Source organism: Pseudomonas sp. PA27(2017), assembly GCF_001945445.1.
Taxonomy (GTDB): Bacteria; Pseudomonadota; Gammaproteobacteria; order Pseudomonadales; family Pseudomonadaceae; genus Aquipseudomonas.
In genome coordinates this window covers 1-56620 of sequence record NZ_MSXW01000025.1, presented here as the reverse complement: position 1 = coordinate 56620, position 56620 = coordinate 1, and the positions used below count along the sequence as shown (strand labels likewise).

The window sequence follows — 56620 nt, the reverse complement described above, 5'->3', positions numbered from 1 at the left end:
ATGCTTGCGGCAAGCTCCTTCTCGCTGATCTTGCCGGGCCTGGAGGCTGCCGAGAACCTGACCGGCAGCGGCATGGGCGGCGCGGCGACCGTGGTGCTCGGCCTTGGCCTGGGCGTGCTGCTGATGCTCGGGCTCGACCATTTCACCCCGCACGAGCACGAAAGCGCGGGTGCCCAGGGGCCGCACAGCAGCCGGCTGAGTCGAGTGTGGTTGTTCGTGTTCGCGATCACCCTGCACAATCTGCCCGAAGGCATGGCCATCGGTGTGGGCTTCGCGGCCGATGACATGCAGGTCGGCATTCCCCTGGCGACCGCCATCGCCATTCAGGACATTCCCGAAGGCCTGGCTATTGCCCTGGCGCTGCGCACCATCGGCATCTCGGCGTTGCGTGCGGCGCTGATCGCGGCGGCCAGCGGGCTGATGGAGCCGCTGGGAGCGCTGGTCGGCGTCGGCATGTCCAGCAGTTATGCGCTGGCCTATCCCATTGGCCTGGGCCTGGCGGCTGGCGCCATGCTGTTCGTGGTGTCCCACGAGATCATCCCCGAGACGCATCGCAATGGGCACCAGACTTCTGCGACGCTGGGGCTGATGGGCGGATTTGCTGTGATGATGTTCTTAGATACGGCATTGGGCTGATAGGCATTTGCCGGGAGCTGATGCACACTGCGCCTCGTCTTGATGCTTCAGCGATCGGAATGGGATTGGCGCGTGCGCATAAATGATGTCATGGCCCGTGGTCGTCGCGCCGCCTGCATGCTCATGCTGGCGGGCGTTTTGGGTGGCGGTGCCACAGCGCAGGGCGAGCCGCTGAACGTCTATGTCGGGCAAGGGCAGATGCCATTCGCCGATGGCGTCGCCAAGCGTGCCGGCTTGTTCGGTGAGCTGATGCACGAGTTGTGCGTGCGCACCGCGCAGCAATGCGTGTTTCGCAGTGTGCCCTGGCGTCGGGTATTGAGCGAAGCGGAGGGCGACCCTCGTGGCATCGTGCTCAACCTGGGGCGCACCCCCGAGCGCGAAGCCGGATTCGTCTGGCTGCTCGACGTGCTGCCTACCCCCTATGTACTCGCCAGCCTCGATCGGCCGTTCGATACCCTCAGCGATGCCCTGCAGGCCGGCCCTGTGGCGGTGATGGCCGGCACGCCGCGTGCCGACGAGATCAAACGCATCCGCACTGGTGATCAACGGGTCGTGGAAGTCACCGACCCGCAGCAGGCCGCGCAGCTGTTGCACAGTGGGCGAGTTGTGGCCTGGTACGAAATCGATCTGCGCGCCCTGTACCTGTGGCGCGAGATGGATGCCGAGCCACCGCTGGTGTTCGGCAAGCCGTTGAGCGGTACCCGCAGCCATATCGCCGGAAGCCTCAAGCTCGAAGGCGCACAGACATTATCCGAGCAGATGACAGCGGCCTTCGCCGACATGCGTAGTGACGGCAGCTGGCAGCGCATTCTGACCAGTTATCTGGGCCTCGATCGGTCGCGGGCTTTGCTGTCGGACGGCTGGTGAGTCATGCTAGCGCCCTGAACCCCCCGAGGAGCGCTTGATGAAGTACATCCACCAGCGCGAGCACCTCAACGAGGATGACCTGGTCATCATCGAATGCTCGCAAACCTGCAATATCCGCCTGATGAACGACGCGAACTTTCGCAGCTTCAAAAATGGTGGCCGCCACACCTATCATGGCGGCGCGTTCGACAAGTTTCCGGCGAAAATCACCGTGCCCAGCAGCGGGTTCTGGAACATCACCATCGACACCGTGACCCGCAAGGCGATCAGCGTGACGCGCAAGCCGACCCTCAAGCACTCGATCAAGATCGTCAGGCGTTCTTCGTCGAACCTTTCATAACGCTGCCGCAGCTGACTTTTCGCTAGGCGGATTTGCCGGCAACTGTTGTGTCGATGGTTGCTAGGTCAGTCACCTTCAGCACTGAACGCTGCCAGGCATGTCAGGCGGTGGCCGTCGATCAACCAGCTGTCGTCGCCAGCCTCGTATTCGGCCTCCATCACCGCGTTGTAGCTGAACTGCCAGCGCTTGCGGTCGCGACCGTCCTGAACCTCGATGGACAGCACCACGGCTTCGCTGGCGAATGACTGATCCGCTTCTGCCGCGGCCTCGGCCTGGTCGAGCAGCGCGTCGTCGAGCTGGAAGTCGAAGGCATGCAGGTCGTCGATGACCAGCATGTCGGCGGTTTCCAGCCCGTCGAGCAGATAGGGTTGCTCACTCATTCGTCATACCCCAGGTTGGGCGCCAGCCAGCGTTCGCTGACGGCGAGGTCCTGCGCCTTGCGCTCGGTGTAGCGTTCGATCTGATCCTTGTCGACCTTGCCCACGGCGAAGTACTGCGCCTGCGGGTGGGCGAAATACCAGCCGCTGACCGCAGCCGCCGGGAACATGGCGTAGTGCTCGGTGAGGAACACGCCGCTCTGGCCGGCCTGGTTGTAGTCGGCCTCCGGGTCGAGCAGCTTGAACAGCGTGCCTTTCTCGGTGTGATCCGGGCAGGCCGGGTAGCCTGGGGCAGGGCGGATGCCCTTGTAGGCTTCCTTGATCAGTTCCTCGTTGCTCAGCTGCTCGTCCGGCTGATAGCCCCAGTACTGCTTGCGCACCTGCTCGTGCAGCCACTCCGCGCACGCCTCGGCGAGACGGTCGGCCAGAGCCTTGACCATGATCGCGTTGTAATCGTCGCCGTTGTCCTGATAAGCCTTGGCCACTTCCTCGGCGCCGATACCGGCGGTGGTGATGAAGCCGCCCACGTAGTCGGTGACGCCGCTTTCCTTTGGCGCGACGAAGTCGGCCAGCGACAGGTTCGGCTTGCCATCGGGCTTGATGGTCTGCTGGCGCAGATGGTGCAGGGTGGCCAGCGGTTGGCCGTCATCGCCGTAGACTTCGATATCGTCGTCACGTACCTGGTTGGCCGGCCAGAATCCGAGCACGGCGCGAGCCTTGATCAGCTTCTCGTCGATCAGCTTGCGCAGGATCACCTGGGCATCGTTGAACAGGCTGGTGGCCGCCTCGCCGACCACTTCGTCGGTGAGGATGCGCGGGTACTTGCCGGCCAGGTCCCAGGAGATGAAGAACGGCGTCCAGTCGATGTACTCGGCCAGCACATCGAGGTCGATGTCGTCGAGCACCTTGGCGCCGGTAAAGCTCGGTTGCGGAGCGCTATAGCCGGCCCAGTCGAATTTCAGCTTGTTGGCGACGGCGTTGACGTAGCTCAGGCGCTCGGTGCGGGTCGCCCGGGCCGAGGTACGCTCGCGCACCACCACGTATTCGTCGCGGGTGCGCTGCACGAAATCGGGCTTGAGCTCCTTGGACAGCAGCTGGGTGGCCACGCCCACGGCGCGCGAAGCGTCGGTGACGTAGACCACGGCGTCGTTGCGGTACTGCGGGTCGATCTTCACCGCCGTGTGCGCCTTGGAGGTGGTCGCGCCGCCGATCATCAACGGCAGCTTGAAGCCCTGGCGCTGCATTTCCTTGGCGACGTGGACCATCTCGTCCAGCGACGGGGTGATCAGGCCGGACAGGCCGATGATGTCGCACTTCTCGGCGATGGCGGTCTGCAGGATCTTTTCCGCTGGCACCATCACGCCCAGATCGACAATGTCATAGCCGTTACAGCCCAGCACCACGCCGACGATGTTCTTGCCGATGTCGTGCACGTCGCCTTTCACCGTGGCCATGAGGATCTTGCCCTTGGCTTCCGGCTTGTCTCCTTTCTCCGCCTCGATGAACGGAATCAGATGCGCAACCGCCTGTTTCATCACGCGGGCGGACTTGACCACCTGGGGCAGGAACATCTTGCCCGAGCCGAACAGGTCGCCAACGATGTTCATGCCGCTCATCAGTGGGCCTTCGATGACCTCGATGGGGCGCGCGCATTGCTGGCGGCATTGCTCGGTATCTTCGACGATGAAGGCGGTGATGCCCTTGACCAGCGCGTGCTCCAGGCGTTTGTCGACCGGTAGCGAGCGCCACTCTTCGTTTTCGACTTCCTTGGCGGCGCCGTCACCCTTGAACTTGTCGGCGATGGCGAGCAGGGCGTCGGTGCCGCCCGGCGTGCGGTTGAGCACTACATCCTCGACGCGATCACGCAGCTCTTTGGGAATCTCGTCGTAGATCTCCAGCTGGCCGGCGTTGACGATGCCCATGGTCAGGCCGTTCTGGATCGCGTAGTAGAGAAACACCGAGTGAATCGCTTCGCGCACCGGGTTGTTGCCGCGGAACGAGAAGGACACGTTGGACACGCCGCCCGAACTCAGCGCATACGGCAGCTGGTCACGGATGTAGGCGCAGGCCTCGATGAAGTCCACGGCGTAGTTGTTGTGTTCCTCGATGCCGGTGGCCACGGCGAAGATGTTCGGGTCGAAGATGATGTCTTCCGGCGGGAAGCCCACTTCGTTGACCAGGATGTCGTAGCTGCGCTGGCAGATTTCCTTCTTGCGCGCCGCGGTGTCGGCCTGGCCGACCTCGTCGAAGGCCATCACCACCACGGCGGCGCCATAGCGCTTGCACAGCTTGGCGTGGTGCTTGAACTGTTCGACGCCTTCCTTCATGGAGATCGAGTTGACGATGCCCTTGCCCTGGATGCACTTGAGGCCTGCCTCGATCACTTCCCACTTGGAGGAGTCGATCATGATCGGCACGCGGGAGATGTCCGGCTCGCCGGCGATCAGGTTGAGGAACCTGACCATGGCCGCCTTGGAGTCGAGCATTCCTTCGTCCATGTTGATGTCGATCACCTGGGCGCCGGCTTCCACCTGCTGCAGGGCGACTTCCAGGGCCTCGGTGTAGTTTTCCTCGCGGATCAGCCGGGCGAACTTGGCCGAGCCGGTGATGTTGGTACGCTCGCCGACGTTGACGAACAGCGACTGGCGATCGATGGTGAATGGCTCCAGGCCCGACAGGCGACAGGCCTTGGGAATGTCCGGAATCGGGCGCGGCTGGTACTTGGCGACCGCTTCGGCGATGGCCTGGATGTGCCCCGGCGTGGTACCGCAGCAGCCGCCGATGATGTTGAGAAAGCCGCTGGCGGCGAATTCTTCGACCACCGCCGCCATTTCTGCCGGGGTTTCGTCGTACTCGCCGAAGGCGTTGGGCAGGCCGGCATTGGGGTGCGCGGACACATGGGTGCCGGCCTTGTTCGACAGCTCTTCCAGGTACGGGCGTAAGTCGGCGGCGCCAAGGGCGCAGTTCAGGCCCACGGAAATCGGCTTGGCATGGGCCACCGAGTTCCAGAACGCTTCGGTGGTCTGGCCCGACAGGGTGCGGCCGGAGGCGTCGGTGATGGTGCCGGAGATCATGATCGGAAGTGTAACGCCGTCCTCGTCGAACACCTGCTGCACGGCGAAGATCGCCGCCTTGGCGTTGAGGGTATCGAAGATGGTCTCGATCAGGATCAAGTCGGCGCCGCCCTCGATGAGGCCGCGGGTGGCTTCGGTGTAGTTCTCGACCAGCTCGTCGAAGGTGACATTGCGGTAGCCGGGGTCGTTGACGTCCGGGGAGATCGAGCAGGTACGGCTGGTCGGGCCCAGGACGCCGGCGACGAAACGCGGACGGTCCGGGGTTTCCAGGGTCTTGGCGTCGGCCACTTCACGGGCCACGCGCGCGCCGGCGACGTTCAGCTCAAAGACGATCGACTCCATGTCGTAGTCAGCCTGGGACACCTGGGTGGCGTTGAAGGTGTTGGTTTCCAGGATGTCGGCGCCAGCGTCCAGATAAGCTTTTTCGATGGCGGCGATGATCTGCGGCTGGGTCAGCAGCAGCAGGTCGTTGTTGCCCTTCACGTCGCTCGGCCAGTCGGCGAAGCGTTCGCCGCGGTAGTCGGCTTCTTCGAGCTTGTAGCTCTGGATCATGGTGCCCATGCCGCCGTCGAGGATCAGGATGCGTTCCTTGAGGGCTTGCTGAAGTGCTTGGAGGCGGGCGCTGCGATCTGACAAGGGCATGGAAAAGGCTCTGAACGGGAGGCTACGACAAGGCGGCAAATGATAACAAACCCTGACGGTTTTTCTGCGCCGCACACTTGTGCATGAATTATGTTCATGTTGATGGTCAGGTGAACGGCCATGCAGGCATAGCGATAGCACAGACGAGACGGCTAGAATGCGCGGCCAATTTCGTGGAATTTTGCGCCATGTACTGCCGGCTGTTGTTGACCTTCTGTCTCGTTCTGATCAGCCCGCTGACAGTGGCCCAAGAGATTTCCTACAGCCGTGACATCCAGCCGATCTTCACGCACAACTGCGTAGCGTGCCACGCTTGCTACGACGCACCATGCCAGCTCAATCTGGGCAGTGGTGAAGGCGTCGAGCGCGGCGCCAGCAAAGCAGCCGTTTACGACGGCACGCGTACCCATACTCAAGCGACTACGCGGCTGTTCATGGACGCCCATGGTGCGCCGGCCTGGCGCCGCAAGGATTTTCATTCGGTGCTGGAACAGCAGGGCGGTCAGGCGGCGCTGATGGCGCGTATGCTCGAACTCGGCCATGCCACGCCGCTGCCGCCCAACAGCAAGCTGCCCAGGGACCTGGACATCAGCATCGAGCGCGCCAACCAGTGTGCGTTACCGGGTGAGTTCGCCGACTTCGCTGGCAAGAACCCCATGGCCGGCATGCCATTCGCCGTCACCGGCCTCACCGAACAGGATTACCAGACCGTACAGCGTTGGCTGCAGCAAGGTGCGCCGGTGGACGAGCAAGCGCTGCAGGCCAGCCCGGCCGAAGCCCGCCAGGTCGCCGACTGGGAGCGTTTTCTCAATGCCGCGGGCAATGAGCAAGGCCTGGTCAGCCGCTGGCTCTACGAGCACCTGTTTCTCGCCCATCTGTATTTCGATGGGGGCGAGGCCGGGCATTTCTTTCAGTTGGTGCGCTCGCGCACGCCCAGCGGGCAGCCGGTGGACATCATCGCCACCCGGCGCCCCAACGATGACCCCGGTACGGACTTCTATTACCGGCTGATGCCGATCCAGGGGGTGATCGTCCACAAGACCCACATCACCTATCCGCTCAGTGCCGCCAAGCTTGCGCACGTGCGCGCGCTGTTCTTCGGTACCGATTGGCAGGTAAGTCAGCTGCCAGGTTATGGCGTGCAGCATCGCTCCAATCCGTTTCTGGCGTTCGAGGCGATTCCGGCCCAGGCCCGTTACCAGTTCATGCTCGATAACGCCGAGTACTTCGTGCGCACCTTCATCCGCGGGCCGGTGTGCCGTGGGCAGATCGCCACCGACGTGATCCGCGACAACTTCTGGGTGTTCTTCCAAGACCCGCAGCACGACCTGTACGTCACCGACCCGGCTTATCGCGGCGCCGCCACGCCCTTGCTGGCGATGCCGGGCCAGCTCGACGAGATCGGCGACCTGCTGGGCCTGTGGCGCAGCTACCGTGACAAGCGCAATGAATACGAGGCGCTGCGTACCGAAGGCTACGCCGCGGCTCCGGCGCCGGAGTGGTCGCAGATCTGGCAGGGTAACGACAACGCGTTGCTGTCGATCTTCCGCCAGCACGACAGCGCCTCGGTGCGCAAAGGCCTGGTGGGCGAGATCCCGCAGACCCTCTGGTGGATGGACTATCCGCTGCTCGAGCGCACCTATTACCAACTGGTGGTCAATTTCGACGTGTTCGGCAACGTCTCGCACCAGGCGCAGACGCGCCTGTACTTCGACTTGATCCGCAATGGCGCCGAACAGAACTTTCTGCGCCTGATGCCGGCCGATTCGCGCAAGGCGATCTTTGGTGACTGGTACCAGTACAGCGGCAAGCTCAAGGCGTGGATGGACTATTACCCGGTGGATCGGAAAACCCCGAGCGGCCTGGCCCTGGGCAGCGATGATCCAAAGCGCCAGTTCGCCGAGCAACTGCTGCAGCGCTTCGTCGCACTCGACGCCCGGCCTGATCCGATCAATCGCTGTGGCGGCGAGCATTGTCATCGCGATGGCCTGCCTGCCGAGTTGCGTCAGGCCGAACAGGCGTTGAGCCGCCTGGCGTCGAAGCCAGCCGCGCAACTCAAGGTGATCGAGCAACTGCCGGAAACCACGCTGCTGCGGGTCGAGGGGGACGGTCGTCGCGAGGTGTACAGCCTGCTGCGCAACCGTGCCCACAGCAACGTCGCCTTCATGCTTGGCGAAGAGCTGCGCTACCAGCCGCGTCTCGACACCCTGACCGTCTACCCCGAGGTAATGAGCAGCTACCCGAATTTCATGTTCTCGATGCCCGCCGCCCAGGTGCCGGACTTCGTGGCAGCCATGGAGCAGGCCGGCGATGCGGCCGCTTTCGAGAAGGTCGTCGAGCGCTGGGGCATTCGTCGCACTCACCCGCAGTTCTGGCAGTACTTCCATGACCTGACGGCGCATATCCGCGAGCACGAGCCGATAGAGGCCGGCGTACTGGACATGAACCGCTACCAGAACCTGTAGCCAGCAACCCGGCTCTCGCGACTCGCCGCGAGAGCCGCGGCGTAGCCGTACCCGAGCAACGCTTCGCTAATTCATCCGATCTTTCTGTCGCCACTGCGGTCGGACGCTGTGGCAGCCGATTATTGACGGCTGCCCGGTATCGGTTTCAACGAGCGGGAGAGTGGCGGTTTTATGCTGATTTCAGTGCAGGCACTCCGGGCATTGGCTGCCTGGGTAGTGGTCTTTCACCATGTCATGCAGGTGTTTTTCGATTTCAAGGCCGAGAGTTTCATGGGTCATCTTTTTTCAGACAAGGGCGCGGTGGGCGTCGATATTTTCTTCGTCATCAGCGGCCTGGTCATCTACCTGTCCACCCAGGGCAAGACCATCACCCCGTGGCGCTTCATGCTCAACCGCGCCCTGCGCATCGTGCCGGCCTACTGGCTGTACTCGCTGATCGCCGCACTGATCATCGCCTTCGCCAACCCGGTGATGCCCACCCAGGCCTTCGATCTGCAGCACCTGATGCTTTCGCTGCTGTTCATTCCTGCGGAAAACCCGGCGGGTTTCGGGCTCTACCCCACGCTCAACGTCGGCTGGACCCTGAATTACGAGATGTTCTTCTACCTGCTGTTCGCCCTGGCGTTCGTGGTTCCGCAGCGCCTGCGCCTACTGTTCGTGGCGGTGATGCTGATGATCTTCGGCCTCCTGGCGACCCAGCCCTGGCTGAGCAACTTCTACCGCAACAGCATCGTCTACGAGTTCCTGTTCGGCGTGCTGCTGGGTATGGTCTACAGCCGCGGCTGGATCCGTCAGGGGCTGTGGGTGCCGCTGCTGGTGATCGCCGGTTCGCTGCTGGCCATCTACCACTTCGACAACACCATGCGCCTGCTGCACTGGGGCGTGCCGAGCGCCCTGATCGTCGCGGCCTGCATCGCCATGGAGCCGTGGTTCAAGGATAACCGCCTGCTGGCACGCATGGGCGACTGCTCGTATTCGGTGTATCTGCTGCACGTGATCATCCTGTCCCTGGGCTGGTACCTGCAGGCCAGCCTGGATCTCAATCCCTATGTGGTCATCGTCGCCTGCGTGCCGCTGATCGCCCTGGCGTCGTGGGGCAGTTACGAGCTGATCGAGAAGCGCTTTTTCGTCCAGGCCAAGGCATGGATCAACGAGCGATCGGGCAAAGACCAGCTTCAGGCCTTATCCTGAGTAAAATGGTAGGACTTTATTCGCGACGGCCATTTGGCGTACACTTCGCCCATGACCGTGAGGAGTTGCCATGAGCACCATTACCATTACCGATGCCGCCCATGATTACCTGGCCGACCTGCTGAGCAAGCAGAACACGCCGGGAATCGGTATCCGGGTCTTCATCACCCAGCCCGGTACCCAGTACGCGGAAACCTGCATCGCCTACTGCAAGCCGGGCGAGCAGAAGCCGGAAGACCAGGCCATTGGCTTGGCTAGCTTCACGGCCTGGATCGATGCCGTCAGCGAGCCGTTTCTCGAAGACGCCGTGGTCGACTACGCCACCGATCGCATGGGCGGCCAGCTGACCATCAAGGCGCCGAACGCCAAGGTGCCGATGGTCAACGAAGACAGCCCGCTCAACGAGCGCATCAACTATTACCTGCAGACCGAGATCAACCCGGGTCTGGCCAGCCACGGCGGTCAGGTCACGCTGATCGACGTGGTCGACGAAGGCATTGCCGTGCTGCAGTTCGGCGGCGGTTGCCAGGGCTGTGGCCAGGCCGACCTGACCCTCAAGGAAGGCATCGAGAAAACCCTGCTCGAGCGCATTCCGGAACTCAAGGGCGTGCGCGATGTGACCGACCACAGCAATCGTGAAAACGCGTATTACTGATCGCGTCCAGTGCGATGACAAGGCGACTTCGGTCGCCTTGTGCGTTTTGGCATGCTTCACTTCACGAAAGCGTTAGAAAACACCCGAAAGCGTGCTGGCGTTCTGCTATAAGTGTCGGTAACGCACCAGGGATGGCGTTGCTGTCGTACACTCGCTGCAGCCTAAGCCGGATCAGGCCCACTTCTTGAGGCGTATCGATGCCCACCGCATCTCTTCTCGTCTGCGATGACTCCAACATGGCCCGCAAGCAACTGCTGCGCGCCTTGCCAGCGGACTGGCCGGTAACCGTCAGCCAGGCCGCCAACGGTGAAGAAGCGCTGCAGCAACTGCGCGCGGCTCACTTCGATCTCTTGTTGCTCGACCTCACCATGCCGGTGCTCGATGGCTACGGCGTGCTCGCGGCGCTGAAGGCCGAAGGGCGTGCGCAGAAGGTTATCGTGGTGTCCGGCGACGTGCAGGAAGAAGCGATCCGCCGGGTCAAGGAACTCGGCGCCCTGGCATTCCTGAAAAAGCCTGCCGACCCCGAGCTGTTGCGCCAGACCCTGGATCAGCTTGGCTTTCTGCACGTGGCGGCGGCGCCCGTCGCGGCGCTGCCCGAGCCCAAGGTGTCGTTTCGCGATGCCTTCCGCGAGGTGGTCAACATCGCCATGGGCCGTGCGGCTGCGCTGCTGGCCCGGGTGCTCGGGGTGTTCGTGCAACTGCCGATCCCTAACGTCAATATCCTCGAGGTCAGCGAGCTGCACATGGCGCTGGCCGATGCCCAGCGTGGCAATGGTTTGACTGCGGTGTGCCAGGGCTATATCGGCGAGGGCATCGCCGGTGAGGCGCTGCTGATCTTCCATGATTCGGAAGTGGCCGACATGGCCAAGCTGATGCAGTGGCAGGAGCACAACCATTCGTCCATGGAGATGCTCCTGGACATGTCCAGCATCCTCATTGGCGCGTGCCTGAGCGGCATCGCCGAGCAGCTCGACGTGAGCTTCTCCCAGGGCCACCCGCAGATACTCGGCGAGCATGCCTCCATCGACGAGCTGATCCGCATCAACAGCCAGCGCTGGCGCAAGACCCTGGCCGTCGAGGTGAGCTACAGCATCGAAGGCCACGACATCCACTTCGACCTGTTGCTGCTGTTCACCGAGGATTCGGTGTCGCTGCTGACCAACAAACTCGCCTATCTGATGGAATAAGCCGCATGGCCGAGAGCATGGATTTAAACGATTTCCATTGGCTGCTGGCCATCGTGCAGAGCATCGATGTCGGCGTGGTGGTGCTCGACCGTCAGTACCGCGTGGAAGTATGGAACAGCTTTATGGAGAACCATTCCGGGCGTACCGCCCGGGATGCGGCCGAGCGCTCGTTCTTCGAGCTGTTTCCCGAGGTCGACGAGGTGTGGTTTCGCAACAAGGTGGAAAACGTCGTAACCCTGGGTACGCCGGCCTTCACCATCTGGGAGCAACGGCCGTACCTGGTGCGTTTCAAGAATTACCAGCCGATCACCGGGCTGGAAGATTTCATGTACCAGAACACCACCATCCTGCCGCTGATGGCCACCAACAGCAAGATCGAGCACCTGTGCGTGATCGTTTATGACGTGACCAGCGTGGCGGTGAACAAGCGTCAGTTGCAGGCAATGAGCGATCAGTTCAAGCACCTTTCGCGTACCGACCGGCTGACCGGGCTGAACAACCGCGGCCACTGGGAGGAGGAGCTCAAGCGCGAACACGCCCGTCATCGCCGTTACGGCAGCAGCGCAGCGCTGGTGATCTTCGATATTGATCATTTCAAGAAGGTCAACGACACCTACGGCCACCAGGCCGGCGACACGGTGATCCAGAGTGTCGCCAAGGTGCTGCGCGAGCAGTTGCGTGATACCGACATCGCCGGGCGCTATGGCGGCGAGGAGTTCGTGGTGCTGCTGCCGGATGTCGATGCGGCGGGCGGGCGGGTCTTCGCCGAACGTTTGCGCCTGATCGTCGAGCGCTTGCAGGTCAGCCACGAGGGGCAGGTGATTCCCTTCACCATCAGCCTCGGTGTGGCCGACCTGAGCGAGCCCAGCCACGATCACCAGCAGGTCATCCAATGGGCCGACCAGGCGCTCTACAGCTCCAAGCGCAACGGTCGCAACCAGGTCACGGTGTTCGGCGTCTAGCCGGCCGCCGCTGCCCTGGTTGCACGGCGTGCCAGCAGTGCGATCAGGGCGATCGCCAGCAGCGGCAGCATGGCCAGGTTGATCTGCGCCCAGCCCAGCCCGGTGATCAGCGCACCGGACGCGAAGGCCGCACAGGCGGCAACGCCGCTATTGGTCAACTCCATGAGCCCTTGGGCCTTACCTCGTTCGTCGGGCTGGTGGGCCGAGGCCAGCAGCGTGGTACCGGCAATCAGCATCAGGTTCCAGCCGATGCCCAGCAGCAGCGAGGAAACTAGGAAGAAAGCTTGGCTTTGCCCGCTCAATCCGACCAGCGCACTGCCGCCGAGCGTTGCGATACCCAGCAAGGCCACCGGCCGGCTGCCCAGGCGATCCACCAGTGGGCCGGCGATCAGCGCAGGCAGGAACATGCCCAGCACGTGCCACTGGATCACCCCGGCAGCGCTTTCCAGCGGCAAGCCGCAGAAGCTCATGGCCAGCGGTGTCGCGTTCATCACCAGAATCATCAGGCCGTTGCCGATGGCCGTTACCACCAGTGCAGCGCGGATTGCCGGGCGCGCCAGCAGGCTGCGCATGTCGCCTCGCGGCGCGACGGTGATGGTTCCCACGTGCAGGGTGCTGAGCAACGCCAGGCCAAGCAGCGCCAGGCCGGCCAACAGCACGTAGGCACCTACGAAGGGCGTGCTCAGTGCGTTACGCGCCCACAGCGTCAGGCTCGGCGCAATCAGGGCGGCGCAGATGCCGCCGGCGATCACCCAGGCAGCCGCGCGCCCCTTGTAGGCATCGTCCACCGTTTCCAGCGCCGCGAAACGGTAATACGCGGCTGAGGCCTGATAGACGCCTGTGGCGAGCGCGCCGAGGCAGAACAGGATGAAGTCGCCGAGCCAGACACCCAGGGCGCTGGTCAGGCCGCCGAGTATGCCGGCTGCGGCGCCCAGGGTCAGGCCGGGCCTGCGGCCATGGCGCTGCATGAACAGCGACAGCGGGTGAGTCGCCAGCAGGTTGCCGAGCACCAGCAGCGCCAGGGGCAGGGTGGCCAGCGCGTTGTAGGGCGATAGTTGCAAGCCGATCAGCGCGGTGAGCGTGATGCCGATCAGCGAGCAGCTCCAGTACAGCGCCTGGGCGAGAAACAGGGTCAGCAGGGCCCGGTTACGAATAAGCAGCATTGCATCCTCCCGCCTTGAGCACGCGCAAGGTCGAGGGCGGGTTGGCCGACAGCTTGGCGGCAGGGCGAATCGGCCGACGCACCAGCTCTCCCGAGCAGTTCGGGCAGTGCCCTTTGAGGTGCGTGTCGGCGCACTGGCTACAGTAGGTGCATTCGAACGAGCAGATGCGCGCGTCGAGAGAGTCCGGCGGCAGGTCGCGGTCGCAGCATTCGCAGTTGGGGCGTAGCTCAAGCATGGTCGATCTCCTGGCCGAAACGTTCGGCGTATTGCTGGGGGCTGATGGACAGGTGTTTGTGAAAGGCCCGACGCAGGTTCTCCGGGTGGCCGAAGCCGGTCAGGCGGGCGACGGTACTGATCGACGCCTGGGCGTCCTGCAGCAGGCTACGGGCAGCCTCCAGGCGAACACGCTCCACATAGCCGGCCGGCCCAGTGCCGAGTTCCCTGGCGAATACGCGCGACAGGGTGCGTGGCGTCATCCGCGCCTTGTCGGCCAGGGCGTCGAGCGACAGGTCGCCGCCCAGGTTGGTTGGAATCCACTCGAGCAATTCGGCCAGACGCGGGGTGCGGCTCGGCTCCGGGGCGAGCAGGGCGCTGAACTGCGCCTGGCCGCCCGGGCGGCGTAGGAACATCACCAGGCGTCGCGCCACCGCCAGTGCGGTGCTGCGGCCCAGGTCGGCCTCGACCAGGGCCAATGCCAGGTCGATACCGGCGGTAACGCCAGCGGAGGTGAACAGATGCTCGCTGCCATCGCCTGCACTGGGGGCATAGGTGTGCAGGCAGTCGCTGTCGACCAGCAGCTTGCCGTCCTGGCGCAGCGCGTCGATATCGGCCCAGTGGGTGGTCACACGCCTGCCGTCGAGCAGCCCGGTGCGCGCGAGGATCAGCGCGCCGGAGCACACCGAGCCCAGGCGCCGGATATGGGGTTCGGAATCCCGCAGCCAGCCCAGCAGCGGCTGGTTCTCGCATTGTCGGGTTTCACCAGCGCCGCCGGGAATCAGCAGGGTATCCAGGCTGGCGGGGTCCACGTCGCGCCATGCGGCATCGGCTATCACGCCCATGCCGGCGGAGCTGTTCACCGGTCCTGGCTGGTCGGCAAGCATCAATAGCCGGTAGGCATCGCCCAGACCCTGGCGATTACGCTCGACGTTGGCGGAAGCGAACACCTGCAGTGGGCCGACCACGTCCAGGCTCATGAAGCCCGGGTAGATCAGTGCGGCGATGCATTTGCGGTCGTCCATGGTGGCCCCTCTGAATGGAGAAGGCCAGTGTGGGCAGAAAAAGTTGTGGCGGCAATGACATCAATCCCACGGATCTTGCCACTTTCAGGCGACCGGCAATTTCTCCAGAAAGCGCATCAGCAGGCTTTCTTCGCTGCGCAGCCCCTTGCGCGCCGCGGCCAGGCGTAGGTCAGCCAGTTCACCGGCATGGAAGGCTTCGATCAGCGCCGGGTGGATGTAGCACTTGCGACACACCGCGGGCGTGTTGCGCAGCTCTTCGGCGACCTGCTTGACCATGCCGACCACGTGCTTCTTGGCCGAGCTTTCCGGCTGCCATTCCAGTTCGCGCAATAGCGTCAGCGCCAAGGCGCTGCCGGCCCAGGTGCGGTAATCCTTGGCGGTGAAATCGGCGCCTGTTAGCTCACGCAGGTAGTTGTTGACGTCCGTCGAGGTCACCGTGTGGCGCTCGCCGTCGGCATCCAGGTACTGGAAAAGGTGCTGGCCCGGCAGCTCCAGGCAGCGGCGGATGATGCGAGCCAGGCGACGGTCGCTGACCTCCACTTCATGCTCGATGCCACTCTTGCCACGGAAATGGAAGCGGATGGCGCTGCCTTGTACCTCGACATGCCGGTTGCGCAGGGTAGTCAGCCCGTAGGAGCGGTTTTCCTTGGCGTAGCGCACGTTGCCGATACGGATCAGTGTGTTGTCGAGCAGCGTGATCACGGTGGCCATGACCTTTTCGCGGCCATGTTCAGGCAGCAACAGGTGCTGTTCGATGGTATGGCGCAACTTGGGCAGTGCCTTGCCGAACAGCAGCAGGTTGGCGTACTTGTCGGTGTCGCGCACTTCGCGCCAGCGCGGATGATAGCGGTACTGCTTGCGGCCCCGGGCATCGCGGCCGGTCGCCTGCAGGTGGCCCTTCGGGTCGGCGCAGATCCACACGTCCACATAGGCAGGAGGTATCGCCAGGGCATTGATGCGGGCGATTTCCTGGGTGTCGCGAATGCGCTCGCCGTTCGGTTCGAAATAGCAGAATTTGCCGCGCAGCTTGCGGCGAGTGATGCCGGGCGCGCGATCGTCGACGTAGTGCAGGTCGTTGGGCAGCTCGGGCGTTATCGACAGGCTGGTCATCGCGGTGCGCTCCCGATCACGCAGCGAGCGGGCTGTAGAAAACCACCGCCGGGCATGGCAATGCGATACGAGAGGGGCGGCAGAAGTAAAAAGAGGTTTTGCATGCCGGTCAGCTCATGACAACAGTTAAAGACTTAGCCCGTTGAATACGAGGGGAAGTTCAGACTTTAACGGATGCGCCGGCGTGAACGGATAAAGGCGGGGAGGGGATTATAACGTTGAGACAAGTTGCCGCACCCGAGAGTGCGGCAACTGGCAAAACAACTGCCGAGGAATTACTCCGGCATGCTCCAGGGAGCGAGATCGAAGCCCTTGCTGCTGAGCTCGTCACGGGATTTTTTCAGAGCCTTGGCCAGCTCCTGAGGGTCGCTGTAGATGCTGCTGGTCAGTTGCGCGCGATCGATCAACGGCGTGTTGGTGCGGTCGACGATGGTCAGGTTCAGTACGCCTGTACCGTCCTGCGGCGCCCAGGCCACGCAGTGGAAAGGTTGAAAGGCGCGGTCGGCAATCAGCAGTGCATCATTGAAACGCAGCGAAGCGTTCATGGGGTCGGTTCTCCGAGGGTTTCCCAATGATTCATAGTGTCAGCGAGCTTGTTCAACGCTGACGTTCCTAGCTGTTGATGTTTCGATGAGGCCTGCAAGTCACATCCAAATTAATTAATTTTCAAAAAAACTGAAAATCATCTTGTGAAGTTGACGGGCATCAAAGTTTTCAAGGGTGGCGGCACGCCATTGGGCGGTGCACTTAATGTTTAACCACCGAAAATGGCATCAACACCCAATAGGAAAATGGCCCTGCTGATCAGTTCCGTTAAGTTCAGATTTTTTATTAATAGGGACAGGCGTTTAACTTGCTTAAAACAATCTGTGGCGGTTTTCTGACTGCCATTTTGGAAGCCCGGCGATGGCCTGCAAAGCGTTAGAACCTGTTCAAAGCCTGCTGCGCGTCGGCACTGCGGCGTTAAAAACAGGCTTGGACTGCTCATTTACAGTTCGTAAACTCCGCGTCCTCGCCTGTTTTCGCCTTGCATTGCTCTAGCTCGCGAGGCTTTTGAACAGGTTCTTACAGCGCGACCAGCCGATCGGCCAAGCGCCCCGTCTCGGTCAGTTCGAGAAATTCGTCGCCCATGCGCCGGCTTTCGTCCATGGCCTGGCACCAATAACGCTCGCGCCCGGCGTCGTCGCTCAGAAAGCGGGTGAAATCTTTGCGGTCCGGCAGTTTGCCGTAGGGCAAGCGTGCCAGGTAATCGCGCGAAGGCGCCAGCAGCAGGACATCCTGCAGGCGCATGGCGTCGCCACGGCGCCAGGGCATGCCCTTGTCGAACCAGCCGGGAATGATGCGATCGGTGAAGTGCGGGTACAGCACCACGTCATCGCCGCTGTAGGGCAGGTCGAGGTGGTAGTCCAGCAGGCCGCCGTCGCGGTAGGTGCCGGGGCCGGCCCCGGGAATATCGCGCACGCCCTGCATCACGAAAGGAATCGAGCCGGAGGCCAGCAAGGCATGGCGCAGGTTGCCGATATCCAGCGGCAGGCAACGCGAGGGGAAATCGGTCAGCGGATGCAGGGGCGGCGCCAGGCGCGCGTCGTGCAGGATCACCCGCTCGAAGTGGCGGGCCAGGCGCGGGCGGCCGAGCAGGTTGCTGCCGATCACCGACGACAGCCCGAGCCCCAGGGAGCGGCGATCATCCTCGGCAAGGCGGCCGTGGCTCTTCACCACCACGATGTTGAGCCGGTAATGGGGATTGTCGAGCACGGCGCCATCCTGCTGTTGCAACAGCTCGTCGAGCATGCGCACGCAGCGTTCGCTTACCTCGGCGATGCTCACGCCCTTGGCGAAGCGCATGCCGGTGTACAGCTCGCCCAGGCGCTGCAACGCCGCGGCGGGGTCCGGCAGGCAGGCGCTGGCGAAGCGCCAGGAGCCGATGGACGCGCCAATCAGCGAGCGCTCACGGGGCGCTCGGGCCAGCCAGTCGCCGAACAGGGCGATATCCAGGCCCTGAATACCCAGCGCCTTGGGCCCGCCGGCTGCGCCAGGCAGGGTGCCGACATCGGCGGGCTGCAGGCCGCGCTCGCGAATGCGCGTCAAGGCGCGTTGGCCGGCTTTCAACGTAAGGGCAGGGAATTTGATCTGGATGGCGCTCATGCCGACCTCCGCTAGAGAGGCACCAGTATAAGGGCCTGGCTCACGCGGGTCTGTGGGGCAATTCAGGTTGAATTAAGTCGCTCCCCTTAACCTGATCATCGTCGAAACACGATTACTCAGGAGATCACCATGAAGAAATTGACCGCTTTGTTCGCCGTTGCTGCTCTCGCTGCCACCGCTGGTATGGCCCAGGCCCGTGACCTGGGGCCGGACGAGGCGCTGAAACTGCGTGATGCCGGCACCATCCAGTCATTCGAAAAACTCAACGAGGCTGCCCTTGCTGCCCATCCCGGCGGTAAACTGGGCGATACCGAACTCGAGGAAGAATACGGCCGCTACCTCTATCAGGTAGAAATCCGCGACGCCCAGAACCAGAAATGGGATGTCGAGCTGGATGCCACCAACGGCACCATCCTCAAGAACCACCAGGATGATTGATGAAAGGCAACCCCGTTCTACGTTGCATCTGCATCGTTTCGCTGGCCGCGCTGACCTGCGCGGCCAGTGCTCGTGATCTGGATCAGGATGAAGCGCGGGATCTGCGCCTGAGTGGCGTGATCCTGCCGCTCGATCAGCTGATGCGCGCCGCGCTGGAGCGTTACCCGGGCGCGACCCTGCTCGAAGCCGAGCTGGAAGAAGAAGACGATGTCTTCGTCTATGAAGTGGAACTGCTGACCCGCGAGGGCGTGGTTCGTGAACTGGAGCTCGATGCCCACGATGGCAAGATCCTGAAGGATGAGGTAGACGACTGACATGCGCCTGTTGCTGGTTGAAGACCACGTACCGCTTGCCGATGAACTGACCGCCTCACTGACCCGCCAGGGCTATGCCGTGGACTGGCTGGCCGACGGCCGTGACGCCGTGTACCAGGGCGCCAGTGAGCCCTATGACCTGATCATTCTCGACCTCGGTTTGCCTGGCAAGCCGGGGCTCGAGGTGCTGCAGGAGTGGCGCCAGGGTGGTCTGGCTACCCCGGTGCTGATTCTCACCGCCCGCGGTTCGTGGGCTGAGCGCATCGAAGGCCTCAAGGTTGGTGCCGACGACTACCTGACCAAACCCTTCCACCCCGAAGAACTGCAGCTACGCATTCAGGCGCTGTTGCGCCGTGCCCGTGGCTTGGCCAACCAGCCGCAACTGCAGGCTGCCGGTTTGCACCTCGACGAAAGCCGGCAATGTGTCAGCCGTGGCGAGCAGGAGATCGAACTGACCGCCGCGGAGTTTCGCCTGCTGCGCTACTTCATGCTGCACGCCGGGCAGATTCTCTCCAAGAGCCACTTGGCCGAACACCTGTACGACGGCGAGACCGAGCGCGACTCCAACGTCATCGAGGTGCACGTCAATCACCTGCGCCGCAAGCTCGGCCGCGAAGTGATCGAAACCCGCCGCGGCCAGGGCTATCGGTTCACCGGTAGCGCCGCTTGAGGTCGATCCAGCGGCGCCTGAGCCTGGGGCTGATCAGCGTGCTGCTGATCATCGGCCTGTTGCTCGCGCAAACCTGCCTGTGGCTGTTCGACAGCAACCTGCGGCGCTACATGCAGGCCGGGCTCGAAGAAGAAGCGCAATCGCTGTTGATCGCCCTGGTGCGCGGGCCCTCCGGTATTCAACTCGACGAGTCGCGGCTCAGCGCGGCCTATCAGCGGCCCTATTCGGGCCTGTATTTCCGGATCGACTTCAGCGACAAGAGCTGGCGTTCGCGTTCGTTGTGGGACAGCGAACTGCGGCCCTCTGACGTGGACGGCCTGCAGCCTGAGTTGCAGGACGGCCCGCAAGAGCAGGTGCTGGTCACCTATCGCGGCGAATACCGGCGTTTCGGCCAGGACCTGACCATCAGCGTGGCGCGCGACTACACGCCGGTGCTCGACAGCTTCCGCCGGGTGCAGCGTATCGGCCTGGGGCTGGGGCTGGGCAGCCTGGCCCTGATCCTGTTGCTGCAGCGCCTGGCGGTCAGCCGTGCATTGCGACCGCTGGAGCAGACCCGCGTGCAGATCGCCCAGCTGCAGCAAGGGCAGCGCTCGGAGCTGGACGAGCAGGTACCCGAGGAACTGGAGCCGCTGGTGGAGCAGATCAACCACCTGCTGGCCCACACCGAGGAAACCCTGAAACGTTCGCGCAATGCCCTCGGCAACCTGGGCCATGCGCTGAAGACGCCGTTGGCGGTGCTGGTCAACCTGGCCTCGCGGGATGAACTGCGTGCGCACCCCGAGCTGCGCGACAACCTGCTCGAGCACCTGCAACAGATCGAGCAGCGTATTGCCCGTGAGCTGGGCCGTGCGCGTCTGGCTGGTGAAGCGTTGCCCGGCGCGCATTTCGATTGCCGAGAGGAGCTGCCGGGCTTGTTCGCCACCCTCGGCATGATCCACGACAGCGCCATCGAGCTGAGCTGGCAGGCGTCACCGCCCGACCTGCGCCTGCCGCGCGATCGCGAGGACCTGCTGGAGCTGCTTGGCAACCTGCTCGACAACGCCTGCAAGTGGACCGACAGCCAGGTGCGCCTGCGCATCGAGCGTACCGATACGGCCTACGTATTGAGCGTCGACGACGATGGCCCGGGGATCGACGGTGAACGCCGCGAGGAGGTGCTCAGCCGCGGCACTCGCCTGGATGAGCAAACCGCGGGGCACGGCCTGGGCCTGGGTATCGTGCGCGATATCGTCGATGCCTGGGACGGCACTTTGTCGCTGCACGACAGTGACCTGGGCGGCTTGCAGGTCAGAATCGAGCTGCCGCTGCGCGCGCGATAGTCACGTCCGACAGCGGTTCCCGGGTTTCGCTGCGCTCTACCCAGGCCACGGGCGGATCACCTGGAGCGATCCGCCGTGTTGCTTACATGCCGTTGGTGAATGCCGGATCGCTGAGGTCGATGGCAGCGCGCACCGGTTTCAGCGCTTCGCCGTACTTGGCCAGGATATCCAGCGCGTAATCGATACGGGCGCGGATGCGGCTGTCGTCTTCGCTGGCCGGCTGTTCGTCGTTAAGGACCTTGGTCACCGACCGGACGATCAGGTGCTCGGGCAGGTAGTTGATCCGGCAGTTCTTGTAGCTGGAGCTACGCAGCTCGGCGATCGGACTACCGCCGCCGATACCCGATGACACGCCCACCAGCAGCCCCGGCTTGTGCGCCAGTTCGGCCTTGCTGGCATAGATGAAGAAGTTCTTGATCGCCGGGCCGGCCATGCCGTTCCACTCCGGCGCGATCACCACCACGGCGTCGGCACGCTGCAGGCGCGAGCCATAGTCGGCCCAGGTGCCGTTGTCTTCGGCAGGCCACAGCGGCAGCGGGCCGGTGCCGAGGTCGATGACCTGGCTTAGCTCGGCACTGGTCTTGCCCAGGGTGATCAGGCGTTGGCGCAGGAACTGGGCCACCTTGGCGGATTGGCTGTCGGGGCGGCTTGAGCCGGCGATCAGAACGATATCGAGCATGGGATCCTCCGTTGATGAAAGAGGCGAGAGGCTAACGCCCGCGGCGCCAGGCGCAAAGTACGTTTGTGCTATTTGCTTAGAACCGGGCTCGACGAGAGCTCGCCTGGCGCCGATTTTTGACACCCAGGTCAGCTTGCGGCAGAGTGCGACGCTTTTTTGATTGCGCCGCGCTCGCGGTGATTCGAGGAGCCTTTCATGAACGCAGTTATCGCCGCCGTCGGCATCATGCTGATTCTCAGCCTTTGCCGAGTGCACGTCGTGGTGGCGCTGATCATCGGCGCGCTGGCCGGCGGTATGATCGGCGGCCTGGGCATGGACGGTTCGCTGGCAGCTTTCAACAAGGGCCTGGGCGGCGGCGCTACCGTGGCGCTGTCCTATGCCTTGCTCGGCGCCTTCGCGGTGGCAATCGCCAAATCCGGGCTGGCCCATGCGCTGGCCGACAAGGCGCTGACCCTGGTCGGCCGCCAGGACGAGCGCGGCGGCGGTGCGCTGAAGTGGATGCTGGTCGGGTTACTGCTCGCCGTGGCGATCTCTTCGCAGAACATTCTGCCTATCCATATCGCCTTCATTCCGCTGCTGGTGCCGCCGCTGCTGTACGTGATCACCCGTTTGCAGATCGACCGCCGATTGATCGCCTGCGTGCTGACGTTCGGCCTGATCACCCCGTACATGTTCCTGCCGGTGGGCTTCGGCAATATCTTTCTCAACGAGATCCTGCTCGCCAACGTGGTGCGTAGCGGCGTGGACGTGAGCGGCGTGAACGTCAGCCACGCCATGCTGATTCCGGCCATGGGCATGGTCGCCGGCCTGCTGCTGGCGCTTTACAGCTACCGCGGCAAGCGCAGCTACGACCTGGCGCTGGTCGAGCGCGCCGAGCGGGTGGACGTCAGCTACAACCGGCGCAGCCTGATCGTCGCCGGGGTGGCGGTGGCCATCGCCTTCGGCGCCCAGCTGTGGCTCGACTCGATGATCATCGGCGCGCTGCTGGGCTTCGTGGTTTTTTCCGCCTCGGGCATCGTGCGCTGGAAGGAAACCGACGACCTGTTCACCGAAGGCATGAAAATGATGGCGATGATCGGCTTCATCATGATCGCCGCCTCGGGGTTCGCCGAAGTGATGCGCGAAACCGGTGAGATCAAGGGCCTGGTGGACGCCAGCGCCGGCTGGATAGGCGACAGCAAGGGCCTGGGCGTGCTGATGATGCTGCTGGTCGGTCTGCTGGTGACCATGGGCATCGGCTCGTCGTTCTCCACCGTGCCGATCATCGCCGCGATCTTCGTGCCGCTGTGCGTACAGCTGGGCTTCAGCCCGCTGGCCACGGTGTGCATCGTCGGCACTGCCGGCGCCATCGGCGATGCCGGTTCGCCAGCTTCGGATTCGACCCTGGGCCCCACGGCTGGCCTCAACGTCGACGGCCAGCACAATCATATCTGGGACACCGTTGTACCCACCTTTGTGCACTACAACCTGCCGCTGCTGGTGTTCGGCTGGGTTGCAGCGATGGTGCTGTAGCAGGCGCAGTGTTGCGCTAGCTGCAGACGAGCCTCTTAAGGTTCGCTAGCGGCTGCCGATGACCTGAGTAGAAGCCACCCTCTGGCTTTGCCTGGTCATAAGGAAAACAAAAATGCGCCTGACCTTGAAGTCCAAAGTCGTGCTGTTGGCCCTGATTCCCGTTCTGCTGTTCGCCGTGGTGCTCAGTGGCGCCGCTGCCAAGGTGCTGTATGGCCTGGCGGAACAGGAGGTCACCGAAACCCGCGAGCGACTGCTCGATGAGAAGCGCAACGAGCTGCAGAACTACAGCGCGATCGCCATGGGCTCCGTGCAGAGCCTGTACGACGCCGCGTCGGCCGGCGACCTGGAAAGCCGCAAGCAGGCCATCGCCATCCTGTCGAAGATCAAGTACGGCAAGGATGGCTACTTCTTCGGCCACGACTCCAACGTGGTGCGGCTGTTTCGCAGCGATAGCCCGGTGGACGTGGGCAAGAACCTCAGCGACCGGCGTGACGTCAACGGCGTGTTCGTGAACCGCGAGCTGGTGCGCGTCGCCAAGGACAACAGCTACTACGTCAATTACTCCTCGCCGCTGCCCGGCAACGAAGCGATCCAGGTGCCCAAGCTCGCCTACAGCTACTACCTGCCCAAGTGGGACATGGCGCTTGGCACCGCGGTGAACCTGGATGGCGTCGAGGCGCAGATCGTCGAGGTGCGCGCCGGGATCGACCAGCGGGTGAGCACCATCATCACCAGCATCCTGGTGATCGCTGCGGTGCTGCTGGTGATCTTTGGCGTGGTCGGCGGCATCCTGGCCAACACCTTCCTGCGTCCGCTGCAGCAGATCAAGGCCAACCTCGACGATATTGCCGCGGGTGACGGCGACCTCACCAAGCGCCTGCCGGTCACCAGCCGCGACGAACTGGGCGAGCTGGCCGGCTCGTTCAACCGTTTCGTCGACAAGGTGCACGGCCTGGTGCGGCAGATCACCGAAATGACCGGTCAGCTGACCGAGCTGGTCGGCCAGGTCGCTTCCCAGGCGCAACGTTCCGAGCAGGCCATGGAGCGCCAGCGCCATGAAACCGACCAGGTTGCCACCGCCATCAACGAAATGTCCGCCGCAGCCCACGAAGTGGCGAAAAGCGCGCAGGGTGCCGCCGAAGCGGCGCAGCAGACCGACCGCGAAGGGCAGGCGGCCAAGCAGGTGGTGGATGGCAGCATCGCGCGCATTCACTCGCTGGTTGGCGACATCCGCGGGAGCGGCAGCTCGTTGGATAACCTGCAAAAGGACGTGCATTCCATCGTCAGCGTGCTCGACGTGATCCGCTCGATCGCCGAGCAGACCAACCTGCTGGCGCTCAACGCGGCCATCGAGGCAGCCCGTGCCGGGGAGGCGGGTCGCGGCTTCGCGGTGGTCGCCGATGAGGTGCGCGCCCTGGCCAGCCGCACCCAGCAGAGCACCCAGGAAATCCAGGGCATGATCGATCGCCTGCAGAGCGGCACGCGCGATGCGGTCAATGCCATGCGCCAGTCCAGCGACGCCGGCGACATCACCAGCGAGCAGGCCAACAAGGCCGGTGCCTCGCTCGATGCCATCGCCGGGCTGATCGGCACCATCAACGCCATGAACGCGCAGATCGCCAGCGCGGCCGAAGAGCAGACCGCGGTGGCCGAGGAGATCAACCGCAGCGTGCACCAGATCGCTGGCGCGGTGGACAGCGTCGCCGACGAAACCCGCCAGGGCGCCCAGACTGCACGCAGCCTGGCGCAACTCGGTCAGGGCCTGGAGAACCTGGTTCGCCAGTTCCGCATCTGACCGGTTCAGGCGAGCAGGGACGCTCGCTCGAATACAGAGTGCACTTTGTCGGCTGCTCGGGAGACTAACGGCCATATCCCCTCCTGTGATCCGGCCATGCAGACGACCTCCCTCGAAAAGAAAACCTTCATCCTCCTGCTCGTCCTGGTGACGATCGCCTTCATCTGGATATTGCTGCCGTTCTACGGCGCGGTGTTCTGGGCAGTGGCGCTGGCCGTGGTGTTCGCACCGCTGCAACGACGCATGGCGCAGCGTATGGGCGGGCGCGGCAACCTGTCGGCATTGCTGACCCTGATCATCTGCCTTTTGGTGGCGATTCTGCCGGTGATCTTCATCACCTCGGCAATGGTTGCCGAGGGCACCAGCATCTACAAGCGCATCGACTCCGGCGAGCTGGACGTAGGGGCCTATGTGACCAGCACCAAGCAAATGCTGCCGCCGTTCCTGCAGCAGCAGATCGACCGCATCGGCGTGGGCAACATGGACGATCTGCAGGAACGCATCACCAGCGGCGCCGCTGCCGGAAGCCAGTACCTGGCTACCAAGGTGTTCGCCATCGGCCAGGGCACCTTCGAGTTCGTGGTCAGCTTCTTCATCATGCTGTACCTGCTGTTCTTCCTGCTGCGCGATGGGCAGGAGCTGGTGCGTGACATCCGCATGGCGGTGCCGCTGGGCGACAACACCAAGCGCCGCCTGCAGATCAAGTTCACCCGCGTGGTGCGTGCCACGGTGAAAGGCAACATCGTGGTGGCAGCGGTGCAGGGCGCTCTCGGTGGCTTGATCTTCTGGGTGCTGGGCATCCCCAGCCCGCTGCTGTGGGGCGTGCTGATGGCTTTTCTGTCGCTGTTGCCAGCGGCGGGCGCCGGTATCGTCTGGGCGCCCGTAGCGGTCTACCTGCTGCTCAGTGGCGATATCTGGCAGGGCGTGGTGTTGACTCTGTTCGGGGTATTGGTGATCGGCCTGGTGGATAACATCCTGCGCCCGATCCTGGTCGGCAAGGACACCCGCATGCCCGATTACCTGATCCTGATTTCCACCCTGGGCGGCATGGCGCTGTTCGGCCTCAACGGCTTCGTGCTGGGCCCGCTGATCGCGGCGCTGTTCGTTGCCAGCTGGAATCTGTTCGCAGCGGGCAAGAAGACCGTCAGGCTGCCCGAGTAATCAATCGCTTCGCCCCAAACGGCTGCCCAGTGCAGCCGTTTTTCGTTATCACGCACAGTCGTAAACCCGCGTAGCCTGGGTAGAGCGAAGCGAAACCCGGGGTCTGAGCCCTGGGACGTTTCTTGTCCCCTCCTGCGCATCGCTTCGCTCAGCAACAGGCTACGAAAAACCCGCCTGCCCTGACGCCGTAGCCCGGGTATGACAGCCGCTCGATCTGGCATAGGCAAAGCGTGACGCACGAACAAAAACGGCTGCCCTGAGGCAGCCGTTTTTTCATGACGCGACTCGGATCAGAGTGCGGCAGTGGCCAAGCCGGCCTGCTGGACCAGATCCAGCAGCGGCTGCGGGTACACGCCGAGCACGAAGGCCAGGGCCGCCACCAGCATCAGCATGATGCCGCCGGCACGTTGGCCCCAGTTGAACGGTGCATCGTGACGCTGCAGGTTCGGCTCGTTGAGGAACAGGGTGACCATCACGCGCAGGTAGTAGAACACCGCGATGGCGCTACCCAGGATCAGCGCACCGATCAGCCACCACAGTTGCGCCTGGACACCGGCAGCGATCACGTAGAACTTGCCGATGAAGCCTGCAGTCAGCGGAATACCGGCCAGCGACAGCATCATCACGGTCAGCACCGCGGTCAGGTACGGACGGCGCCAGAACAGGCCGCGGTACTCGTACAGCGCGTCGGCGTCACGGCCGTTGTAAGGCGTCGACATCAGGGTGATCACCCCGAAAGCGCCCAGGCTGGTCAGCACGTAGGTGGCCATGTACACGCCGATGGCTTCCACGGCCAGGCCCTTGCTGGCGACCAGCGCCACCAGCAGGTAGCCGAAGTGGGCAATCGACGAGTAACCGAGCAGACGCTTGAGGTTGTTCTGCACCAGAGCCAGCAGGTTACCGAACAGGATCGAGGCGATGGCGATAACCGTCAGCAGGTCGTTCAGCCAACCGCCGGCGGTTGCCGGGGAGAGCTGATACAGGCGCAGCAACACGGCGAATACCGCGACCTTGCTGGCGGTGGCCAGGAAGGCGGCCACTGGGGCCGGAGCGCCTTCGTAGACGTCCGGCGTCCACAGGTGGAAGGGCACCATGGACAGCTTGAACGCCAGACCGATGAGCATCATGCCGATACCGATCTGCACCAGCTGGCTGCCGCTGGCACCGGCCAAGCTGGCACCGATCTGGGCGAAGCTCAGGCTGCCGGCGTCGGCATACAGCAGTGCCATGCCGAACAGCAGGAAGGCGCTGCCGGCGGCCGACAGCACCATGTACTTGATGCCGGCTTCCAGCGAACGTTTGTTGAAGTAGGCGTAGGCGATCATCCCGTAGGTCGGTACCGAGAGCAGCTCCAGGCCGATGAACAGGCCCGCCAGGTGCTCGGTGCTGACCAGCACCAGGCCGCCAGCCGCGGAGAGCAGCAGCAGCAGGTACATTTCTTCGCGGTTGCGCGGGTAGCCCTTGGTCTGCCCGTCATTGACCTTGGCCTCGCCCAGGTAGGCGTGGGTGAGGGTGACGCACGCCAGGGTGGCGATCAGCACCAGCGCCATGTAGTAGCAGGCGAAGGTGTCGATCTGCATCAGCGGGGTGACCTGCAGCGGCGTGACGCCGAGGGTCGGCAGCAGCGACAGCAGGGCCGCGTTGAGGCCGATCACCGACAGCACGAAGGTCATCGCGTGGCTGCGTTTCCAGGCGATGGCCAGCATGACCACCACCACGGTGGCGCAGGTGACCAGCAGCGGCAGCAGGGCGATCAGGTGTTGGGTGGTGAATTGCACAGCATGATGTTCCATAAATTTTAACCCTTACCGGCCCGAGGCGAGTTGATCGAGAGCGCCACTGAACCACTGCTGCACGCCTTGCATGCTGGCGGCAGAGGTGTCGAGCACCGGCTGCGGGTAAACGCCGAGCAGGATCAGCAGCACCGCGAGGCACAGCACCATGCTCAGTTCACGAAATTGCAGGCCCGGCAGCGGGCTGTCGTTCTTCACCGGGCCGAAGTGGGCGCGGTGGATCATGATCAGCGAGTACACCGAGCCCAGTACCAGACCGGTCGCCGCGATCACGGTGACCCATGGCGCGGTCGGGAAGCTGCCGATCAGGATCAGGAACTCGCCGACGAAGTTGCCGGTACCCGGCAGACCCAGTGCAGCAGCCGCGAAGAACAGGCTCAGGGCCGGCAGCCAGGACATGCGTGCCCAGATGCCGCCCATCTCGCGCATGTCACGGGTATGCAGGCGCTCGTACAGCTGACCACAGAGGATGAACAGCGCCGCAGCCGACAGGCCGTGGGCCATCATCTGCACCACTGCGCCCTGCAGGGCGATCTGGCTGCCCGAGTAGATGGCGATCAGCACGAAGCCCATGTGCGAGACGCTGGAGTAGGCCACCAGGCGCTTGATGTCGGTCTGTGCGAAGGAGAGCAGTGCGCCGTAGATGATCGCGAATACGCCCAGGTACATGGCGATGGGCGCGAACTCGGCGGAAGCGTTGGGGAACAGCGGCAGAGCGAAACGCAGTAGGCCGTAGGCCGCAGTCTTCAGCAGGATACCAGCGAGGTCCACGGAGCCGGCGGTCGGTGCCTGGGCGTGGGCGTCCGGCAGCCAGGAGTGGAAGGGCACCACCGGGAACTTGACCGCGAAGGCGATGAAGAAGCCGAGCATCAGCAGGTATTCGGTGCCTTCCGACAGCTGGGTCTTGAGCAGGTCGGCGTAGTTGAAGGTGAACACGCCGGTCTGGTTGAAGTGCACGAACACCAGGCCGAGGATCGCCACCAGCATCACCAGGCCGCTGGCCTGGGTGAAGATGAAGAACTTGGTGGCCGCGTTGATGCGGCTCTTGCCAGGGCTGCCGCTATGACCCCAGAGCGCGATGAGGAAATACATCGGCACCAGCATCATTTCCCAGAAAAAGAAGAACAGGAACAGGTCGATGGCCAGGAACACACCGACCACGCCGCCGAGGATCCACATCAGGTTGAGGTGGAAGAAGCCGACGCGGTTCTGGATCTCGTTCCACGAGCAGAGCACCGACAGGACGCCGAGCAGACCGGTGAGGGTGACCATCAGCACCGACAGGCCGTCCATCGCCAGATGGATGCTGATGCCGAAGCGCTCGATCCAGCGTACCTGGAATTCGTGGGCCCAACGTGGCTCGGCACCCGGCGCAGGCGCCAGGCTGAAGTCACCGGTGCCCCACAGCCACAGGCCGAGGCCGAACAGCAGGGACATGGTCAGCAGCGCGATCCAGCGCGGCAGGGTTCCGCCGAAGCGCTCCGCCTGCCAGCACAACAGGCCGCCGATAAAGGGGATCAGGATTAGCCAAGGCAGAATCATGACGGGCGAGTTTCCTTAGAAAAAGTATTCGGGATCATCGGTCAGGCCAGCAGCACGGCGGCGAGCACCAGCACGGCGCCCCCGGCGATGGAGATGGCGTACCAGCGCAGATGCCCGGTTTCGCTGCGGCTCAGTACGCCATGACCACCACGCGCCAGGCGCGGGACGATGCCGATGGCACCGTCGATCGGGTCACGGGCGAGCACCCGGCAGAAGAACAGGTAGGGCTGCACGAAAATCTTGTCGTAAAGCCAGTCGAAGCCCCAGGCGGCGAACCACCAGGCCGACAGGAAACGACCCGGCGCGCTGCTGGCGACGGCGTTCACAAAACTGCGCTTGCCGAGGAACAGCATGGCGGCCAGCAGGATACCGGCCAGGGCGATGCAGCCCGAGACGATTTCCAGGCTGTGCTTGGCTTCGCCACCGGCATGGCCGGCGCTCTGTGGCAACACGCCAGCCAGCGGCGGGGTGATCCAGGCGCCGATGAAGGTCGACAGCACGATCAGCACGATCAGGGGCAGGTTGTGGGCGATGCCATGACCGGCATGGGCGTCGGTCTTCTGCTCGCCGTGGAAGGCGATGAAGATCAGCCGGAAGGTGTAGATCGAGGTCATGAAGGCGCCCAGCAGGCCGGCGTAGAGCAGGCCGGAATTACCGCTGGCGAAGGCTTCCCAGAGAATCTCGTCCTTGGAGTAGAAGCCCACGGTGATCAGCGGCAGCGCCGCCAGGGCCGAGCCGCCGACGATGAAGCTGGCATAGGCCAACGGCAGCTTCTTCCACAGGCCGCCCATCTTGAAGATGTTCTGCTCGTGGTGGCAGGCGTGAATCACCGAGCCGGAGGCGAGGAACAGCAGCGCCTTGAAGAAGGCGTGGGTCATCAGGTGGAAGATCGCCGCGTCCCAGGCGCCAACGCCCAGGGCCAGGAACATGTAGCCGATCTGGCTCATGGTCGAGTAGGCGAGGATGCGCTTGATGTCGGTCTGTACCAAGGCGGCGAAACCCGCCAGCACCAGGGTCACACCACCCACGATGCCGACCAGCTCGAGAATCTCCGGGGTCAACAGGAACAGGCCATTGGTACGGGCGATCAGGTAGACGCCCGCGGTGACCATGGTGGCGGCGTGGATCAGTGCGGAAACCGGGGTCGGGCCGGCCATGGCGTCGGCCAGCCAGGTCTGCAGGGGCAGCTGGGCGGATTTACCGACCGCGCCGCCGAGCAGCATCAGGGTCGCCAGCCACAGCCAGGTGTCGCCGGCTGCGTACTTCTGCGGGGCCAGCACCATCAGCTCCTGGATGTTCAGGGTACCGAGGTTGAGGAACAGCAGGAACAGGCCGATCATCAGGAACACGTCGCCGATACGGGTGACGATGAACGCCTTCAGCGCCGCGTTACCGTTGGGCACGTGCTTGTAGTAGAAGCCGATCAGCAGGTACGAGCACAGGCCCACGCCTTCCCACCCGAAGAACAGGGTCATCAGGTTGTCGCCCAGCACCAGCAGCAGCATGCTGAAGATGAACAGGTTGGTGTAGGAGAGGAAACGCGAGTAACCCTCTTCACCACGCATGTACCAACTGGCGAACATGTGGATCAGGAAGCCCACGCCGGTGACCACGCCGAGCATGGTCAGCGACAGGCCGTCCAGGTACAGGGTGAAGCTCGGCGCCAGGCCGTCGACGCTCATCCACTGCCACAGGGTCTGGGTGTAAACGCCGTCTGCCGGTGGCGCGACGTTGAACTGCCACATGATCCAGGCGGTGGTCAGGGCCGACAGGCCGACCGAGCCGACACCGACGACGGCGGCAGCGCCTTCGCTCAGGCGACCGCGGGAAAAGGCCAGGATGAACCAGCCGATCAGTGGGAACAGTAGGGTCAGGAATAAGAGGTTCATCCGCGCATCTCGCTGGCTGCGTCGATATCGAGGGTGTGGAAGCGGCGATACAGCTGCAGCAGGATCGCCAGGCCGATGCTCGCTTCGGCGGCGGCCAGGGCGATGACCAGAATGAACATGATCTGCCCGTCAGCCTGGCCCCAGCGCGCACCGGCGACCACGAAGGCGAGGGCGGCGGCGTTCATCATCACTTCCAGGCTCATCAGCACGAACAGGATGTTGCGGCGCACCATCAGGCCGACCAGGCCGAGACTGAACAGCACGCCGGCCAGCGCCAGGCCGTGCTCCATTGGAATACCGTTCATGGCGTAGCATCCTTGATGTCGTTACGACCCAGGTGATAGGCGGCGACCAGTGCGGCCAGCAGCAGCATGGACGCCAGCTCGACGGCCAGCAGATAAGGGCCGAACAGGTGAATGCCCACGGCCTTGGCATCGACCGTGGTGTGGCCGATGGTGGCGCCGCTCGGTACGGCGAACAGCACGTACAGCAGCTGACCCAGCAGCAGCGCCGAGAGCAGCGCCGGGCCGATCCAGATGCCCGGGGTCAGCCAGGTGCGTTCCTGCTGTACCGAGGCTGGGCCGAGGTTGAGCATCATCACCACGAACACGAACAGCACCATGATGGCGCCGGCGTAGACGATGATCTCCAGGGCACCGGCGAACGGCGCGCCGAGGCTGAAGAACACCATGGATACGGCGAGCAGCGAGATGATCAGGTAAAGCAGGGCGTGCACCGGGTTCTTGCCGGTGATCACGCCAAAGGTCGAGGCAACCGCGACCCCTGCGGAGAAGTAGAAGGCGAATTCCATTATGGCAACAACCCCTTGACGTTGATCGGCTCGGCTTCGTCCTGCGCGGCGCCTTTCGGCTTGCCGGCGATGGCCATGCCGGCCACGCGATAGAAGTTGTAGTCCGGGTTCTTGCCGGGGCCGGAGATCAGCAGGTCTTCCTTCTCGTACACCAGGTCCTGACGCTTGAACTCGCCCATTTCGAAATCCGGGGTGAGCTGGATCGCGGTGGTCGGGCAGGCTTCCTCGCACAGGCCGCAGAAGATGCAGCGCGAGAAGTTGATGCGGAAGAAGTCCGGGTACCAGCGGCCGTCTTCGGTTTCCGCCTTTTGCAGCGAAATGCAGCCCACCGGGCAGGCCACGGCGCACAGGTTGCAGGCTACGCAGCGTTCTTCGCCATCGGGGTCGCGGGTCAGTACGATGCGGCCGCGGTAGCGCGGCGGCAGGTAGACCTGTTCTTCCGGGTATTGCAGGGTGTCGCGCTTGCGAAAGCCATGGCCGAAGACCATTACCAGGCTGCGCAATTGCGTGCCGGTGCCGACCAGCACATCCCAAATGTATTTGAGCATCTCGTTTCTCCTTACTGGGCCGTGGCCAGCACGACGGCGCCGGTCACCAGCAGGTTGATCAGGGTCAGCGGCAGGCAGAACTTCCAGCTGAAGGCCATGACCTGGTCATACCGCGGGCGCGGAATGGAAGCGCGCAGCAGGATGAAGATCATGATGAAGAAGCAGGTCTTGATCGCGAACCAGAAGAACGGGATCTGCGGCAGGATGCCGAACGGACCGTGCCAGCCACCGAAGAACAGGGTTACCAGCAGCGCGGAGATGGTCACGATGCCGATGTATTCACCGACGAAGAACATGCCCCATTTCATGCCGGCGTATTCGATGTGGTAACCGTCGGCCAGCTCCTGCTCCGCTTCCGGCTGGTCGAAGGGGTGACGGTGCGTCACGGCCACGCCGGCGATGAAGAAGGTACAGAAACCAAAGAACTGCGGAATGATGAACCACAGGTTCTGCGCCTGGTAATCGACGATGTCGCGCATGTTGAACGAGCCGACCTGGGCAACGATGCCCATCAGCGCCAGGGCCAGGAACACCTCGTAGGAGATGGTCTGGGCCGAGGCACGCAGGCTGCCGAGCAGGGCGAACTTGTTGTTGCTCGACCAGCCGGCGAACAGCACGGCGTATACCGACAGGCCAGCCATGGCGAAGAAGAACAGGATGCCGATGTTCAGGTCCGCCACGCCCCAGTTGGGGGTGATCGGGATGATCGCGAAGGCCACCAGCATGGCGCCCATGGCGATGATCGGCGCCAGGGTGAAAATCAGCTTGTCGGCGAACGGCGGCGTCCAGTCCTCCTTGAAGAACATCTTCAGCATGTCCGCAGCGAGCTGGAACATGCCGAACGGGCCGACCCGGTTCGGGCCGTAGCGATCCTGCCACCAGCCAAGCAGGCGGCGTTCGACGAAGCTCAGCAGCGCCCCGGTAACCACCACCGCCAGCAGAATGACGATGGCCTTGAGCACTTCCTGGATGATGTCGAGCAACTGCGGGGTCAGCCAACTCATTGCGCGGCCTCCCCGATATTGGTGACGGACGCGCCGGCGATGGCAGCCGGAATGCCTGCCAGACCGACCGGCAAGCCGACTAGGCCGATGCCCAGCTCTTCGCTGACGCGCAGCGGCAGGCGCAGGCTCTGACCGTTGACGCTCAGTTGCAGCAGGGCGCCGTCGCTGACGCCGAGGCGATCGGCTTCATCCTTGGCCAGCGTCACGTAGGCCTCGGGCGTGCGCTCGGCGATCGGCGCGGCGCGCGAGGACATTTCCTCGCTGCCGAACAGATGGTGCAGCGGCACGGCCTGCCAGGTGCCCTGGGCCGGGTTGAAGGCCGTCGGTGCGCTGAACCAGCCCAGGCTTGCGCCTTTGGCTTCGATCAGGCGTACGCCGGGGTCGCCGGCACGCAGGTGACCACCGACTTCGTCCTGGAACTTGTTCCAGGCCTGAGGCGAGTTCCAGCCTGGCGACCAGGCGAACGGGATCTGCTGACGGTCTTCCTTGCTGCCCGAGTAGCCTTCCATGGAGAAGGCAAAGGCGCTGTCCTTGTCCTGGGGCTGACGCGGCTCGTGCACGCTGATATTGGCGCGCATGGCGGTACGACCGCTGTAGCGATGCGGTTCGCGGGCCAGCTTGAGGCCCTTGATGCGGAACGAGGCGCTTGGCGCGGCATCACGAATGCCGGCCAGCTGCGCGGAGCTTTCGGCGCAGGCAGCGGTGATCTGGTCGAGCTGGGTCCAGTCGACGACGCGATTGTGCAGCGTGCTGTGCAGCGCGTGCAGCCAGCGCCAGCCTTCGCGCACCAGAATGTTGGCGTCGTAGTAGGACGGGTCATAGACCTGGAAGAAACGCTGGGCGCGGCCTTCCTGGCTGACCAGGGTGCCGTCACCTTCGGCGAAGCTGGCAGCCGGCAGCAGCAGGTGCGCCTTGGCGGTGGTGGCAGTGCTCTGGTGATCGGCGACGATCACCACCTTGGCGGCGGCCAGGGCAGCGTCCACACGGGCGGCATCGGCGCGGTGATAGAGATCGTTCTCCAGTACTACCAGAGCGTCGGCCTGACCGGAGGTCAGCGCTTCGAGGGCGTCGTCCAGGCTGTTGCCGGCGAACTGCTCACCCATCAGCAGGGCCATGCCCATGCTGTTGGCTTCCGGCACCACCAGGCTGATGGAACCATTCTTCTCGCGGTTCTTCAGGGCGCTGGCGATGTTCGCAGCGGCCTCGATCAGCGCACGATTGCCCAGCGAGGCGCCGGAGACGATCAGCGGGCGCTTGGCGCCCACCAGCGCCTCGGCGATGCGTTGCACCAGCTCGCTGGCCTCGGCTTCCAGGCCTTCGACGGCCGGGGCGCTCGGGTCGATAGCGTGGGCCACCGCGAAACCGATGCGCGCCAGGTCATCGGGCGCGGCGTGTACGCACTGCTCGGCGACGTCGTCGAGGCGAGTGGCGGTGACGCTGGCGATGAACAGCGGGTTGAGCGCGTGTTGGGCGACGTTCTGCACGGCGGCCATGTGCCAATCCTGGATCTTCGCACCAGCGGCGATTTCGGTGGCCTTGCCCTTGACCGACTGGCGCAGGGCCAGGGCGACGCGGGCGGCGGTCTGGGTGAGGTCTTCACCGAGTACGAACACGGCGTCGTGGCTTTCGATATCGCGCAGGGTTGGCACCGGCAGCGGGCCGTTCTGCAGCACGTCGCGGATCAGGCCGATGTTGGCCTGCTCGGGCGCGGCGATACCGGAGTAGAAGTTGCCAGCGCCGACCAGCTCGCGCAGGGCGAAGTTGCCCTCCAGGCTGGCACGCGGCGAACCGATACCGATCACCTTGCGGCCCTTGAGCAGGGCCGCGGCCTGATCCAGCGCGGCGTCCAGGCCCATCTTCATCTTGCTGAGCATCATCACCGGCTGACGCGGACGGTCTTCACGGTTGGCGTAGCCATAGCCGAAGCGGCCACGGTCGCACAGGAAGTACTGGTTCACCGAGCCGTTGAAGCGGTTCTCGATGCGGCGTACTTCGCCATAGCGCTCGCCCGGGCTGGTGTTGCAGCCACTGGAGCAGCCATGGCAGATGCTTGGGGCGAACTGCATGTCCCACTTGCGGTTGTAGCGCTCGGAGTGGGTCTTGTCGGTAAACACACCGGTCGGGCAGACCTCGACCAGGTTGCCGGAGAATTCGCTTTCCAGGGTGCCGTCTTCGACGCGGCCGAAGTACACGTTGTCGTGTGCGCCGTAGACGCCCAGATCGGTGCCGCCGGCGTAATCCTTGTAGTAACGCACGCAGCGATAGCAGGCGATGCAGCGGTTCATCTCATGGGCGATGAACGGGCCGAGCTCCTGATTCTGGTGAGTGCGCTTGCTGAACCGATAGCGACGGGCGTTGTGGCCGGTCATCACCGTCATGTCCTGCAGGTGGCAATGGCCGCCTTCCTCGCAGACCGGGCAGTCGTGCGGGTGGTTGGTCATCAGCCACTCGACGACGCTCTTGCGAAAGGCCACGGCCTCTTCGTCGTCGATGGAAATCCAGCTGTTGTCGGTGGCCGGCGTCATGCAGGACATGACCAGGCGGCCGCGCTTGTCGTTTTCGTCGCTGTACTGCTTCACCGCGCACTGGCGGCAGGCGCCAACGCTGCCGAGCGCCGGGTGCCAGCAGAAGTAGGGGATGTCGAGACCAAGGGACAGACAGGCCTGCAGCAGGTTGTCCGCACCATCGACTTCGAGATCTTTGCCGTCTACGTGGATAGTGGCCATTTTTCTTCAGTCTTCGTTTGCCCGCTCGAAAGCGGACGGGCTAAGGGAATTCTTGTCTTTGCCTGGGCCGGACGGCGCCATCGCGCCCACTCGTCCGGCCATCGGGCCTATACCGCGTGTGCCGCTACCGGCGGCTGCGGCGCAGTGGCGCCCACACCGGCTTCGAACTCTTCACGGAAATACTTGATCGCGCTGCCCAGTGGCTCCACGGCGCCCGGTGCGTGAGCACAGAAGGTCTTGCCGGGGCCGAGGAAATTGACCAGGCCGAGCAGGGTGTCGATGTCCTCGCGGGTGCCCTGCTTGCGCTCCAGGGCGCGGAGGATCTTCACGCTCCACGGCAGGCCGTCGCGGCACGGTGTGCACCAACCGCAGGATTCGCGGGCGAAGAACTCTTCCATGTTGCGTAGCAGCGAGACCATGTTCACCGTGTTGTCGATGGCCAGGGCCAGGCCGGTACCCATGCGGGTGCCGACCTTGGCGATGCCGGCGGCGTACATCGAGGCCTCGAGGTGCTCGGGCAGCAGGAAACCGGTGCCGGCGCCGCCAGGCTGCCAGGCCTTGAGGGTGTAGCCGTCGCGCATGCCGCCGGCGCAGTCCTCGAACAGCTCGCGGGCGCTGATACCGAACGGCAGCTCCCAGATCCCCGGGTTCTTGACCTTGCCGGAGAAGCCCATCAGCTTGGTGCCGTGGTCTTCGCTGCCTTCGCGTGCCAGGGATTTGTACCAGTCGACGCCGTTGCCGATGATCGACGGCACGTTGCACAGGGTTTCGACGTTGTTGACGCAGGTCGGCTTGCCCCACACGCCCACCGCAGCGGGGAAGGGCGGCTTGGCGCGCGGGTTGGCGCGACGGCCTTCCAGGGAGTTGATCAGCGCGGTTTCTTCACCGCAGATGTATCGCCCGGCGCCGGTGTGCACGAACAGCTCGAAATCGAAACCGCTGCCCAGGATGTTCTTGCCCAGCAGGCCCGCTGCCTTGGCTTCCTCGATGGCGCGATTGAGGTTGGCGGCGGCGTCGACGTACTCGCCACGCAGGAAGATGTAGCCGCGATACGCCTTGAGCGCCCGGGCGCTGATCAGCATGCCTTCCACCAGCAGGTGCGGCAGCTGTTCCATCAGCATGCGGTCCTTCCAGGTGTTGGGCTCCATCTCGTCCGCGTTGCACAGCAGATAGCGGATGTTCAGCGACTCGTCATTGGGCATCAGGCCCCACTTCACGCCGGTGGGGAAGCCCGCGCCACCGCGGCCCTTGAGGCCGGAATCCTTGACCGTCTGCACGATGTCGGCCTGGGCCATCTCGGCCAAGGCCTTGCGGGCGGCGGCATAACCGTTCTTCCGCTGGTATTCGTCGAGCCATACGGGCTGGGCGTCGTCGCGCAGGCGCCAGGTCAGCGGATGGGTCTCTTCGCTGCGGGCGATGCGGTTGGCCGGGCCGAAGGAGGTCAGCAGGTTGGAGCTGCGGCTGGTCATTGGAAGTTCTCCAGCAGTTGCGCCACGCCTTCGGGCTGCACGTCGCCAAAGGTTTCGTCGTCGATCATCATCGCCGGGGCCTTGTCGCAGTTGCCCAGGCAGCACACCGGCAGCAGGGTGAAGCGGCCGTCGGCGGTGGTCTGGCCGGGCACGATGCCCAGTTCGGCCTTGATGCTGCCCAGCACGTTCTCGTGGCCACCGATAAAGCAGGTCATGCTGTCGCATACACGGATGATGTGACGGCCGACGGGCTGGCGGAAAATCTGGCTATAGAAGGTGGCGACACCTTCGACGTCGCTGGCCGGGATGCCGAGAATCGCGCCGATAGCATCGGCGGCGCCGTCCGGCACCCAGCCGCGTTCCTTCTGCACGATCTTCAGGGCTTCGATGGACGCTGCACGCGGGTCCTCGTAGTGGTGCATCTCGTGCTCGATGGCCGAGCGCTCGGTTTCACTGAGGGCAAAACGGTCGGTCTGAATCATGTTCATGGTGTTCTCCTCAGCGATCCACGTCGGCCATGACGAAGTCGATACTGCCCAGGTACGCGATCAGGTCGGCAACCATGCTGCCGCGGATCACCGAAGGGATCTGCTGCAGGTGGGCGAAGCTCGGCGTGCGGATGCGCGTGCGGTAGCTCATGGTGCTGCCGTCGCTGGTCAGGTAGTAGCTGTTGATACCCTTGGTCGCTTCGATCATCTGGAAGCTTTCGTTGGCCGGCATGACCGGGCCCCAGGAAACTTGCAGGAAGTGGGTAATCAGGGTTTCGATGTGCTGCAGCGTGCGCTCTTTCGGCGGCGGCGTGGTCAGCGGGTGATCCGCCTTGTACGGGCCTTCCGGCATGTTGCGCAGGCACTGATCGATGATCCTGATGCTCTGCCGCATCTCCTCGACGCGCACCATGCAGCGGTCGTAGGCGTCGCCGTTGGCGGCCAGCGGCACTTCGAACTCGAAGTTCTCGTAGCCGGAGTAGGGGCGCGCCTTGCGTAGGTCGAAATCGCAGCCAGTGGAACGCAGGCCGGCACCGGTGGTGCCCCATTCCAGCGCTTCCTTGGTGTTGTACTGGGCCACACCGATGGTACGGGCCTTGAGGATGCTGTTCTTCAGTGCAGCCTTCTCGTACTCGTCGAGGCGCTTGGGCAGCCAGTCGACGAATTCCTTGACCAGCTTGTCCCAGCCGCGCGGCAGGTCGTGGGCGACACCACCGATGCGATACCAGGCCGGGTGCAGGCGGAAACCGGTGATGGCTTCGATCACCTTGTAGGCGCGCTGGCGGTCGGTGAAGGTGAAGAACACCGGGGTCATGGCGCCCACGTCCTGGATGTAGGTACCCAGGAACAGCAGGTGGCTGGTGATGCGGAAGAACTCGGCCATCATGATGCGGATGGTGTCGACCTTCTGTGGCACCTTGATACCGGCGAGCTTCTCGACCGAGAGCACGTAGGGCAGGTTGTTCATCACCCCGCCGAGGTAGTCAATACGGTCGGTGTAGGGGATGAAGCTGTGCCAGCTCTGGCGCTCGGCCATCTTCTCGGCACCGCGGTGGTGATAACCGATTTCCGGCACGCAATCGAGGATCTCTTCACCGTCCAGCTGCAGGATGATACGGAACGCACCGTGGGCGGACGGGTGGTTGGGGCCGAGGTTGAGGAACATGTAGTCCTCGTTCTCGCTGTGGCGTTTCATGCCCCAGTCTTCGGGATTGAAGCGCGCGGCCTCTTCCTCGAGCTGCTGCTTGGCCAGGGTCAGGCTGAACGGATCGAATTCGGTGGCGCGCGCCGGGTAGTCCTTGCGCAGCGGGTGACCTTCCCAGGTCGGCGGCATCATGATGCGCGTCAGGTGCGGGTGGCCAGTGAAGTGGATGCCGTACAGGTCCCACACTTCGCGCTCGTACCAGTTGGCGTTCGGCCAGATGCTGGTCACGGACGGCAGATTGAGGTCGCCCTCGCGCAGCGCCACCTTGATCATCACGTCGCTGTTACGCTCCAGCGACATGAGGTGATAGAACACGGTGAAATCGGCGTCCGGCAGGCCGCGACGCTGGGTGCGCAGGCGCTCGTCGACGCCGTGCAGGTCATACAGCATGACGTAGGGACGGGTGGTCTGGCGCAGGAAGCGCAGCACTTCTACGAGCTTGTCGCGGCCGACCCAGATCACCGGCATGCCGGTGCGGGTGGCCTGCAGCGTGAAGCTGTCGGCGCCAAAACGGGATTGAAGCTCAACGACGACGTCTTGGTCGTCCGCCTTGTACGGCGCAATGGACACGATGGTGTCTGCAGTCATGGTCTCGATCGCTATCGGTCAACGGTGAGAGTGAGTCCGGCTCTATAAGGAGGCAGGACTCAGACTTCGTCAGGGGAACGCAGGTTGGTAACCGCAATACGCTGCTCGCGGCGCTGTTCTTTCTGGGAAGGCATCTCGGCGCGGTAAACGCCTTGATCGCCAACGACCCAGGACAGCGGGCGGCGCTCCTGACCGATGGATTCCTGCAACAGCATCAGGCCTTGCAGGAACGCCTCGGGGCGGGGCGGGCAACCGGGAATGTAGACGTCGACGGGAAGGAACTTGTCGACACCCTGAACGACCGAATAGATGTCGTACATACCGCCGGAATTGGCGCACGAGCCCATGGAAATGACCCACTTGGGTTCGAGCATCTGCTCATAGAGACGCTGAATGACCGGCGCCATCTTGATGAAGCAGGTGCCGGCGATGACCATGAAGTCGGCCTGGCGTGGGGATGCACGGATTACCTCGGCACCGAATCGCGCGACGTCGTGCGGCGCGGTGAACGCGGTGGTCATTTCCACGTAGCAGCAGGAAAGCCCGAAGTTGTACGGCCACAGGGAGTTCTTGCGACCCCAGTTCACCGCACCACTGAGAACATCCGAGAGTTTCCCCATGTAGATGTTCTTGTGCACTTCGTCTTCTAGCTGTTGGTCGGTAACGACCTCCCGCTTGCCGATCGGGTATTGCTCGTTGGGAGCATCCGGATCGATCCGAGTGAGTTTGTATTGCATCGCCAAAGCCTCATTGTTTCAGCTTCGCCTGCCGAGCCTTACGACTCTCGGGTGCCCAATCCAGCGCACCGATACGCCAAAGGTAGACAAGACCTGCCAACAGAATGTTTATGAAAACGGCTGCTTCGATGAAGCCGGCCCAGCCGCTTTCGCGAACGGAGACGGCCCAGGCGAAGAGAAAGAGGGCTTCGACGTCGAAGATCACGAAGAGCATCGCGACCAGATAGAATTTGGCGGACAGGCGCAGACGCGCGCTGCCGGTGGGAAGCATGCCCGATTCGAAGGGCTCGTTCTTGCTGCGCCCCCAGGCTTTGCTGCCCAGCAGGCTGGATACACCCATCATGAAGGCACAGAGGCCAACGACGCCCAGCAGAAAAACGGCCAACGCCCAGTTATGGGACAGGGAACTGCTTGCTTCCAGCATGCCGGGGCTCCTCAGGCAAGGAACGGCTTAACGCACGATTTAAAATTATGGCAAGGCATTAAGCGCCTTGAATCAATTCGCATAATGTTATGCCTGTATTTGGTGTAAGTAAATTTTTCAGTACAAAAAAATAATAAAACGTCGCATGTCTGCAATCAGCCCGTTTTCAGAAAGCCACGCAAATCAAGGAGCTACAAAACAAGGCGGAAACTTCGGCTGCGCGGGGAAGTTATATGTAGTGGAAAGTAAAACTCGCTTCAATGGGAATATATGTCATTTGAGAATGTATTCTTTTAACGCTTCTCCAAGCGGCTCGTCTCGATAACTGGCGCCTTTAAAGCTGGGCGCCTTAGTTGCCAATAAAAAAGCCCCGGCATCGCTGCCGGGGCCGAGGCTCGAAACGTGTGCTCGGGCGGGCGCCAGTTCTCAGTGGAACTGGTTCATGGTGTTGTCCTTGCCGCCAGCCTTCAGAGCCGCTTCACCGGCGAAGTACTCCTTGTGGTTGTCGCCGATATCCGAACCCGCCATGTTCTGGTGCTTGACGCAGGCGATGCCCTGACGGATCTCCTGACGCTGCACGCCCTTGACGTAGGCCAGCATGCCCTGGTCGGCGAAGTAGCCCTTGGCCAGGTTGTCGGTGGACAGCGCAGCGGTGTGGTAGGTCGGCAGGGTGATCAGGTGGTGGAAGATGCCGGCATTGGCCGAACCGTCGCGCTGGAAGGTGCGGATCTTCTCGTCGGCAACCTGGGCCAGTTCGGTTTCGTCGTACTCGGCGCTCATCAGCTTGGCGCGATCGTAGGCCGATACATCCTTGCCATCGGCAACGAAGGCATCGAACACCTGCTGGCGGAAGCTCAGGGTCCAGTTGAACGACGGGCTGTTGTTGTAGACCAGCTTGGCGTTGGGGATCACTTCGCGAACGCGATCGACCATGGCCTTGATCTGGCCGACATGGGGCTTCTCGGTTTCGATCCAGATCATGTCCGCGCCGTTCTGCAGCGAGGTGATGCTGTCCAGTACGCAGCGATCCTCGCCGGTGCCCTTGCGGAACTGGAACAGGTTGGACGGCAGGCGTTTGGGGCGCAGCAGCTTGCCTTCACGGTTGATCACCACGTCGCCGTTCTTCAGTTCGGCCGGGCTGATTTCGTCGCAATCCAGGAACGAGTTGTACTGGTCGCCCAGGTCGCCCGGCTCGCTGGTCACGGCGATCTGCTTGGTGAGGCCGGCACCCAGGGAATCAGTACGGGCGACGATCACGCCGTCGTCCACGCCCAGCTCGAGGAAGGCGTAGCGCACCGCGTTGATCTTGGCGAGGAAGTCGGCATGGGGCACGGTGACCTTGCCGTCCTGGTGGCCGCACTGCTTCTCATCGGAGACCTGATTCTCGATCTGGATGCAGCAGGCGCCGGCTTCGATCATCTTCTTGGCGAGCAGGTAGGTGGCCTCGGGGTTGCCGAAACCGGCATCGATGTCGGCGATGATCGGTACCACATGGGTTTCGAAATTGTCGATCTGCGCCTGGATCTCGCTCTGTTTGCCACGATCGCCCGACTCGCGGGCCGCATCGAGGGCGCTGAACAGCAGGTCCAGCTCACGGGCGTCGGCCTGGCGCAGGAAGGTGTACAGCTCTTCGATCAGTGCTGCGACCGCGGTCTTCTCGTGCATGGATTGATCCGGCAGCGGGCCGAAATCGGAACGCAGCGCGGCGATCATCCAGCCGGACAGGTACAGGTAACGCTTGTTGGTGGTCTTGAGGTGCTTCTTGATGGAAATCAGTTTCTGCTGGCCGATGAAGCCATGCCAGCAGCCCAGCGACTGGGTGTAGACGGACGAGTCGGCGTCGTACTCGGCCATGTCCTTGCGCATGATGGCCGCGGTGTACTTGGCTACATCCAGGCCAGTCTTGAAGCGGTTCTGGGCGCGCATACGAGCGACGGATTCCGGGTTGATAGCGCTCCAGCTGCTGCCAGCGGCTTCTTTCAGGGCGGCAACGGCTTTGATGTCGTTTTCGTAAGCTGACATGGTCAATCCTTCAAGTGTGTGTTTGGTCGAGCACCGGGCATCGCGCATGGAAGCGCAGGCTCGGCGCGAGCTCACCGCAGACGTTGAGAGGAAACCGGAAAGAGGAGGGCCGTGGCCGGGTGGACGAAGCGCATCGCGTGCCCGCCGCCGGGTAGGCGAGCGGTAGTGCGTGCAGGCCCGTGGACGCCCTTGGCACTGTGCCGTTCGATGCGTGAAACGCTTCCCCGTCCCTCAGGACAACCTCGTTCCAGTCGCCATCTCGTCGAGCTGCCTTGTGGGCGTAACAACACGAATCGATCCCTGCGGTGCGCGGAGACTGACCCGGAGGTTCCGTTTCCAGAACCCCTGATTAGCGGGAGCGAGGCCATCATGCGACCGACGAAAATGTTCGTCAATCGTTTTTGTAGTGTTTTTTTATGAGTACTACATAAGTCTTAGATCGACCGTATGGTCACGTTTTACGGGGCTTTCAGTCGATCACCTCGACCTTCACGCGCATGCTCATGTCGTCGCGGCCTTCGGTCGAGTAGCGGCGCAGAACGCCACTGCGGTCGGCCTGACTCTGCTCGCTGCTGCCGCCGATGGTTATCCACTCGCCGAGCCGTCCGCTGACCCGGGTGTCGGCTTGCTGGATGTCGATAACGCCGGGTTGCTGCTGGCTGACCCGGTCACGGTTGCTGCTGATATCCAGGTGCACGATCTCGCCCGCCAGGCTGGCAGTGACGTAAAAGCCCTGGGTGACGTTGCGGTACTCGGTGTTGTTGTACACCTGGCCGTAAGGGCCGCGGCTGCTGGTGGTCACCGGCACGCTCTGGCCAACCTGGATCAGCGCCGGGTAACCCTCGCTGGTCTGCACCTGCTGCGTGCCGCCGCCGCGGCTGTCGGTGCTGCGGCGAATGATGCGCGCTTGGTCGCGACCGTCGACTTCGCCACGGCCGATTTCCACGCGGCCGTTGCCGGCGCTGATGCTGCCGTCGACCCCGTAACCCCGGTCGTCGCGGTAGGTCGATTCGCTGGTGTCGACGCTGATCAGCAAGCGCCGCGGCTGAGTGTCGAGCTGGCCGAGCAGGGCGCGCACCTCCTCGATCTTCGCTGGCGACGCATTCACGATCAACTGGTTGCCGTAGGCACTCACCCGCCCGTCGTTACCGAGCGCCGATTGCACCACGGGCAGCAGGTCGCCTGCGGTGCGGTAGTTGAGTGGAATGACTTCGGTGGCGGCCAGCGCCGAGAGGCTGAGCGCGAGCAGGGCGGCGCCGAGAACGTGTCGCTTCATGGCAGAAAGCTCTTCATGGCAATAAATCTCTTCATAGCAGAAAACTTCGCAAGTCAGGATCGGTGATGCTGGTATCCCAGGTCTGGTCGAATAGCCGCTGTAACTGGCGAACACGAGCGGCGTCCTGGTAATTCGCATAGCCGCCGAACTGATCCGGCTCCGTGCGCATCAGCACGCCCTGGTCGTCAGCCAGCAGAAAGGCGCCCTCAGGAACAGGGTAATCAGGATGGCAGCGGCGAATGTGCAGGTAGCTGGGCAGTTTTCGCGACAGGGCGATGAGTCTGTGCCCGTCACGAACCGCGCGGCTGCTGTCGCACACCAGGATGCGCAGGCTGCTGTGGCGATGGCGCAACAGAAAATCGCTACAGGCTGCGTGAATGCTGCTGTGATGGTAGAGCCAGGGTTCGAGATCGGGGCTGTAGAGGCATAGCGTGCGCCTGGCCTGCTGCATCATCGCCAGGGCGTGGCTGCGGGCCTGGTCGGGCAGGCTGAAACGCTGCACGGCCGACTCGCTGCCGAGCACGAAGGGTGCCGGCTCCCAGGCGGCCGGCTGTGGCAGGGGGCTGTCCGGGTTGTGCAGGGTAAAACGCCCAGGCGATTCGAACTCGATGGGCTCGAGATCGGCGGGCGTGTGTTCGTCGTTCATGCTGACCTCTGTGGCACCGGTGTGCCACGGCTGAGATCAGCTGCTGCGCACCATGTCGACGTGAGGGATACCGGCTTCCAGGTACTCCTCGCTCACTACAGTGAAGCCCAGCTTTTCATAGAACGGCGTCGCCTGCACCTGGGCGCTGAGCATTTGCTGGCTCAGGCCACGTTTTTGCGCTTCGGCGATCACCGCCTGCAGCAGGGCTTCACCGACCTTCAGGCCGCGCCAGTCCTTGAGCACCGCTACCCGGCCAATCTGGCCGTCGGCGAGCAGGCGTGCCGTACCGATCGGGTAGTCGCCTTCGCAGGCGAGAAAATGCACGGCATCACTGTCTTCGGCGTCCCATTCCAGTTCAGGCGGCACGGCCTGTTCAGCGACGAAGACGGTTTCGCGGATGCGATGCAGCTCTTCGTAATCCTTGTGCCAGTCGGCGATGCGTACGTGCAGGTCATTCATCGGCAGCAAACTCCAGGCTTCCTTGCTTGGCCAGTTCGAGCACCAGCTCGCGGGCCTCGTCGTTGCCCAGCCATGGGCCGAGGTTCTCCAGATGCAGGGCGTCGGCCGAGCAGATCATCTTCAACAATTCGCGCAGGCTGGCGGAGACCAGGCGGCTTTGCCCGCTGGCGAACAGTACCAGGCCATCGCCGACTTCCGACCAGGCCAGGCGCGCGCTTGGGTTGCGAACCAGAATGGCGCCATCCTCGAGCTGATCGAGGAAGCCGTCCTCGTCGATCTCGATGCCTTCGACCAGTTCCGGGTACTTGGGCTCGGTCATGAACTGGCCGAACCAGGTCATCAGCAGGCGCTCGTCGCTCATGTGCTCGGCGAGCAGCGCCTTGAGGCGCTCGAGGGCGTCACGCTGAATCTCGTGCGGGTCGCTGGTCGGCGCGGTGCCGGCGTCGCTGTAACGCGTTTCGTCCGGCAGGAACTGGCCAAGGAAGTCAGTGAAATGGGTCAGAACTTCGGCCGCGCTGGGTGCGCGGAAACCCACGGAATAAGTCATGCAATCGTCCTCGGCGGTGCCACAGTGGGCCAGGAGCGGCGGCAGATAGAGCATATCGCCGGGCTCGAGCACCCATTCTTCAGTTTGATCGAATTGAGCCAGGATCTTCATGTCCAGATCCGGCAACAGCGGGCTTTGGGCGTCGCACATCTGGCCGATCTGCCAGCGGCGCCGGCCATGGGCCTGCAGCAGGAATACGTCGTAGTTGTCGAAATGCGGGCCAACGCCGCCACCTGGCGTGGCGAAGCTGATCATCACGTCGTCGATCCGCCACTTGGGCAGGAACTTGAATTGCTCCAGCAGTTCGGCAACATCGGGCACGAACTGGTCGACGGCCTGCACCAGCAGGGTCCAGTCACGCTCCGGCAGATCGGCGAACGCATCCTCGGCGAATGGGCCGCGGCGAACCTCCCACGGGGTTTCGCCGTGTTCGAGCACCAGGCGCGACTCGACTTCTTCCTCGAGGGCCAGGCCAGCCAGTTCATCGGGAGAAATCGGGCTCTCGAAATCGGCGATGGCCTGGCGCACCAGCAAGGGCTTCTTCTGCCAGTAGTCGCGCAGGAACTCGCGTGCGCTCAGGCCACCCAATAGCTGAAGAGGAGCATCAGGATTCATGTGTAAGTCCTTGATATTTATCGGTGCTTATAAAAAGAAACGCCCGGCGTCAGCCGGGCGTTCTCGGGCATGCCCGTCGGTCAGATGCGCTTGGCCTGAGCCACGGCGTTGCCGATGTAATTGGCCGGGGTGAGCTGCTTGAGCTCTTCCTTGGCAGGAGCGGGCATATCCAGCGCGTCGATGAAGGCCAGCAGCGCCTCGGGCGTGATGCCCTTGCCGCGTGTCAGCTCCTTAAGCTTCTCGTACGGGTTCTCGATGGCGTAGCGACGCATGACGGTCTGGATCGGCTCGGCGAGCACTTCCCAGCAGGCGTTCAGATCTTCAGCAATACGCTGAGCATTGAGCTCCAACTTGCTGATTCCCTTGAGGCTTGCTTCATAGGCGATCACGCTGTGGGCGAAGCCGACACCGAGGTTGCGCAGTACGGTGGAGTCGGTCAGGTCACGCTGCCAGCGGGAGATCGGCAGCTTGCTGGCCAGGTGCTGGAACAGCGCATTGGCGATACCGAGGTTGCCTTCGGAGTTCTCGAAGTCGATCGGGTTGACCTTGTGCGGCATGGTCGACGAGCCGATCTCGCCAGCGACGGTCTTTTGCTTGAAATAGCCGAGGGAAATGTAGCCCCAGATATCGCGATCGAAGTCGATGAGGATGGTGTTGAAGCGCGCGATGGCGTCGAACAGTTCGGCGATGTAGTCATGGGGCTCGATTTGCGTGGTGTAGGGGTTCCACTGCAGGCCCAGGTCACCTTCGATGAACTGACGGGCGTTGGCTTCCCAGTCGACCTGCGGATAGGCCGACAGGTGGGCGTTGTAGTTGCCCACAGCGCCGTTGATCTTGCCCAGCAGCGGGACGGCGGCGATCTGGGTGATCTGCCGCTCGAGGCGGTAAACGACGTTAGCCAGCTCCTTGCCCAGGGTGGTCGGCGATGCCGGTTGGCCATGGGTGCGCGACAGCATCGGCACGTCGGCGAACTTGACCGCCAGCTCGCGGATGGCGGCGGCTATCTGGCGCATCAGCGGCAGCAGCACGTCGTCGCGGCCTTCGCGCAGCATCAGGGCATGGGACAGGTTGTTGATGTCCTCGCTGGTGCAGGCGAAGTGGATGAACTCGCTGACCTTGTCCAGCTCCGGCAGCTTGGCAGCCTGTTCCTTGAGCAGGTATTCCACGGCTTTGACGTCGTGGTTGGTGGTGCGCTCGATTTCCTTGACGCGCTCGGCGTGCTCGACGGCGAAGTTTTCCGCCAGCTCGTTGAGCAGGGCGTTGGCTTCGGCGGAGAAGGGCGCGACTTCGCTGACGCCCTCATGGGCGGCGAGGCGCTGCAGCCAGCGGACTTCCACCTGGACGCGGAAACGGATCAGGCCGTACTCGCTGAAAATGGGGCGCAGGGCGCTGGTTTTGCCGGCATAGCGGCCGTCTACGGGCGAAACCGCGGTGAGCGAGGAAAGCTGCATGGGAGGCGTTCTCGGACAGTCGGGCGTTGAAAAGGGCGCATATCATACACGAATCCGGGCGGCTATCAGCGCTGTCGCCCGGTGAATCGACGGATGAAATGCATGGGGGCGCGGCGGATCAGCCGCGCAGCATCGGGTAGAGTTCTCGCAGCAATTTGCGGCGGCTGAACACCAGCTGCCAGCGATGCCCGCCCAGTTGGCGCCACAGGCGCGCCGAGCGAATCCCGGCGAGCAGCAGGCCACGAATCTTCGAGGCATTGGCCGGTTGTTGCAGGAAGCGGCTGTCGCCCTGCACCTGAATGCGCTGCTTGAAGGTGCTGATGGTGTCCTGATACAGCGCGCCACAGGAAGAAATGACGTTCTCGTGGCCAATGCCGAAATGGTCGGCCTGGCTCTGGATCTGGTCCAGGCGATTGCCCATCAGTTGCAGCAGGTCGCCGCGCTTGTCGAGCTGTCGCTCCAGGCCGAGCAGGGCGAGGGCGTAGCGCAGCGGCTCGCGTTGCAGGCTGGTGGGGTCACGTTCCAGGGCGCTGACCAGGGCGCGGTAACCGTCGCGCAAATTCAGGTCATCACCGCCGTACACGTCCAGCGTGCCGTTGGCATCGCGCACCAGCAGGCTGTTGATCAGGCAGGTCACTTCGCTTTCGGCGGCCTGGCCGGTCTTGGCGATCTTGTCGACCATCACCGCGGCCTGAAACACTGCGCCCAGGGCGATCAGCTGCTCTTGAATGGGATTCATCGCGGTGCGCCCTCGCTCCAGGGTTCGGCGCTCTCGATCACGCCGCCGCCGAGGCAGACGTCACCGTCATAGAACACCACGGACTGCCCCGGCGTGACCGCACGCTGGGGTTGCTCGAACGTAGCGCGGTAGCCATCGGCGGTGCGCTCCAGGGTGCAGGCCTGGTCAGCTTGGCGGTAACGCACCTTGGCGGTCAGGCGCCGAGGGGCATCGAGCGCCACGGGGTTGACCCAGTAGATCTGCGAGGCATGCAGGGCGCGGGAAAACAGCCAGGGATGCTCGTTGCCCTGGCCGACGATCAGCACGTTGCGGGTCAGGTCCTTGTGCAGCACGTACCAGGGCTCGTCGCCGGCATCCTTGAGGCCTCCGATACCCAGGCCCTGGCGCTGGCCGATGGTGTGGTACATCAGGCCGTGATGTTTGCCGATCACGTCACCCTCGGTGGTTTCGATGTTGCCTGGCTGCGCCGGCAGGTACTGCTTGAGGAAGTCGCTGAAACGGCGCTCGCCAATGAAGCAGATACCGGTGGAATCCTTCTTCTTGGCGGTGGCCAGCTCATACTTCTCGGCAATCGCCCGCACTTCGGGCTTCTCCAGCTCGCCGACCGGGAACAGGGTCTTGGCGATCTGCTCGCCGCCAACGGCGTGCAGGAAGTAACTCTGGTCCTTGTTCGGATCCAGGCCCTTGAGCAGTTCGCTGCGCCCGTCGATATCGCGGCGGCGCACGTAATGGCCGGTGGCGATCAGGTCGGCCCCGAGCATCAGGGCGTAGTCGAGAAACGCCTTGAACTTGATTTCACGGTTGCAGAGGATGTCCGGGTTAGGCGTGCGCCCGGCCTTGTACTCGGCCAGGAAGTGCTCGAACACGTTGTCCCAGTACTCGGCGGCGAAGTTGGCGGTGTGCAGCTTGATGCCGATGCGGTCGCACACGGCCTGGGCGTCCGCCAGGTCGTCCATGGCGGTGCAGTACTCGGTGCCGTCGTCTTCGTCCCAGTTCTTCATGAACAGGCCTTCGACCTGATAGCCCGCTTCGAGCAGGAGCAGGGCTGAGACGGAGGAGTCGACACCGCCGGACATGCCGACGATGACGCGCTGGGTGGCTGAATCTTGCATGGTCGGGATCGATACGGGCTTCAAAGGGGCGAGATTCTAACAGGATGCGCGACGTGTTTCAGTCTGCCGCGCACGGGCGGCGTTCACATGGGGTCGTGGATGAGGCTGAGTGGGAAGCGGGCGCCCGCCAGGTAGTCATCCAGGCAGCGCAGCACCAGCTCGCTGCGCAGGCGGCCGCGCTCGGCCAGCAGTTCGTCGTACGTGAGCCAGCGGATGCCACTGATATCGCTGTCCAGCGCACGCTCGGCATGGTGCTCTACCAGGTTGGCGACGAAGCAGATGCGTTGATAGGTCACGCCGTTGCTCGGCGCGGTGTACAGATAGATGCCGGTAACGCCTGTCAACTCGACGTCGCAGCCGGTCTCCTCGAGCGTTTCGCGCACGGCTGCCTGCTGCAGGCTCTCCTTCGGCTCCAGGTGGCCGGCGGGCTGATTGAGCACCAGGCGTCCCCCCTTGAGCTCCTCGACGAACAGAAAACGCCCCTCGTGTTCGACGATGGTGGCGACGGTGACATGTGCGTGCCAGGTCATGCTGACTCCTTTTCGAATACTGAAAACGACAACCCCGGCACGAGGCCGGGGTTGTCGGTGTCGCTAGATCAGCGCGTTGCTCAAGCCAGGGAGGCCAGGGCAGCGTTGAGGGTCGCGCTCGGGCGCATGACTTTTTCGGTCAGTGCCTTGTCCGGTGCGTAGTAGCCACCGATGTCAGCTGGTTTGCCCTGTACCGCGCCGAGCTCGGCAACGATCTTGGCTTCGCTGTCGGTCAGGGTCTTGGCCAGTGGCGCGAACTGCGCCTGCAGGGCGGCGTCTTCGCTCTGGGCTGCCAGAGCTTGTGCCCAGTACAGCGCCAGGTAGAAATGGCTGCCACGGTTATCGATACCGCCAACCTTGCGCGCCGGCGACTTGTCGTTGTCGAGGAACTGGCCGGTAGCCTGGTCCAGAGTTTTGCTCAGCACCAATGCTTTCGGGTTGTCGTAGGTGTTGCCCAGGTGCTCCAGGGAAGCGGCCAGAGCCAGGAACTCACCCAGGGAATCCCAGCGCAGGAAGTTCTCTTCGACGAGCTGTTGGACGTGCTTGGGCGCCGAACCGCCAGCGCCGGTTTCGAACAGGCCGCCGCCATTCATCAGTGGCACGATCGACAGCATCTTGGCACTGGTACCCAGCTCCATGATCGGGAACAGGTCGGTCAGGTAGTCGCGCAGCACGTTGCCGGTCACCGAGATGGTGTCCTTGCCTTCGCGGATACGGGCCAGGGAGAACTTGATGGCTTCGACCGGCGCGAGGATGCGGATGTCCAGATCGCTGGTGTCGTGATCCTTCAGGTACTTCTCGACCTTCTTGATCATTTCGGCGTCGTGGGCACGGGCCGGGTCCAGCCAGAACACCGCTGGGGTGTTGCTCAGGCGGGCGCGATTGACCGCCAGTTTGACCCAGTCCTGGATCGGCGCGTCCTTGGTCTGGCACATGCGGAAGATATCGCCTTCCTCGACCTTCTGCTCCATCAGTACCTTGCCGTTGGCATCGCTGACGCGAACCACGCCGGCAGCCTGGATCTGGAAGGTCTTGTCGTGGGAGCCGTACTCTTCGGCTTTCTGCGCCATCAGGCCAACGTTCGGCACGCTGCCCATGGTGGTCGGGTTGAAGGCGCCATTGGCCTTGCAGTCTTCGATCACGGCCTGGTAGATGCCGGCGTAGCAGCGATCCGGGATCACGGCCTTGGCATCCTGCAGCTCACCCGCGGTGTTCCACATGCGGCCCGAGTCGCGAATCATCGCCGGCATCGAAGCGTCGACGATCACGTCGCTCGGCACGTGCAGGTTGGTGATGCCCTTGTCGGAGTTGACCATCGCCAGTGCCGGACGATCGGCGTAGACGGCGTTGATGTCGGCTTCGATTTCGGCCTGCTTGTCGGCTGGCAGCTTCTTGATGCTGGCGTACAGGTCGCCGATGCCGTTGTTCAGGTTGAAGCCGGCTTCCTGCAGGGCAGCAGCGTGCTTTTCCAGGGCCGACTTGTAGAACTCGGCAACGATCTGGCCGAAGATGATCGGGTCGGAGACCTTCATCATGGTGGCCTTCAGGTGCACCGAGAACAGCACGCCTTGCTTCTTGGCGTCTTCGATCTGGGCGGCGATGAAGCTGCGCAGGGCCTTCTTGCTCAGCACTGAGCAATCCAGGACTTCGTCAGCCAGCACGCTGGTTTTTTCTTTCAGCACGGTGGCGGTGCCGTCAGCGCCGACCAGTTCGATCTTCACGCTGCCTTTGGCGTCGATCAGGGCAGCTTTCTCGCTGCCGTAGAAGTCGCCGCTTTCCATGTGCGCGACATGGGATTTGGAGTCGGCAGCCCAGGCGCCCATCTTGTGCGGGTGTTTGCGAGCATAGTTCTTGACCGACAGCGGTGCGCGGCGGTCGGAGTTGCCTTCACGCAGAACCGGGTTCACGGCGCTGCCCTTGACCTTGTCGTAGCGGCTGCGGATGTCGCGTGCCTGCTCGCTGTCGTCGGCGTCCGGGTAGTCGGGCAGGGCGTAACCCTGGCTCTGCAATTCCTTGATGGCGGCCTTGAGCTGCGGTACGGAGGCGCTGATGTTCGGCAGTTTGATGATGTTGGCTTCTGGCGTGGTGGCCAGGGCACCCAGCTCGGCGAGGTGATCGCCCTGTTTCTGAGCGTCGGTCAGAAACTCGGGGAACAGCGCCAGGATACGGCCGGCCAGCGAAATGTCGCGGGTCTCGACGGCGATATCGGAGGAGGCGGTAAAGGCTTTGACGATGGGGAGCAGGGAGTAGGTCGCGAGCGCTGGGGCTTCGTCGGTGAGGGTGTAAATGATCTTCGAGCGTGTGGTCATATTTGATTTAACTCTCTCTTTACTGAACTTGCACGGCACTGATCCGGGTGAGGTGGCTTCTGGCCACAGCGCGGCATCAATGAGGTGAATTCGAAGTTCCATCCCGATGATGTTGGGTGTCGCAGCTGCCTGATGGCGGTAACGGACCGCCTGACAGGACCGGCGCGACGAGTGCTGGAAGCCGTACTCCAGGCGAAGGCGCCCTTATGACTACTCAGTCAGCGCCCGAGTATATCAAACCGACGTGCCAAGTTGCTCGCACCGGTAGCGAAGATATGCGTTCGTCGGAATGTATCGGTTGCAGAGCCTCGCCCGCTGCGGGTAGCACCGGCCGCGGCCATAAAAAAACCGGCCACTGGGGCCGGTCGTTCGTGGAGTGAAAGGTCAGGCTCCGACCGCGCTCGCGTGCGCCTTGCTGACAGCTGGGGCAGGCGTGTCCTGCACGGCCTGGGCGGCGCTGATGTTCACGGCATGGAGACCCTTGGGGCCTTGAATGATATCGAAGCTGACGGCCTGGCCGGCCTTCAGCGTTTTGTACCCATCCATCTGAATGGCCGAGTAATGGGCGAACAGGTCCTCATCTCGGCCATCGGCCAGGATGAACCCATAGCCCTTGGCGTTGTTGAACCACTTGACCTTACCACTTAGCATGCTGATATCCCTCTGCAAGGAACCCCACTGCTGGAGTATCATCCACATTAGATCCAGCGTTCACGGGGATCGCCCAGCGAACGCAAGCCCTTTCGCCCCGTAGGGGTATCCTTTGGTTGTAACACCCTTTTGCCGATAGTCAAGGCATCGCACGAAACGACGATAAACGGGTCTGATTTTTTGCGGCCCGCTCCATTCACCCCACGAACCTTTTATCCAGCATGCATGCAAGTAGCCAGATTCGACTAACATTCAATCAGGATCGACCCGCACCGCATGAGGACGACTCATCAGGCCTGGCCGTCGAGGAGTCCAAGCCGGCATTGCAGGCGCCTCCGCTCTACAAGGTGGTCTTGTTCAATGATGACTACACCCCCATGGATTTCGTGGTCGAGATACTCGAGACCTTCTTCAACCTCAATCGCGAGGTGGCAACCAGGATCATGTTGACCGTGCATACCGAAGGTCGCGCCGTTTGCGGGCTCTACACCCGCGACATCGCCGAGACCAAGGCCACGCAGGTCAACCAGTACGCGCGTGAAAGCCAGCACCCATTACTCTGTGAAATCGAGAAGGACGGTTAACGCCGGCCGCTTGGCATGAGGTGAAGCTATGTTAAATCGAGAGCTCGAAGTCACCCTCAACCTGGCCTTCAAGGAGGCCCGCGCGAAACGTCATGAATTCATGACCGTGGAGCACCTCCTGCTGGCTCTTCTGGACAACGAAGCTGCAGCCAGTGTGCTGCGTGCCTGCGGTGCCAGTCTGGACAAGCTGCGCAGTGACCTGCAGGAATTCATCGACTCCACCACGCCGCTGATCCCCCAGCACGACGAAGAGCGCGAAACTCAGCCGACCCTGGGCTTCCAGCGCGTGCTGCAGCGCGCGGTATTCCACGTGCAGAGTTCCGGCAAGCGCGAGGTCACCGGCGCCAACGTGCTGGTCGCGATCTTCAGCGAGCAGGAAAGCCAGGCCGTGTTCCTGCTCAAGCAGCAGAGCGTGGCCCGTATCGACGTGGTCAATTTCATCGCCCATGGCATCTCCAAGGTGCCCGGGCAGGGCGCGTCACCCGAAGCCGACCCGGAAATGCAGGACGAAGAGGGTGGCGAGTCCTCTTCCTCGAGCAATCCGCTGGACGCCTACGCCAGCAACCTCAACGAGCTGGCGCGCCAGGGCCGCATCGACCCGCTGGTCGGCCGCGAGCACGAGGTCGAGCGCGTTGCGCAGATCCTTGCCCGCCGCCGCAAGAACAATCCGCTGCTGGTCGGCGAGGCTGGCGTCGGCAAAACTGCCATCGCCGAAGGCCTGGCCAAGCGCATCGTCGACAATCAGGTGCCCGACCTGCTGGCTGACAGCGTCGTCTACTCTCTGGATCTCGGCGCACTCCTGGCCGGTACCAAGTACCGCGGGGATTTCGAGAAGCGCCTCAAGGCACTGCTCACCGAGCTGCGCAAGCGCCCACAAGCCATCCTGTTCATCGACGAGATTCACACCATCATCGGTGCCGGGGCTGCCTCGGGCGGCGTGATGGATGCCTCGAACCTGCTCAAGCCGGCCCTATCGTCGGGCGAGATCCGCTGCATCGGCTCGACGACCTTCCAGGAATTTCGTGGCATCTTCGAGAAGGATCGCGCCCTGGCGCGGCGCTTCCAGAAGGTCGACGTGGTGGAGCCTTCGGTGGAAGACACCATTGGCATCCTCAAGGGCCTCAAGGGGCGCTTCGAGCAGCACCACGACATCGAGTACAGTGATGAGGCCCTGCGCGCAGCCGCGGAGCTGGCCTCGCGCTACATCAATGATCGCCACATGCCCGACAAGGCCATCGACGTGATCGACGAAGCGGGTGCGTTCCAGCGCCTGCAGCCGCAGGAGAAGCGCGTCAAGCGCATCGACGTGCCGCAGGTCGAGGACATCGTGGCCAAGATCGCGCGCATTCCGCCGAAACATGTCAGCAGCTCCGACAAGGAACTGCTGCGCAACCTGGAGCGCGACCTCAAGCTGACCGTATTCGGCCAGGACGCCGCCATCGATTCGCTGGCCACCGCCATCAAGCTGTCGCGGGCTGGCCTCAAGGCGCCGGACAAGCCGGTCGGCTCGTTCCTGTTCGCCGGCCCCACCGGCGTCGGCAAGACCGAGGCGGCTCGCCAGCTGTCCAAGGCGCTGGGCGTGGAACTGGTGCGTTTCGACATGTCCGAGTACATGGAGCGGCACACCGTGTCGCGCCTGATCGGGGCGCCACCCGGCTACGTCGGTTTCGACCAGGGCGGCCTGCTGACCGAAGCGATCACCAAGCAGCCCCATTGCGTACTGCTGCTCGATGAAATCGAGAAAGCGCACACGGAAGTCTTCAACCTGCTGCTGCAGGTCATGGATCACGGCACGCTGACCGACAACAACGGGCGCAAGGCGGACTTCCGCAACGTGATCCTGATCATGACCACCAACGCCGGCGCGGAAACCGCATCGCGGGCGTCGATCGGCTTCAGCTATCAGGATCACTCGTCCGACGCCATGGAAGTGATCAAGAAGAGCTTTACGCCGGAGTTCCGCAACCGTCTGGATACCATCATCCAGTTCGGCCGTCTCAGTCACGACACGATCAAGAGCATCGTCGACAAGTTCCTCATCGAGCTGCAGGCGCAGCTCGAGGACAAGCGCGTCATGCTCGAAGTCAGCGATGCGGCGCGCGACTGGCTGGCCGAGCAGGGTTACGACGTGCAGATGGGCGCCCGGCCCATGGCTCGCCTGATCCAGGATCGCATCAAGCGTCCCCTGGCCGAGGAGATTCTCTTCGGGGAGCTTTCCGAGCATGGCGGCACGGTGCACGTGAATCTCGAAAACGGCGAACTGACGTTCGATTTCGAGACCACTGCGGAAATGGCCTGAGGGTTGGCGGGGCGCTCATCGCGCCCCGTCTTTCCAGGCAAGCGACCAATAAAAAGCCCGGCAGAGATACCGTAATGCTGTTCACTTAAGCGGAGCAGCCTTACGATCCACTGGATATCGGGTTTTGGAAATCTTCACCGTCCTGGGTCTTCCCGGCCTTGGACGGTGATCCAGAAACATTCCTCCGATACCTCCCCGCAGCTCAGCCAACCTTCTG

General features: G+C 63.2%; 51 protein-coding genes and 2 pseudogenes (1 of these 53 cut by a window edge). 18 read left to right on the top strand and 35 right to left on the bottom strand.

The features are described 5' to 3' along the window. The 3 genes from BVH06_RS13700 to BVH06_RS13690 form a co-directional block, all read left to right on the top strand. Positions 1-636, top strand: the 3' portion of a protein-coding gene (locus tag BVH06_RS13700) for a ZIP family metal transporter (protein WP_075934409.1). Its footprint begins 291 nt before the window's first position; only the last 636 of its 927 coding nucleotides appear in the window; the start codon falls outside the window, past its left edge; it ends in the stop codon at positions 634-636. 72 nt (positions 637-708) lie between these two features. Beyond that, the gene (locus BVH06_RS13695; RefSeq protein ID WP_168172912.1) at positions 709-1503 is read left to right on the top strand and encodes an ABC transporter substrate-binding protein; all 795 of its coding nucleotides are present in this window, start codon (positions 709-711) and stop codon (positions 1501-1503) included. Between the two features lie 37 nt (positions 1504-1540). Then, the gene (locus BVH06_RS13690; RefSeq protein ID WP_075930334.1) at positions 1541-1843 is read left to right on the top strand and encodes a DUF1883 domain-containing protein; all 303 of its coding nucleotides are present in this window, start codon (positions 1541-1543) and stop codon (positions 1841-1843) included. Positions 1844-1908: 65 nt separating this feature from the next. On the opposite strand, the gene BVH06_RS13685 is transcribed toward BVH06_RS13690, so the two are convergent. Next, a complete protein-coding gene (locus BVH06_RS13685; protein WP_075934407.1) occupies positions 1909-2223 on the bottom strand; it encodes a DUF5629 family protein in 315 nt (104 codons plus the stop codon). Continuing rightward, positions 2220-5936, bottom strand: a complete 3717-nt coding sequence (gene metH, locus BVH06_RS13680; RefSeq protein WP_168172911.1) for a methionine synthase — start codon at positions 5934-5936, stop codon at positions 2220-2222. The genes BVH06_RS13685 and metH overlap by 4 nt, the downstream gene beginning before the upstream one ends. Before the next feature lie 188 nt (positions 5937-6124). Between metH and BVH06_RS13675 the strand changes: the two genes are divergently transcribed. The 5 genes from BVH06_RS13675 to BVH06_RS13655 all read left to right on the top strand — a co-directional run bounded on the left by BVH06_RS13675 (position 6125) and on the right by BVH06_RS13655 (position 12396). Continuing rightward, positions 6125-8401, top strand: a complete 2277-nt coding sequence (locus BVH06_RS13675) for a fatty acid cis/trans isomerase (RefSeq protein WP_075934406.1) — start codon at positions 6125-6127, stop codon at positions 8399-8401. A 171-nt stretch (positions 8402-8572) separates the two neighbouring features. Next, positions 8573-9592, top strand: coding sequence for an acyltransferase (locus BVH06_RS13670; protein ID WP_075934405.1), 1020 nt, complete (start codon positions 8573-8575; stop codon positions 9590-9592). Between the two features lie 70 nt (positions 9593-9662). Further along, complete coding sequence (nfuA, locus tag BVH06_RS13665; RefSeq protein ID WP_075930330.1) at positions 9663-10247, top strand: Fe-S biogenesis protein NfuA; 585 nt, start codon at positions 9663-9665, stop codon at positions 10245-10247. A gap of 197 nt (positions 10248-10444) precedes the next feature. After that, positions 10445-11434, top strand: coding sequence for a response regulator (locus tag BVH06_RS13660; protein WP_075930329.1), 990 nt, complete (start codon positions 10445-10447; stop codon positions 11432-11434). Between the two features lie 5 nt (positions 11435-11439). Then, positions 11440-12396 (top strand): diguanylate cyclase, encoded by a 957-nt coding sequence (locus tag BVH06_RS13655; RefSeq protein ID WP_075930328.1) that lies wholly within the window; start codon positions 11440-11442, stop codon positions 12394-12396. On the opposite strand, the gene BVH06_RS13650 is transcribed toward BVH06_RS13655, so the two are convergent. The 7 genes from BVH06_RS13650 to BVH06_RS13625 all read right to left on the bottom strand — a co-directional run bounded on the left by BVH06_RS13650 (position 12393) and on the right by BVH06_RS13625 (position 18052). Further along, on the bottom strand, positions 12393-13556 hold the full coding sequence (locus tag BVH06_RS13650) for an MFS transporter (RefSeq protein ID WP_256575177.1): 1164 nt from the start codon (positions 13554-13556) through the stop codon (positions 12393-12395). The genes BVH06_RS13655 and BVH06_RS13650 overlap by 4 nt on opposite strands. Next, positions 13543-13794 (bottom strand): DUF1272 domain-containing protein, encoded by a 252-nt coding sequence (locus tag BVH06_RS13645; RefSeq protein ID WP_075934403.1) that lies wholly within the window; start codon positions 13792-13794, stop codon positions 13543-13545. Before BVH06_RS13645 ends, BVH06_RS13650 begins: the two co-directional genes overlap by 14 nt. After that, on the bottom strand, positions 13787-14797 hold the full coding sequence (locus BVH06_RS13640) for a GlxA family transcriptional regulator (protein ID WP_075934402.1): 1011 nt from the start codon (positions 14795-14797) through the stop codon (positions 13787-13789). Before BVH06_RS13640 ends, BVH06_RS13645 begins: the two co-directional genes overlap by 8 nt. 84 nt (positions 14798-14881) lie before the next feature. Then, on the bottom strand, positions 14882-15907 hold the full coding sequence (locus BVH06_RS13635; protein ID WP_075934401.1) for a DNA topoisomerase IB: 1026 nt from the start codon (positions 15905-15907) through the stop codon (positions 14882-14884). A gap of 275 nt (positions 15908-16182) precedes the next feature. Then, positions 16183-16452 carry a hypothetical protein gene (locus BVH06_RS13630; protein ID WP_075934400.1) on the bottom strand — a complete coding sequence of 90 codons (270 nt, stop codon included), beginning with the start codon at positions 16450-16452 and terminating at the stop codon, positions 16183-16185. Positions 16453-16661: 209 nt separating this feature from the next. Beyond that, positions 16662-16895 carry a hypothetical protein gene (locus BVH06_RS25425; protein WP_139315637.1) on the bottom strand — a complete coding sequence of 78 codons (234 nt, stop codon included), beginning with the start codon at positions 16893-16895 and terminating at the stop codon, positions 16662-16664. A gap of 77 nt (positions 16896-16972) precedes the next feature. Beyond that, entirely contained in the window at positions 16973-18052 is a 1080-nt protein-coding gene (locus BVH06_RS13625) for a hypothetical protein (protein WP_075934399.1), read from the bottom strand. A gap of 129 nt (positions 18053-18181) precedes the next feature. Here BVH06_RS13625 and BVH06_RS13620 point away from each other — a divergent pair, with 129 nt between their 5' ends. From BVH06_RS13620 to BVH06_RS13605, 4 genes are read left to right on the top strand one after another with little or no spacing between them, the layout of a single operon-like run. After that, positions 18182-18490: a PepSY domain-containing protein gene (locus BVH06_RS13620; protein ID WP_075930321.1), complete on the top strand. Its 309-nt coding sequence runs from the start codon at positions 18182-18184 to the stop codon at positions 18488-18490. Next, entirely contained in the window at positions 18490-18804 is a 315-nt protein-coding gene (locus tag BVH06_RS13615; protein ID WP_075930320.1) for a PepSY domain-containing protein, read from the top strand. Before BVH06_RS13620 ends, BVH06_RS13615 begins: the two co-directional genes overlap by 1 nt. Before the next feature lies 1 nt (position 18805). Beyond that, entirely contained in the window at positions 18806-19474 is a 669-nt protein-coding gene (locus BVH06_RS13610; RefSeq protein ID WP_075934398.1) for a response regulator transcription factor, read from the top strand. Further along, entirely contained in the window at positions 19471-20793 is a 1323-nt protein-coding gene (locus BVH06_RS13605; RefSeq protein WP_075934397.1) for a sensor histidine kinase, read from the top strand. The genes BVH06_RS13610 and BVH06_RS13605 overlap by 4 nt, the downstream gene beginning before the upstream one ends. Positions 20794-20875: 82 nt before the next feature. On the opposite strand, the gene BVH06_RS13600 is transcribed toward BVH06_RS13605, so the two are convergent. After that, positions 20876-21472, bottom strand: a complete 597-nt coding sequence (locus BVH06_RS13600; RefSeq protein WP_075930317.1) for an NADPH-dependent FMN reductase — start codon at positions 21470-21472, stop codon at positions 20876-20878. A gap of 195 nt (positions 21473-21667) precedes the next feature. Here BVH06_RS13600 and BVH06_RS13595 point away from each other — a divergent pair, with 195 nt between their 5' ends. From BVH06_RS13595 to BVH06_RS13585, 4 genes and pseudogenes are all read left to right on the top strand, one after another. Beyond that, a complete protein-coding gene (locus BVH06_RS13595; protein WP_075934396.1) occupies positions 21668-22984 on the top strand; it encodes a Na+/H+ antiporter family protein in 1317 nt (438 codons plus the stop codon). A gap of 112 nt (positions 22985-23096) precedes the next feature. Next, a pseudogene (locus BVH06_RS26320) lies at positions 23097-23921 on the top strand (cache domain-containing protein); the annotation flags it as partial. A 36-nt stretch (positions 23922-23957) separates the two neighbouring features. Continuing rightward, the gene (locus BVH06_RS26315) at positions 23958-24779 is read left to right on the top strand and encodes a methyl-accepting chemotaxis protein (RefSeq protein ID WP_371915291.1); all 822 of its coding nucleotides are present in this window, start codon (positions 23958-23960) and stop codon (positions 24777-24779) included. A 96-nt stretch (positions 24780-24875) separates the two neighbouring features. Then, positions 24876-25940, top strand: a complete 1065-nt coding sequence (locus BVH06_RS13585; protein ID WP_075934394.1) for an AI-2E family transporter — start codon at positions 24876-24878, stop codon at positions 25938-25940. Positions 25941-26230: 290 nt separating this feature from the next. Here the strand turns inward: BVH06_RS13585 and nuoN are convergent, their stop codons facing one another. The 24 genes from nuoN to cspD form a co-directional block, all read right to left on the bottom strand. Further along, on the bottom strand, positions 26231-27718 hold the full coding sequence (nuoN, locus tag BVH06_RS13580; RefSeq protein WP_075934393.1) for an NADH-quinone oxidoreductase subunit NuoN: 1488 nt from the start codon (positions 27716-27718) through the stop codon (positions 26231-26233). 27 nt (positions 27719-27745) lie between these two features. After that, entirely contained in the window at positions 27746-29275 is a 1530-nt protein-coding gene (gene nuoM / locus BVH06_RS13575) for an NADH-quinone oxidoreductase subunit M (RefSeq protein WP_075934392.1), read from the bottom strand. A 41-nt stretch (positions 29276-29316) separates the two neighbouring features. Further along, the gene (gene nuoL, locus BVH06_RS13570; protein WP_075934391.1) at positions 29317-31164 is read right to left on the bottom strand and encodes an NADH-quinone oxidoreductase subunit L; all 1848 of its coding nucleotides are present in this window, start codon (positions 31162-31164) and stop codon (positions 29317-29319) included. Next, complete coding sequence (nuoK, locus tag BVH06_RS13565) at positions 31161-31469, bottom strand: NADH-quinone oxidoreductase subunit NuoK (RefSeq protein WP_027905359.1); 309 nt, start codon at positions 31467-31469, stop codon at positions 31161-31163. Before nuoK ends, nuoL begins: the two co-directional genes overlap by 4 nt. Continuing rightward, positions 31466-31975, bottom strand: a complete 510-nt coding sequence (gene nuoJ / locus BVH06_RS13560) for an NADH-quinone oxidoreductase subunit J (protein ID WP_027905360.1) — start codon at positions 31973-31975, stop codon at positions 31466-31468. The genes nuoK and nuoJ overlap by 4 nt, the downstream gene beginning before the upstream one ends. Then, positions 31975-32523: an NADH-quinone oxidoreductase subunit NuoI gene (nuoI, locus tag BVH06_RS13555; RefSeq protein WP_013791404.1), complete on the bottom strand. Its 549-nt coding sequence runs from the start codon at positions 32521-32523 to the stop codon at positions 31975-31977. Before nuoI ends, nuoJ begins: the two co-directional genes overlap by 1 nt. Before the next feature lie 11 nt (positions 32524-32534). Further along, positions 32535-33527 carry an NADH-quinone oxidoreductase subunit NuoH gene (gene nuoH, locus BVH06_RS13550; RefSeq protein ID WP_075930310.1) on the bottom strand — a complete coding sequence of 331 codons (993 nt, stop codon included), beginning with the start codon at positions 33525-33527 and terminating at the stop codon, positions 32535-32537. Next, the gene (nuoG, locus tag BVH06_RS13545; RefSeq protein ID WP_075934390.1) at positions 33524-36253 is read right to left on the bottom strand and encodes an NADH-quinone oxidoreductase subunit NuoG; all 2730 of its coding nucleotides are present in this window, start codon (positions 36251-36253) and stop codon (positions 33524-33526) included. The genes nuoH and nuoG overlap by 4 nt, the downstream gene beginning before the upstream one ends. A 107-nt stretch (positions 36254-36360) precedes the next feature. Next, positions 36361-37722 carry an NADH-quinone oxidoreductase subunit NuoF gene (gene nuoF, locus BVH06_RS13540; protein ID WP_075934389.1) on the bottom strand — a complete coding sequence of 454 codons (1362 nt, stop codon included), beginning with the start codon at positions 37720-37722 and terminating at the stop codon, positions 36361-36363. Beyond that, on the bottom strand, positions 37719-38210 hold the full coding sequence (nuoE, locus tag BVH06_RS13535) for an NADH-quinone oxidoreductase subunit NuoE (protein WP_070887421.1): 492 nt from the start codon (positions 38208-38210) through the stop codon (positions 37719-37721). The genes nuoF and nuoE overlap by 4 nt, the downstream gene beginning before the upstream one ends. A gap of 10 nt (positions 38211-38220) precedes the next feature. Then, positions 38221-40002 (bottom strand): NADH-quinone oxidoreductase subunit C/D, encoded by a 1782-nt coding sequence (gene nuoC, locus BVH06_RS13530; RefSeq protein WP_075934388.1) that lies wholly within the window; start codon positions 40000-40002, stop codon positions 38221-38223. Positions 40003-40061: 59 nt separating this feature from the next. Beyond that, the gene (locus BVH06_RS13525; protein WP_013791410.1) at positions 40062-40739 is read right to left on the bottom strand and encodes an NADH-quinone oxidoreductase subunit B family protein; all 678 of its coding nucleotides are present in this window, start codon (positions 40737-40739) and stop codon (positions 40062-40064) included. A 10-nt stretch (positions 40740-40749) separates the two neighbouring features. Continuing rightward, positions 40750-41163 carry an NADH-quinone oxidoreductase subunit A gene (locus tag BVH06_RS13520; protein WP_013791411.1) on the bottom strand — a complete coding sequence of 138 codons (414 nt, stop codon included), beginning with the start codon at positions 41161-41163 and terminating at the stop codon, positions 40750-40752. A gap of 426 nt (positions 41164-41589) precedes the next feature. Then, the gene (locus tag BVH06_RS13515; RefSeq protein ID WP_075934387.1) at positions 41590-43185 is read right to left on the bottom strand and encodes an isocitrate lyase; all 1596 of its coding nucleotides are present in this window, start codon (positions 43183-43185) and stop codon (positions 41590-41592) included. Between the two features lie 469 nt (positions 43186-43654). Then, the gene (locus BVH06_RS13510) at positions 43655-44461 is read right to left on the bottom strand and encodes a secretin N-terminal domain-containing protein (RefSeq protein ID WP_075930305.1); all 807 of its coding nucleotides are present in this window, start codon (positions 44459-44461) and stop codon (positions 43655-43657) included. Between the two features lie 31 nt (positions 44462-44492). Beyond that, positions 44493-45107: a histone acetyltransferase HPA2 gene (locus BVH06_RS13505; RefSeq protein WP_075934386.1), complete on the bottom strand. Its 615-nt coding sequence runs from the start codon at positions 45105-45107 to the stop codon at positions 44493-44495. Between the two features lie 36 nt (positions 45108-45143). Next, entirely contained in the window at positions 45144-45566 is a 423-nt protein-coding gene (locus BVH06_RS13500) for a GNAT family N-acetyltransferase (protein ID WP_075930303.1), read from the bottom strand. Further along, the gene (locus BVH06_RS13495) at positions 45559-46728 is read right to left on the bottom strand and encodes a cupin domain-containing protein (RefSeq protein WP_075930302.1); all 1170 of its coding nucleotides are present in this window, start codon (positions 46726-46728) and stop codon (positions 45559-45561) included. Before BVH06_RS13495 ends, BVH06_RS13500 begins: the two co-directional genes overlap by 8 nt. A gap of 80 nt (positions 46729-46808) precedes the next feature. Continuing rightward, on the bottom strand, positions 46809-48179 hold the full coding sequence (gene purB / locus BVH06_RS13490; protein WP_075934385.1) for an adenylosuccinate lyase: 1371 nt from the start codon (positions 48177-48179) through the stop codon (positions 46809-46811). A 118-nt stretch (positions 48180-48297) separates the two neighbouring features. Then, on the bottom strand, positions 48298-48918 hold the full coding sequence (gene hflD / locus BVH06_RS13485) for a high frequency lysogenization protein HflD (RefSeq protein WP_075930300.1): 621 nt from the start codon (positions 48916-48918) through the stop codon (positions 48298-48300). After that, entirely contained in the window at positions 48915-50030 is a 1116-nt protein-coding gene (mnmA, locus tag BVH06_RS13480) for a tRNA 2-thiouridine(34) synthase MnmA (protein WP_075934384.1), read from the bottom strand. The genes hflD and mnmA overlap by 4 nt, the downstream gene beginning before the upstream one ends. Positions 50031-50113: 83 nt before the next feature. After that, entirely contained in the window at positions 50114-50560 is a 447-nt protein-coding gene (locus tag BVH06_RS13475) for an NUDIX hydrolase (protein ID WP_075934383.1), read from the bottom strand. 80 nt (positions 50561-50640) lie between these two features. Further along, positions 50641-52869 (bottom strand): NADP-dependent isocitrate dehydrogenase, encoded by a 2229-nt coding sequence (locus BVH06_RS13470; protein ID WP_075934382.1) that lies wholly within the window; start codon positions 52867-52869, stop codon positions 50641-50643. Positions 52870-53253: 384 nt separating this feature from the next. Continuing rightward, positions 53254-53520, bottom strand: a complete 267-nt coding sequence (gene cspD, locus BVH06_RS13465; protein ID WP_075931007.1) for a cold shock domain-containing protein CspD — start codon at positions 53518-53520, stop codon at positions 53254-53256. Between the two features lie 221 nt (positions 53521-53741). Between cspD and clpS the strand changes: the two genes are divergently transcribed. Next, positions 53742-54104 carry an ATP-dependent Clp protease adapter ClpS gene (gene clpS, locus BVH06_RS13460; RefSeq protein ID WP_075930296.1) on the top strand — a complete coding sequence of 121 codons (363 nt, stop codon included), beginning with the start codon at positions 53742-53744 and terminating at the stop codon, positions 54102-54104. A gap of 28 nt (positions 54105-54132) precedes the next feature. Beyond that, the gene (gene clpA, locus BVH06_RS13455; RefSeq protein WP_075934381.1) at positions 54133-56403 is read left to right on the top strand and encodes an ATP-dependent Clp protease ATP-binding subunit ClpA; all 2271 of its coding nucleotides are present in this window, start codon (positions 54133-54135) and stop codon (positions 56401-56403) included. Between the two features lie 81 nt (positions 56404-56484). On the opposite strand, the pseudogene BVH06_RS25415 reads toward clpA, so the two are convergent. Continuing rightward, positions 56485-56620, bottom strand: a pseudogene (locus BVH06_RS25415) (IS4 family transposase); the annotation flags it as partial.

Excerpts from the sequence above, each read along its gene's own strand:
- BVH06_RS13690 (WP_075930334.1), top strand. The coding sequence starts at position 1,541 with ATGAAGTACATCCACCAGCGCGAGCACCTCAACGAGGATGACCTGGTC.
- BVH06_RS13685 (WP_075934407.1), bottom strand. The coding sequence starts at position 2,223 with ATGAGTGAGCAACCCTATCTGCTCGACGGGCTGGAAACCGCCGACATG.
- metH (WP_168172911.1), bottom strand. The coding sequence starts at position 5,936 with ATGCCCTTGTCAGATCGCAGCGCCCGCCTCCAAGCACTTCAGCAAGCC.
- BVH06_RS13675 (WP_075934406.1), top strand. The coding sequence starts at position 6,125 with ATGTACTGCCGGCTGTTGTTGACCTTCTGTCTCGTTCTGATCAGCCCG.
- BVH06_RS13670 (WP_075934405.1), top strand. The coding sequence starts at position 8,573 with ATGCTGATTTCAGTGCAGGCACTCCGGGCATTGGCTGCCTGGGTAGTG.
- nfuA (WP_075930330.1), top strand. The coding sequence starts at position 9,663 with ATGAGCACCATTACCATTACCGATGCCGCCCATGATTACCTGGCCGAC.
- BVH06_RS13660 (WP_075930329.1), top strand. The coding sequence starts at position 10,445 with ATGCCCACCGCATCTCTTCTCGTCTGCGATGACTCCAACATGGCCCGC.
- BVH06_RS13655 (WP_075930328.1), top strand. The coding sequence starts at position 11,440 with ATGGCCGAGAGCATGGATTTAAACGATTTCCATTGGCTGCTGGCCATC.
- BVH06_RS13645 (WP_075934403.1), bottom strand. The coding sequence starts at position 13,794 with ATGCTTGAGCTACGCCCCAACTGCGAATGCTGCGACCGCGACCTGCCG.
- BVH06_RS13640 (WP_075934402.1), bottom strand. The coding sequence starts at position 14,797 with ATGGACGACCGCAAATGCATCGCCGCACTGATCTACCCGGGCTTCATG.
- BVH06_RS13635 (WP_075934401.1), bottom strand. The coding sequence starts at position 15,907 with ATGACCAGCCTGTCGATAACGCCCGAGCTGCCCAACGACCTGCACTAC.
- BVH06_RS13630 (WP_075934400.1), bottom strand. The coding sequence starts at position 16,452 with ATGAACGCTTCGCTGCGTTTCAATGATGCACTGCTGATTGCCGACCGC.
- BVH06_RS25425 (WP_139315637.1), bottom strand. The coding sequence starts at position 16,895 with ATGAGCAGTCCAAGCCTGTTTTTAACGCCGCAGTGCCGACGCGCAGCA.
- BVH06_RS13625 (WP_075934399.1), bottom strand. The coding sequence starts at position 18,052 with ATGAGCGCCATCCAGATCAAATTCCCTGCCCTTACGTTGAAAGCCGGC.
- BVH06_RS13620 (WP_075930321.1), top strand. The coding sequence starts at position 18,182 with ATGAAGAAATTGACCGCTTTGTTCGCCGTTGCTGCTCTCGCTGCCACC.
- BVH06_RS13615 (WP_075930320.1), top strand. The coding sequence starts at position 18,490 with ATGAAAGGCAACCCCGTTCTACGTTGCATCTGCATCGTTTCGCTGGCC.
- BVH06_RS13610 (WP_075934398.1), top strand. The coding sequence starts at position 18,806 with ATGCGCCTGTTGCTGGTTGAAGACCACGTACCGCTTGCCGATGAACTG.
- BVH06_RS13600 (WP_075930317.1), bottom strand. The coding sequence starts at position 21,472 with ATGCTCGATATCGTTCTGATCGCCGGCTCAAGCCGCCCCGACAGCCAA.
- BVH06_RS13595 (WP_075934396.1), top strand. The coding sequence starts at position 21,668 with ATGAACGCAGTTATCGCCGCCGTCGGCATCATGCTGATTCTCAGCCTT.
- BVH06_RS26315 (WP_371915291.1), top strand. The coding sequence starts at position 23,958 with ATGACCGGTCAGCTGACCGAGCTGGTCGGCCAGGTCGCTTCCCAGGCG.
- BVH06_RS13585 (WP_075934394.1), top strand. The coding sequence starts at position 24,876 with ATGCAGACGACCTCCCTCGAAAAGAAAACCTTCATCCTCCTGCTCGTC.
- nuoM (WP_075934392.1), bottom strand. The coding sequence starts at position 29,275 with ATGATTCTGCCTTGGCTAATCCTGATCCCCTTTATCGGCGGCCTGTTG.
- nuoL (WP_075934391.1), bottom strand. The coding sequence starts at position 31,164 with ATGAACCTCTTATTCCTGACCCTACTGTTCCCACTGATCGGCTGGTTC.
- nuoK (WP_027905359.1), bottom strand. The coding sequence starts at position 31,469 with ATGAACGGTATTCCAATGGAGCACGGCCTGGCGCTGGCCGGCGTGCTG.
- nuoJ (WP_027905360.1), bottom strand. The coding sequence starts at position 31,975 with ATGGAATTCGCCTTCTACTTCTCCGCAGGGGTCGCGGTTGCCTCGACC.
- nuoI (WP_013791404.1), bottom strand. The coding sequence starts at position 32,523 with ATGCTCAAATACATTTGGGATGTGCTGGTCGGCACCGGCACGCAATTG.
- nuoH (WP_075930310.1), bottom strand. The coding sequence starts at position 33,527 with ATGAGTTGGCTGACCCCGCAGTTGCTCGACATCATCCAGGAAGTGCTC.
- nuoG (WP_075934390.1), bottom strand. The coding sequence starts at position 36,253 with ATGGCCACTATCCACGTAGACGGCAAAGATCTCGAAGTCGATGGTGCG.
- nuoF (WP_075934389.1), bottom strand. The coding sequence starts at position 37,722 with ATGACCAGCCGCAGCTCCAACCTGCTGACCTCCTTCGGCCCGGCCAAC.
- nuoE (WP_070887421.1), bottom strand. The coding sequence starts at position 38,210 with ATGAACATGATTCAGACCGACCGTTTTGCCCTCAGTGAAACCGAGCGC.
- nuoC (WP_075934388.1), bottom strand. The coding sequence starts at position 40,002 with ATGACTGCAGACACCATCGTGTCCATTGCGCCGTACAAGGCGGACGAC.
- BVH06_RS13525 (WP_013791410.1), bottom strand. The coding sequence starts at position 40,739 with ATGCAATACAAACTCACTCGGATCGATCCGGATGCTCCCAACGAGCAA.
- BVH06_RS13520 (WP_013791411.1), bottom strand. The coding sequence starts at position 41,163 with ATGCTGGAAGCAAGCAGTTCCCTGTCCCATAACTGGGCGTTGGCCGTT.
- BVH06_RS13515 (WP_075934387.1), bottom strand. The coding sequence starts at position 43,185 with ATGTCAGCTTACGAAAACGACATCAAAGCCGTTGCCGCCCTGAAAGAA.
- BVH06_RS13510 (WP_075930305.1), bottom strand. The coding sequence starts at position 44,461 with ATGAAGCGACACGTTCTCGGCGCCGCCCTGCTCGCGCTCAGCCTCTCG.
- BVH06_RS13505 (WP_075934386.1), bottom strand. The coding sequence starts at position 45,107 with ATGAACGACGAACACACGCCCGCCGATCTCGAGCCCATCGAGTTCGAA.
- BVH06_RS13500 (WP_075930303.1), bottom strand. The coding sequence starts at position 45,566 with ATGAATGACCTGCACGTACGCATCGCCGACTGGCACAAGGATTACGAA.
- BVH06_RS13495 (WP_075930302.1), bottom strand. The coding sequence starts at position 46,728 with ATGAATCCTGATGCTCCTCTTCAGCTATTGGGTGGCCTGAGCGCACGC.
- purB (WP_075934385.1), bottom strand. The coding sequence starts at position 48,179 with ATGCAGCTTTCCTCGCTCACCGCGGTTTCGCCCGTAGACGGCCGCTAT.
- hflD (WP_075930300.1), bottom strand. The coding sequence starts at position 48,918 with ATGAATCCCATTCAAGAGCAGCTGATCGCCCTGGGCGCAGTGTTTCAG.
- mnmA (WP_075934384.1), bottom strand. The coding sequence starts at position 50,030 with ATGCAAGATTCAGCCACCCAGCGCGTCATCGTCGGCATGTCCGGCGGT.
- BVH06_RS13475 (WP_075934383.1), bottom strand. The coding sequence starts at position 50,560 with ATGACCTGGCACGCACATGTCACCGTCGCCACCATCGTCGAACACGAG.
- BVH06_RS13470 (WP_075934382.1), bottom strand. The coding sequence starts at position 52,869 with ATGACCACACGCTCGAAGATCATTTACACCCTCACCGACGAAGCCCCA.
- cspD (WP_075931007.1), bottom strand. The coding sequence starts at position 53,520 with ATGCTAAGTGGTAAGGTCAAGTGGTTCAACAACGCCAAGGGCTATGGG.
- clpS (WP_075930296.1), top strand. The coding sequence starts at position 53,742 with ATGCATGCAAGTAGCCAGATTCGACTAACATTCAATCAGGATCGACCC.
- clpA (WP_075934381.1), top strand. The coding sequence starts at position 54,133 with ATGTTAAATCGAGAGCTCGAAGTCACCCTCAACCTGGCCTTCAAGGAG.